Origin of the sequence: Paraoerskovia marina DSM 21750 (assembly GCF_000701465.1) — a bacterium.
GTDB classification, from domain to species: domain Bacteria; phylum Actinomycetota; class Actinomycetes; order Actinomycetales; family Cellulomonadaceae; genus Paraoerskovia; species Paraoerskovia marina.
This window is the reverse complement of the sequence record NZ_JNIY01000004.1, coordinates 568,256-625,926: the sequence shown is the minus strand read 5'-3', so window position 1 is coordinate 625,926 and position 57,671 is coordinate 568,256. Positions and strand designations below refer to the sequence as shown.

Sequence of the window (57,671 nt, the reverse complement as noted above, 5' to 3'; positions counted from 1 at the left end):
GTTCCAGATCGCGTCGATCTCGGGCGCGGCCTGCAGCAGGTTGGAGGTCGCCGACTCGCCACCCTGGACGGTGAAGTCCGCGGCGACGCGGTTGTCGACGTCGAGCCCGCAATCGGCGAGAGCGTCCTCGAAGCCCTGGCTGCGGTCCTGGGTCAGCGGCAGCGAGTCGATGCCGGCGATCTCGGCCACGACGGCGTCGGGGTTGTCCCCGAGCTGCTCGCAGATGTACGTGCCGGCGCTGACGCCCATGCCGTAGTTGTCGCCGAGCACGGTGGTACGGGCGGCGAACGGGCTGGAGAACTCGCGATCGACGTTGACAACCGGGATGCCCGCCTCCATGGCCTTGATGGCGACCTCAGTCAACGAGGCGCCGTCGAACGGCAGCAGGACGATGGCATCCACGCCCTCGTTGATGAACTGCTCGATCTGGCTAATCTGCACATTGACGTCGTTCGTTGCCTCGGCCTGACGCAGCTCGACGTCGTCGAACGAATCGGCCATCGCGATGGCGTTCTTGGTGATGGCGCCCATCCAGCCGTGGTCGGCGGCCGGGGCCGAGAACCCGATGACGACGTCGTCGCCCAGGTCGTCGTTGGCCGAGACCGGTGCGGCCTCCTCCGAGCTGGCCTCGGCGTCGTCGCCCTCGTCGGCGGGCTCGTTCGAGGTGCAGCCCGAGAGGAGGAGCGCCGTGGCGGCGGTCGCGGCGGCGAAGGCACCGATACGACGGCGGGTGGTGGTGCGTGCGGACATGAGATCTCCCTTGATTCGTCCAGCGTGTGGTGTTGGGTGGATGCGGGCGCGTTGCCCGCGGGTCAGGCTTTTCGCTTGCTCCGCTCGGCGAACTGCTGCTGCAGGAGGACCGCGACGACGATGATGACGCCCTGCGCGACGGCCTGCGCCGAGATGGACATGTTGTTCTGGGTGAAGACGTTTCGGAGGATCGAGAAGATCAAGACGCCGAACACCGTCCCGACGATCGTGCCGCGGCCGCCGGCGAGGAGAGTTCCTCCGACGACCACCGCCGCGATGGCGTCGAGCTCGTAGTACAAGCCGTTGGTTGACGTGCCCGCCGTGGTCCGGGCGAGCATCATCACGGCGGCGATCCCGGCGGTGAAGCCGGCGAGCCCGTAGAGGTACATGGTGTGGCGCTGGACCTTGATGCCGGCGAGCCGGGCGGCCTCGGGGTTGCCGCCGACGGCGACGGTACGGCGGCCGAACGTCGTGCGGTTGAGCAGCACCCACCCGACGACGGCGACGAGCGCGAACATCCACACGAGCACCGGGACGCCGAGGACGTCGGCGCGGAAGAAGTCGAGGAAGCCGTCGACCTCGACGATCTGCGTCCGGCGGTTCGAGATCATCTCCGCGAGCCCGCGGGCCGCCACCATCATCGCGAGCGTCGCGATGAACGCGACGACCTTGCCGTAGGCGATCAGCACGCCGTTGACCAGGCCGGCGGCCGTGCCGACGGCCAGCGCTGTCAGGACCATGACGATCCAGTGCGTGTCCTCTGCCATCGTCTGGGTCGCGAGCGTCGACGCCCAGACCGTGGAGAGTCCCATGACGGACCCGACCGAGAGGTCGATCCCGCCGCCGGTGATGACGAACGTCATGCCGATGCTGAGAACGCCGATCACCGCTGCGGCGCGGAAGATCGTCATGAAGTTGTCGACGTTGAGGAACCGGTCCCCGGCCGTGATGTAGCCGACGGCCCCGAGGGCGAGGAGCGCGAGGACGAGTCCTGCGTTGCGCCCCATCGATCCTTGCAGCAGGGCCGAGCGCCCGCCGCCGTGGCCCGAGCTCGTCTCGTCCGGAGCCTGCTCGGGCGCCGTCTGCTCTGTCTCCGAGACCGCCTGTCCGGTCTCCTGCTGACCGCTCATGCGGCACTTCCTTCCATGACAAGGTCGAGCACGCCGTGCTCGTCGATCGATGACGAGGGGCCTTCGTGGACGATCCGTCCCTCCGAGACGACGAGGACGCGGTCGGCGAGGCCGAGCACCTCCTCGATCTCGCTGGAGACGACCACGACGGCGGCCCCGGCGTCCGCGAGGGAGCGGATCAGTGCGTAGATCTCGGCACGCGCGCCCACGTCGACGCCCCGGGTGGGCTCGTCGAGGAGGAGGACGCGGCAGCCCTGGACGAGCCAGCGGCCGAGGATCGCCTTCTGCTGGTTGCCGCCGGAGAGGGTGCGGACGGTGCGGTCGACGTCGGTGGGGCGGACGTCGAGCGCGACCACCTGCTCCTCGGCCGCCGCCCGCTCGGCCGACTCGTTGAGGAACCCGCCGGACGCGAACCGGTCGAAGCTCGGCAGCGTGATGTTGCGGTAGACGGCCTCGTCGAGGATGAGACCCTGCGACTTGCGCTCCTCCGGGCACAGACCGATCCCGGCGCGCACGGCGCGAGGCACGGACCCCGTGCGCAGCGGGCTGCCGCCCACGCGGACCGTGCCGCCGGTGGCCCGGCGTGCGCCGTAGATGGTCTCGAGGATCTCCGAGCGGCCGGCGCCGACGAGCCCTGCGAGGCCCACGACCTCGCCCTCTCGCACGGTGAACGAGACGTCCGAGAAGGTGTCCGCGAGCTCGAGGTTCTCGACCTCGAGCAGGGGCTCGGCCCCGGCAGGGACCCCCGGAAGCTCCGGGAACGTGTTGTCGACGGCCTTGCCGGTCATCAGGCGGATCAGCTCGGCGGTCGGGGTGTCGGCGACCTCGAGGTTCGTGGCGACCGTGCTGCCGTCCTTGAGGACGGTGATCCGGTCGCCGATCTCGCGGATCTCCTCGAGACGGTGAGAGATGTAGATGATGGCGACGCCCTGCGAGGTGAGCTCCCGGACGACGCGGAAGAGGTTCTCCACCTCGCCGGAGTCGAGGACGGCCGAGGGCTCGTCCATCACGATCACGCGGGCGTCGTGCGAGAGCGCCCGGGCCATCGAGACGATCTGCTTGCCGGCGGCCGAGAGGTTGCCCACCTCGGCGTGCGGCGAGAGGTCGCCGTGCCCGAGACGCTCCAGGAGCTCTCGGGTGCGGCGGGTCAGGGACCGCCTCTGGGTGAAGCCCGCGCGAGCGAGCTCGTGACCGAGATAGATGTTCTCGGCCACGGAGAGTCCGTCGACGACGTCGAGCTCCTGATACATCGTCGCAATGCCATACCCGAGCGCGGTGACCGGGTCTGTGATCGTGATCGGCTCGCCGTCGACGAGGATCGTGCCCTCGTTCGGTTGGTGGGCTCCGGCGAGGACTTTGATGAGCGTGGACTTTCCGGCGCCGTTCTGGCCGAGGAGGCAGTGAACCTCACCGGGACGGACCTCGAGGTCGACGCCGTCGAGAGCTCGTGCTCCCGGGAACGTCTTCACGATTCCGTGCATCTGCAGCATCGGTGCTGTGGGGTCTGCGGTGACCATATGACGAACGTAGAGTGACTTCTGCTGTTCGTCAATCAAAAGATGCGGTACTTTTGCATCGTTACCAAGCCGTGACGCTCGTCACGCTGAAGAACCGTGGCGACGTCCGGAAGGTTGCGTGATTCACTGTGCTCATGGAAGGGCTGAAGAAGTTCCCGCCGCGCCCGACGGGCGCCGGCGAGATGTTCCAGCTGTTTCGCGACGGCGTCCCACGCACACGCGCGGGGCTGGTCACCGAGACCGGGCAGTCGCGGTCGACGATCGCCGCCCGCATCGACGCCCTGGTCTCTCTCGGACTCCTCGCCCCCGCGGGTGAGTCCACGAGCACCGGCGGGCGACCGCCGTCGAACTTCGCCTTCGACCCGACCGCGCGGATCGTCCTCGGCATCGACCTCGGCGCGACGCACGCGCGGCTCGCGGTCACCGACCTCGCCGCGACCGTCCTCGCCGAGACCAGCGCACCCCTCGCGATCACCGACGGGCCGGACCCCGTGCTCGCCTGGGTCGCCGAGACGTCCGAGAAGCTGGTCGCGACCGCCGGCCGTCGCGTCGACGAGGTCGTGGGCCTCGGCCTGGGACTCCCCGGCCCGGTGGACCACACCCGTGGCCGACCGGTGAACCCCCCGATCATGCCGGGCTGGGACGACGTCGACGTGCCCGGGCGGCTCCACACGTACCTGCCCGTGCCCGTGCTCGTCGACAACGACGTCAACATCATGACCCTCGGGGAGCACCGGACCACGTTCCCCACCGAGCAGGACCTCCTCTTCGTCAAGGTCGCGACCGGCATCGGGGCGGGCATCGTGATGGACGGCGCGCTCAGGCGCGGCGCCCAGGGCGCGGCGGGCGACGTCGGGCACATCGCCGTCCCCGGTGCCGACGAGGTTCCGTGCCGCTGCGGCAACACCGGCTGCCTCGAGGCGCTCGCCGGCGGGCACGCGATCGCCGCCCGCCTCCGTGACGCCGGGACCGAGGCGGCCACCGCCGCGGACGTCGTGGCGCTCGTCCGCGCGGGCGACGTGCTCGCCGGCCAGGCGGTCCGGCAGGCCGGCCGCGACATCGGAGCGGTCCTGGCGTCGTCCGTCAGCCTGCTCAACCCGGCGCGGATCGTCGTCGGCGGGGTCCTCGCCGAGGCCGGCGAGCACCTCATCGCGGGCATCCGCGAGGTGATCTACCAACGGTCCCTGCCCCTCGCCACCCAGCACCTGCGGATCACCACGAGCCACACCGGGGGTCAGGCCGGAGTCATCGGCGCAGCGGCTATGGTGACCGATCAGATCCTGGCGGCGACCGCCGTCGAAGCGCTCATTGCCGAGAGGTCGGAGGCATCATGACCACACGACGCGCCCTCGTCGTCCGCGGCGGCTGGGAGGGCCACGCCCCCGTCGAGTCCACCGACCTCTTCATCCCGTTCCTTCGCGCCCACGGGTTCGACGTCCAGGTCGAGGACTCGCTCGAGGTCTATGCGGACGAGCCGTACATGAGCACGGTCGACCTGATCGTCCAGTGCTGGAGCATCGGCGAGATCCTGGCCGACGAGATGCACGGACTGCGCGTCGCCGTCGAGAACGGCGCCGGGCTCGCCGGCTGGCACGGCGGGCTCATCGACGCCTTCCGCAACGCGACTGACTACCAGCACCTGATCGGAGCGCAGTTCGTCGCTCACCCCGACGACTTCATCGAGCACACCGTCGAGATCAGCCCCGACCGGGCCGACCACCCGATCGTCGAGGGCGTCTCCCAGATCTCCATCACCAGCGAGCAGTACTGGGTGCTCAGCGACGGTGCGAGCGACGTCCTCGCCACGACCACGCACGTGCCGCGCGAGGACTCGCCGTGGCACTCGCCCGTCACCGTCCCGGCCGTCTGGACGAGAAGCTGGGGTCGCGGGCACGTATTCGCCTGCACGATCGGCCACAGTCCGGCAGAGCTGGAGATTCCCGAGGTCAGGACGATCATCGAGCGCGGGATGCTCTGGGCCGCGCGCACGGCGTAGCGCGCGGCCCGACGGGTCTAGCGGCTCGAGGGGCGAGACCGGGTCGTCGCCACCGTCGCGGCACCCGCCGCCAGCAGAAGCAGTGCGAGCAGCGCTAGCTGCAGCACCTCTGCACCCGTCACCGGCAGCTGCTCACCCGGGATCGGCACGGTGAACGTCGCGTCGTCCGTGACCGGATCGCAGTCCGGGCACGCGCCGTCCGGCTCTCCGCCCGTGGCTGCCGCCACGTTCGTCACCTCGGCTCCTGCGCTCGCCTCGACCACCGCCACGACCGTGATCGGAGGTGTCCGGTCGCCGACGTCGAGCGGGTCGGCGTAGGTACAGGTCGCCGTCGCACCGCCGGTACCGCACTCCCAGCCCTCCCCCGAGGCTGACACGAGGGCCAGCCCGTCGGGCATCGTGTCCGTCACGACGACGGGCGCCGTGGTGGCGTTCGGCCCCTCGTTCGTGACGACGATCGAGAACGTCGCCTGCTCGTCGGGCTCGCCGACCACGATCTTGGAGATGTCGAGCACCGAGCGCGGTACGACCGGAGCGTCGTCCGTCGCGGAGTTGTTCGAGAGGTCGACGTCCTCGGACGGCGATTCCACGGTGACCCCGTTGGTGACGCTCGGATACGCGTCGGGCAGCACCTCGACCACCAGGGAGATCGTGGCGACGTCGTCGACGGCCAGCTCACCGTCGACGGCGCACGACACCACCTGCCCGTCCGCCTCGCATGCGACCGTGTCACCCTCGGCCGAGACGAACTGCACCCCGTCGGGCAACGTGTCGGTGACGACGACGGGCCCGGGGTCGGGTGTGGGGCCGAGGTTCGTGACGGTGATCGTCCATGCCCCCTGCTCCCCGACGACGAAGTCGGCGTCATGGCTCTTCGCCACGGCAAGGTCCACCTCGGGCGGGACGTCGACGGTGTCGGACGCCGTGTTGTCGTCGAGGTCGAGCTCCGGCGTCACTGTGGCCGCGGTCGCGACGTTGACGACCTCCGGATAGGCCTCCGCGTCCAGCACCACCGTCACGACGATCGGCGGAGCGGTCACGCCCGGGTCGAGAAGAGCCCCGTCGCCGGAGCCGACGTACGAGCAGTCGACCGTCCCCTCGACCTCGGCGCATTCCCACCCCTCCCCCTCGGCGGCGACGAAGGAGGCCCCTGTCGGCAGCGGGTCGCTGACGGTCACGTCCTGCGCGACGGACGGCCCCGCGTTGGCGACGAGCACCTCGAACGTCAGCTCGTCACCCACCCTCGCCTCGCCGTCGTGCGTCTTGCTGATCGAGAGGTCCGCACGGCGCTCCACCGGCACCGTGTCGGTGTCCGTGTTGTCGCTCTCGTCGAGGTCGGCGGTCTCGGAGGTCACGGTCGCCGTGTTGACGTAGTCGCCCGGCTCTGCGTCGTCGGCGACGGCCACGACGACCTCGAGCGTCGGCGCAGATCCCCCGGCGACCACACCGGCGTCGTCGTCGAGCACACACGTGACCTCGGCACCGTCCGCGCTCGCGGCGCAGGCCCACGGCCCCGTCGCGCCGACGAAGGACAGTCCGTCGGGCAGAGTGTCGGTCACTGTGACCGGTCCCTGCGCATCCGACGGGCCGGCGTTCGCGACGTCGATCGTGAACGACGCCTCGGTGCCGGCGACCGCCGGGTCGAGAGCCACGTCGTGGGACTTGACGAGACTGAGATCGGCCGACGCCACGACGGTGACGGACGCGTCGTCGTCGTTGTTCGTCAGATCGTCCTCGGACGTCGCCGTCTGGACCCCCGCCGTGTTGACGAGCGAGGTCCCGGCCGGGATCGCCGAGTCGACCGACGCGACGACCTCGATCGTCGTCGACGACGGATCGGCCGGGGGCACGGGAGCCGCGATCGTGTCGGTACGGCAGACGAAGCTACGGCCCGTCGTCACGCAGCGCCAGCCCTCGCCCGTGGCCGAGACGGGTGTCATGCCGATCGGCAGGTAGTCGGCGACGAGCACGGTGTCGGCGTCCGACGGTCCGAGGTTCGAGACCTCGAGCTCGTAGGTGACACGCGTGCCCGCGACGACCTCGTCCGGGCCGTCGACGCTCTTCGACAGGGACAGATCTGTCACGTCGATGACGGTCACCGGGTCGAGGTCCGTGTTGTTGGTGACGTCAGGGTCCGGCAGCACACCGTCGACGCTTGCCCTGTTCTCGAGCGTGGACGGTCCCGCGTCGGGCAGGACGAGCACGGTGATCTCGATGGGCTCCGCGAGCGTCGGACTGTCGTCCGACCCGGCGGCCAACGACTCGTCGCTCGTGCACGTGACGAACGCCTCGGGATTCTCGTCACATCCCCAACCGGGACCGCCCGCGGACACCAGGGTCACGCCGTCGGGCAGCGCGTCCGTGACGGTCAGGGGGCCCTCCGTGCTGGACGGCCCGCGGTTCTCCACCTGCACGGTCCAGGTGAGTTCCGTGCCGGCCACGGCGTCACCCTCGTGCGACTTCACGACCGCGAGGTCGGCCTCGGAGTCGTACTGCGTGTCGTCGACGTCGGTGTTGTTCACCTCGTTCGGGTCAGGGGTCGACGAGTCGACGGTGGCACTGTTGACGAACTCACCTGCGCCGAGATCGGGGTCGATGTCGACCGTGACGTCCACAGAGACCTCCGCGCCGACGGGAAGGTCGCCGTCGAGGACGCACTCGACCTCGTCGAGCCCGTCCGTCCCAGGCGAGGACGAGCAGGTCCACGAGCCCTCTCCACCACCGGACGCGCTGTACTGCAGACCGTCCGGGAGCGTGTCCGTCACGGTCACCGGGGCAGCTGCCGTCGACGGACCGGCGTTCACGACCGTGAAGGTGTAGGTGCCCTGGCTGCCCGCGACGAACGAGCCCTCGTGCGACTTCTCGATCACCAGATCGGCGGAGGTCAGCAGATCGGCGGTGTCCGTCGCGGTGTTGTTCGCCCCGTCAGGGTCCGACGTCGTCGGGGTCACGGTCGCCGTGTTCTCGAGGCTGCCGTTCGCGGCCTCGTCGATCTGCCCGACCACCGTGATCTGCGGTGCCACCGAGGCCGCAGGCAGGACGCTGTCCCGCTCGCAGCGCACGTCCCGGCCTGTACCCGAGCACTCCCACCCGTCTCCTGTCGCACTGTCGAACGTCACGCCAGTGGGGAGCGTGTCCTCGACGACGATCACGGGCTGCGAGTCCGAGGGCCCCAGGTTCGTGACGTCGACCGTCCACGTTCCGAGGGTGCCCGCGGTGAGGTCGCCTGCGTGGGCCTTGTCGATCTCCAGATCGGCGACCGCCGAGACCGTCGCGACATCGGTGGCCGTGTTGTTCTCCTCCTCCGGGTCGTAGGTCCGGGAGTCGACGAACACCTCGTTGACCAGGTCCGTGCCCTCGACCACGTCCGCGGGCACGTCGGTCTCGACCGTGAGGGGCGGAAGGCTCTCACCGACCGCCAGAAGCTCGCCCGGCACGTCACGGTCGCAGAGGATTGACGCCGGCTCCGTGGTCAGGTCGGTCTGGCACGTCCACCCGTCGCCGGTCGCCGCGGCCGTCTCGACCTCGTCCGGCAAGGAGTCGAGCACCGTGAACGGCCCGACAGCCGTGTCCGGGCCGGCGTTCGACACCTCGACGGTCCATGTCAGCGGCTCGCCCGCCACGACAGGCTCGTCATGAGTCTTGGTCGCGACCAGGTCGGCACTGGCGATATAGGTCTCGCCGGACGCATCTGCCTCGTACGGCCCCACCGCGTTGCCCGGAGCGCCGGACTCGTCCTCCCCGGTCACGGCCACCGTGTTGACCTGCGGCACGTCGCTGCCGACGTTCGGCACGACGTCGGGCGTCGGGACCAGCTCGTAGGTCGCTGTGACGCTCGTCCCGGGCGGCAACGTCGCCACGTCCTCGTAGCGGACCGTGTCGCCGTCGAAGTCAGGCTCGACGTCCCCGAGGTACGCACCGTCGTCGACCGTGAGCTGCAGGCTTCCTTCGACGAAGTCCCATCCGGACGGGATGGTGTCCTCCGCATCGACTCCGAACGCCGTCGCGTCGCCGACGTTCGTCACCGTCACGCTCCACGTGAACGGTTCGCCGATGTACGCCGGCGACTCTGAGACCGGGGACTTGGCGACGTCGAGCTCGGGAAAGTCAGGGGCGACGTCGGCGTCCGTCGTCGGGCCGACGTACTGGCGGCCTCCCTCGTCCTCGATCCCCAGGCTGAAGTACGACTCGAGCGCCGCCTCGTTCGTCAGGGCGTCCCCCGTCAGGGTGACGCTGGGCGCGAGGACGGCGGTGTACTGGAGGTCCGCCGTCTGACCGGGGCCGAGCGGGCCCGCGAGGTCGGACGGTGTCCACGTGATCGTCCCTCCGCCGTTTACGGGGTCTGCTCCCGTCAGCTCGCCGCCTGCGGTGATCGATGCCGGGTCGACGACGACGCCGTCCGGGACCGTGTCGACGACGGTCCCGCTGTGTGCGTCGCTCACGGTCGGGCCGTCGGCGTTGCTCAGAGTGAGGGTGTAGGTGAACTCCTCGGTGGGATCGGGCGCGGTGTTGCTCACAGACTTGGTGATCGACATCTCCGGCTCGACGACCGACGCCGTCGCGGTGGCGGTCTGACCCGTCTCCGTGAAGGGGCCGTTCGCGTCGACGGGGTCCGGGTCGTCGGCGTCCAGGTTCCAGGCCGTCGAGGCGTCGTTGACCACCTGGTCACCGGCGCTCAGGCCGTCCTCGTCGGCCAGTCGACCGCGGTAGACGACGGTGATCCGGCGCTCCGCGGCTGATCCGAGGACGTCGCCGAACGACCACGCCGCCGTGGTGGACCCGTCGGCGTTCTCGACGCTGGGCAACGGAGTTCCCCGCAGGTCGCAGAACGTGATCCCGTCGGGGCCGATCTCCGTGCACAGTGCCCGCACCAGCTCGATCTGGTCGATCCCTGCCGGAATCTGGTCGACGATCGCGGCGTCGTAGTACGAGGTGTTGGGCGGTACCTCGACGGTGACCCGCCAGGTGAACCGCTCCCCGATCGTGGCCTGCGACGGTGACACGGTCTTCGTGATCCCCGCGCCCGCGACCGTCACGCTCGACGTGTCCGTGACCGTCGCGGTCCGCTCGTCCGGGTTGTCCGGGGCGAACGGGTCGGACTTGCCGTCGTCGAGCGTGCCCGCGGAGAAGGCGACCGTGTTCGTGTAGGTAGCCCCCGCGACGGCGTCGTCGGTGAGCACGGCCGTGTAGGAGAGCTCAACCGCCGCTCCGGGCTCGATCGTGCCCACCGACCAGACGAGCCGGGTGGTGCCCGCGGGGCACCCGTTGGCCCCGTCCCCCGGGCTCGCGGTGCCGGCAGGATCCAGGAACGCGACGAAGATCAGCTCGGCCGGGAGGCAGTCGACGACGAAGCCGTCGTGCAGAGGCGGCCGCGGCACGCCGTTGGCACTCGTCGCGTCGTTGCCCGCGACCACCGTGAACGTGAGCTCCTCACCACCCGGCACGGGCCCGAGGGAGCTGTTCGACTTCTCGACCGTGGGCCGGGGCTGACGGAGCTCGACCTGTGCGTCGTCCGTGACGGCGGGCAGGGCTGCGCCACCCGCCGTCTCCAGGCTCCTGAACCGGGCGGTGTTCGTGACCGGGACGCCGTTCTGGGACGCCGTGAGCGCTTCGTCCGTCACGAGCACCGTGACCGTCACCTCGAACGCCTGGTCCGCGTCCGTCGCGTTCTGGTAGGCGTCGCCGAAGTCGACGGTCCCCGTCGCGGGGTCGATCGTGACCGGTGCCGGGACCGGCGCGGTGGCGTCGCCGTCCGCATCGGGGAAGAACGCGAGCGTGGCGTCACCCGTCGGCACGAGACCCGACGGAAGAGTGTCCTGCAGGTCGGCCTCGTACACCGTCGTGTTGGCCGGCACGATCGCTCGGTACGCGTACGTGACCTCCTCGCCGACGGTGGCCTGGGAGGGAAGGTCGTTGTTCGTCTCCTCGATGGACGTCGTGGCGGACTTCTCGACCTCGACCCCCGGGACGACGACGTTCGACCCGTCCGACGCCGACGGAGCGGTCTGGTCAGCCTCTTCGACCGACAGGTCGACGTTCCCCTGCGGGTAGAGGACCTCCAACGTGTCGTCGACGTTGGTCTCCGAGACGAAGGACCTGACGTATGCCGTGTCGTCGTAGCGCTGACCGGCCCCCGCGTCGTCGGGGATCGTCACGTCGTACAGGGTGGTCACGGTCTCACCGGGCGCCACCAGCTGATCCGCAGGGTTCGACGGGTCGACGGGATACTCCACGCGCAGCAGGCTCCACGAGTCAGAACCCGCGAACTCCGGGTGGGCGGAATCGCCCGGGTCGGTGCAGGTGACGGTCGGCGTTCCGGCGATCGACGGGTCCGGGACGACGTTCGAGACGTCGACACACCGGATCCCGGTCTCGAGGACGTCCCAGACCGAGAACGCGCCGACAGGGTAGCCGTCGGGTCCGCCCGGGACCCCCTCGTGGGTCACGTCGACGCGAAACGTCACCACGGACCCCGCCGCGACCTCGGATCCGTCGACGTCCGACCCAGGGCCGTTGGGACCGGTGGCCGGCTCATCCACCGACTCGACCCCCTTGACGATGCCGACGGGAGGAACCGGGTCGATCTGGACGACGGCCTTGTCGCGGATCGTCGTCGACGTCCCGTCCGTCGCCTCGCTCCGCCCCTTGAGCAAGTTCGGTGCGTCGAGCGTCCCGGGCCCGGGCGCCGGCGTCGTCACCTCCGCCTGCAGCACGATCTCGAACACGGCTCCCCGATCGACGAATCGCGCTCCGTCCCTCTCTTCACCGACGAGGAAGACGACCTTCGACCCGTCCGGCGCGGCGGTCTCGGAGTAGTCGACGACCGTGTTCCCGTCGCCCGGGGTCGCCGACCCGGCGACGTACGACTGCCCGGCGGGGAAGAGGTCGGCGAGCTCGGCGTTCCGGGTCTGGGCCTCGTCGGAGAACTGGACGCGCAGGCCGTAGCAGATCCGGTCGCCGAGCCGGAACTCACGCTGGTCCGCGTCGACGTCGTCCGGTTCGGCATAGTCACCCAGATCCGTCGAGCAGACGCCTCCCGAGTCGGCGCGGCCGAGCATCGTCTTCGTCAGCGTCAAGCCGCTCGCGGCCATGGTCACCTCGGACTCGTCCGCCACCTGCTGCTCGCCCGACTCGCCGGTCCCGGCGACCGGGGTCGTCGTGGCCGTCAGCTCGACAGAGTTCGTGAACGAGTCGCCGGCCGCCGTGGGCACCCCTGTGCCGAGGTAGGCGGGGAGCATCCTGACCTGGTAGGTGATGGTGAGCGTGTCGTTCTCCGCCAGCGTCGTCGGCGCGAACGAGACGTCGAACGTCCCGTCGGCGTTCTGCTCCACCGAGTCGTACGGCGTCGACGGTGCCGTCGTCGCAGCACCTTCGCAGTCGGCGACACCGCCGGCGTAGTTCGTCCCGGCGTCCCCGAGCGGGCACAGACCGTCAGGCACGACGTCCTCCACGACGATCGGATCGGCGGAGACGTACTCGCTGGAGTCGATCACGATCGTGTACGTGCCGATCTCACCGGCGGTGAAGTCCTCGGGCTCCACCGTCTTGCGCATCCGGACGTCCTCGACCGTGACGGTCTCGGTCGCAGTGTCGCCCAGCCTCGTCGCGCCACCCGGTGCGACGTCGCCCAGGTAGTCGCCCTCGACGGAGACCAGGTTCGTCGCCGTCGCCTCGGCGTCCGTCTCCCTCGTGGACGGGCCCGTGTTGTTGTCCAGGTTCGCCGTCGACTCCGGAGCGGGGTCCGCCGTCCACAGGACGTTCTCCCGCAACGGGACCCCCGCCGCATAGTGGAGCTCAAGCTCGGTACCGGCGTCGATCGCCGGAATCTGCCACTCGACGCGGGTGTAGACACCGCCAGGAAGCCCGCTCGGGTCGATCACCGTGGTGACGGAGTCGGGCTCGACACAGGGAGACAGCGCGGGCGGGACGAGCGGGCCCGAGCCCGGGTACTCCTCGCCGCCGGTGGTGTTGTCGGGGCCGCCGTCACAGCCGAGGTACTCGAGGCTCGCGGGCAGGTGGTCGACCACGACCACGTTCTCGCTGCCCGCGGCCGGCGCGCTCCGTACGGTGACCGTGTACTCGGTCACGTTGTCGTGGACGCCCCGCAGGAGCTCACCCTCGGGACTGGGCTCCCCCTTGGAGATGACGAGGCCCGTCACGGTCGTCGCGGTCGACGGTGAAGCGGCCGTCGCGTCCGACGTACCGCCGACGACGTTGCCGTCGGCATCGAACTCCGGGGAGACGAACGGGTCCTCGCTGGTGTACACCTCGCCGCTGTTGGCGACGACGGAGCCCGCCGGGTACACCGCGGGGTCCGGCTGCACCTGGAACGTGATCGTGACCGAGCTGCCGGGGAGCACGTCGTCGACGTCGGCCCAGGTGAGAGTCTGCTGGCCCGTCGAGGCGTCCGTGGCGACAATCGGGTCGCCGAGATCCTCGGGCGTGGTCGACCCGGGGACGTACGTCAGCCCGGGTGCGAGCTCGTCCCGAAAGCTCCCGTTGAACTCCGCTGCTCCCGAGCCGTCGTTCGTCGCCGTCAGCGTGTACGTGATCGGTTCCCCGGCGAGCACCTCGCCCGCCGCCGACTTCGAGACGGCGAGTCCTGGCGCAGCGAGCGCCGCGGGTGCCGGGACGAGCCCCACGAGCGCGAGGCTGAGTGCGGCGGCGGTGGCGACGCGCCGAAGAACCACGGCACGGAGAAGGCGAGGTGGGTGGCTCATATCACAATAGTGACGGAATATCCGCACGCTGCACGTCGAGGAGCGCTGGTCAGACCCACCCGCCTACCCGAGGGCCGACGGCCCGCCGTCGAGGAGCGTGGCGAACCCGTCCTCGTCGAGGATCGTCAGGCCGAGGTCGCGTGCCTTGGCCTCCTTGGACCCGGCGTTCTCCCCGACCACGACGAAGTCCGTCTTCCTGGACACCGACCCCGAGGCCTTGCCGCCGCGAGCGATGATCGCCTCCTTGGCCCCGTCCCGGGAGTAGTTCTCCAGCGATCCGGTGACGACGACGGTCACCCCCTCGAGGGTGCGTGGCGTCGACTCGTCGCGCTCCTCCGCCATGTTCACGCCGGCCTTCGCCCAGGCGTCGATGATGTCCCGGTGCCAACCCACCTCGAACCATGCCGTCACCTGCTCGGCGATCGTCGGACCGACCCCCTCGACGGCGGCGAGCTCTTCGAGGGACGCCGCCCGGATCGCGTCGACCGAACCGAACCAGCCGGCGAGCGCCCGGGCGGCGACGGGACCCACGTGCCGGATGTTGAGGCTGACCAGCACGCGCCAGAGGTCCTTCTCCTTGGCCTTCTGGAGCTCGTCGATCAGCGTCTGCGCCTGCGCCGAGGCCTCGTACAGCGACTCCCCCGCCTCGACGGCCGCGGTCTCGGCGGCCTTGGAGAGCCTGCGTCTCTTCTGGAAGGGACGCGCGACCTTGACCTCCAGGGTCGACCCGTCGGCGATCGTGATCTCGGCCGACTCGCCGACGCCCTCGTACGTCCGTGGCAGCCCGGTCTCCGGGTCGCGGACGACGACCTTGATGGGGGCGAGCTGGTCGACGGTGAGGTCGAAGAGGCCGGCCTCGGTGCGCAGGGGCGGCTCTGCCGGTTCGAGGGGCTGGGTCAGGGCCGCAGCCGTGACCTCGCCGAGCGCCTCGATGTCGAGACCTCCCCGCGAGCCGATGTGCTCGACCCGTCCGCGCACCTGGGCCGGGCAGGACTCGGCGTTGGGGCAGCGCAGGTCGACGTCGCCCTCCTTCATCGCGCGCAGGGGCGTCCCGCACTCGGGGCACTCGGTCGGCATCACGAAGTCCTCGCGCGGGTACCCGTCGTCCGCGAGCGCAGCGACGGGCCCGAGGATCTCCGGGATGACGTCGCCGGCCTTGCGCAGGACGACCACGTCGCCGATTCGGACGCCCTTGGCCCGCACGACGTCCTGGTTGTGGAGGGTGGCCTGCCGCACCGTGCTGCCCGCGACCTTGACCGGCTCCATGACGGCGTACGGCGTGGCACGCCCGGTCCGGCCGACACCGATCTGGATGGCCAGCAGACGGGTGTTGACCTCTTCGGGCGGGTACTTGTACGCGATGGCCCAGCGGGGCGCTCGACTGGTCGCCCCGAGCCGGCGCTGGTGGGCGAGCTCGTCGACCTTGACGACGATGCCGTCGAGCTCGTGCTCGATGTCGTGGCGGTGCTCCCGGTAGTGCTCGATCATCTCGTTCACGCCGTCGAGCCCGGCGACGACGCGGTTGTGCGGCGAGACCGGGACACCCCAGGTGGAGAAGAGCTCGTACGCGGCGGACTGACGGTCCAGCTCGGCGTGGTCCCCGGCGTCCCACTGCAGGGCGCCGACCCCGTGCGCGTACATCTGCAGGTTGCGGGACGCCGTCACGGCGGGGTCCTTCTGCCGCAGGGACCCGGCGGCGGTGTTGCGCGGGTTGGCGTACGGCTCGTTCCCGGCGGCGACCAGCGACTCGTTCAGCGCCGCGAAGTCGTCGACGCCGAGGAAGATCTCACCCCGGATCTCGATGACGTCGGGATGTCCACCGGGGTCGCCGGCGAGCTGGTGCGGGATCCCCGCGATCGTCCGGACGTTCGCGGTGACGTCCTCGCCGACCCGACCGTCGCCCCGCGTGACCCCGCGGACGAGGCGGCCCTTCTCGTAGGTCAGCGCGATGGCGAGACCGTCGATCTTGACCTCGCACAGGTACTCGACCCGCGCGTCGTCGTCCATCTGCAGCTCACGGTGCACCCGCACCGCCCACGCCGCCAGGTCGTCGGTGGAGAACGCATTGTCGAGCGAGAGCATCCGCTCGCGATGCTCGACGGGGGCGAACCCTGCGGCCACCTGCCCGCCCACCCGCTGGGTGGGAGACTCGGGCGTCGCGAGGCCCGGATGCGCTGTCTCGAGCTCCTCGAGCTCGCGCATGCGTGTGTCGTACGCCGCGTCGGACGACGTCGGCGCGTCGTCCTCGTAGTACGCGCGCTGGTCGGCCTCCACCTGAGCCACGAGCTCGGACCAGCGGCGCTGCGCCGACTGCTCGTCGAGCATCTGTGCCCCGTCCGTGCCGTCGGCGGGTTCCGGTGCGGGGTTCGTCGTCTCGCTCACGCACCCATCATCGCGCGACCGCCGGACATACGCCGCACGGTGTCCGCGGTCGACGACTCGTCCGTGGGTACGCGAACGGCCCGACGACGCCGAAGGGGGGTGAACGTCGTCGGGCCGCGACGGGCGGCCGGGCCGCCCGTTTCCGCCGGGTGGGCGGAAGCTATCGCGTCACTTCTTCTTGGCCGGGGTCGGCTGCGCCTCCTCGGCCGTCGGGGCCGAACCCTTGCGGGCCTCGCGGACCGCCACCCGCGACGTCCCGTCGTACGCCGCGACGAGGATGTCCTTGATGTCCTCAAGCAGCGGGATGCGCGGGTTCGCCGGGGCGCACTGGTCCTCGAACGACCGCAGGGACAGCATGTCGAGGTTCGACTTGAACGCCTGCTCGTCGACACCCTGCTCGCGGAAGCTCGCCTCGATCCCCACCTTCGAGCGCAGCACCTCCACCGCCCGGGCGTAGGACTCGACCGCCTCGTCCGGCGTGGACGCCGGCAGGCCGAGGTGGCGGGCGATCTCCTGGTAGCGCTCCGGCGCGACGTACCGCTCGGCCTTGGGCCAGCTCGTGGCCTTCGCCGGGATCTCGCCGTTGTAGCGGATCACGTGCGGCAGCAGGACGGCGTTGGTCCGCCCGTGCACGAGGTTGTACGTCGACCCGACGGTGTGCGCCATGGCGTGCACCATCCCGAGCATCGCGTTGGCGAACGCCATCCCGGCGATCGTCGCGGCGTTGTGCATCTTCTCGCGGGCGAGCGTGGCGTCACCGCCGACCGTCACCGACGTCTCGATGTGCTCGAAGACCATCTTGATGGCCTGCAGGCACAGGCCGTCGGTGAAGTCGTTGGCGTAGACGGAGACGAACGCCTCGGTCGCGTGCGTCAGGGCGTCGAAGCCGGAGTCCGCGGCGAGCTTGGCCGGCATGGTCTGCGTCAGCACGGGGTCGATGATGGCCACCGACGGCGTGAGCGCGTAGTCCGCCAGCGGGTACTTGAAGCCGGTGGCCGGGTCGGAGATCACCGCGAACGGGGTCACCTCGGAGCCGGTGCCCGACGACGTCGGGATGCACACGAGCTGGGCACGGTCGCCGAGCGGCGGAAACTTGAAGGCGCGCTTGCGCACGTCGAAGAACTTCTCGCGGGTGTCGGCGAAGTCGATCTCGGGGTGCTCGTAGAGCAGCCACATGACCTTGGCGGCGTCCATGGGTGACCCGCCACCGACGGCCACGATCGTGTCGGGCTGGAAGTGGCGCATGGCCTCGGCGCCCTTGGTGACCGTCCCGACGGTCGGCTCCGGCTCGATGTCGTCGATGATCTGGATCGACACCTTCTCGGACCGTGCGGCCAGCTGCCGGAGCACCTTGTCGACGACGCCGATCTGGGTCATCACCGCGTCGGTGACGATCGTGACCTTGTGGACGTCGCGCATGTCCGAGAGGTACTTGATCGAGTTCGGCTCGAAGTAGGTCTTGCCGGGGACCTTGAACCACTGCATGTTGTTGTTACGGCGCGCGACGCGCTTGACGTTGATGAGGTTCACCGCCGAGACGTTGTTGGAGACGGAGTTGCGTCCGTACGAGCCGCAGCCGAGCGTCAGCGACGGGATCAGGGCGTTGTAGATGTCGCCGATGCCGCCGAGCGCCGACGGCTGGTTCCACAGCACGCGGACGGCCTTGACACGGTGGCCGAACTCCTCGACGAGCTCCTGGTCGCTCGTGTGGATGGCCGCGGAGTGACCCAGTCCGTCGAACTCGACCATCTGCTCGGCCAGGGTGATGCCCTCCTCGCGGGAGTGCGAGCGCAGCACCGCGAGCACCGGCGCCAGCTTTTCGCGCGACAGCGGCTCCTGCGGGCCGACGCCGTCGATCTCGGCCAGCAGCAGCGACGTCCCCTCGGGGACGGAGAACCCGGCCTGGGCGGCGATCCACTCGGCGGACTGCCCGACGACCGACGCGTTGAGCTTGGCGTCGCCGCAGTTGGAGCCGGTGGCCTCGACGCCGAAGATGAACTTCTCGAGGAGCGCCTTCTCGGCGGCGGTGGTCCGGTAGGCGTGCAGGCGCGCGAACCCGGCCATCGCCTCGTCGTAGATCGCGTCGTCGAGGATCGCGGCCTGCTCGGAGGCGCAGACCATGCCGTTGTCGAACGACTTCGAGATCACGAGGTCGTGCACGGCCCGGCCGACGTCGGCGGTCCGCTCGACCCAGGCCGGGACGTTGCCCGCGCCGACGCCCAGCGCCGGCTTGCCGGCCGAGTACGCGGCACGGACCATCGCGTTGCCGCCGGTCGCGAGGATGAGCGAGACGCCGTCGTGGTTCATCAGCGCGCCCGTGGCGTCGATTGAGGGGTGCTCGACCCACTGGATGCAGTCCACCGGAGCTCCGGCGGCGACGGCGGCGTCGCGGACGACAAGCGCGGCGGCGACCGAGCACTCCTGGGCGGCCGGGTGGAAGGCGAAGACGATCGGGTTCCGGGTCTTGAGGGCGATCAGCGCCTTGAAGATCGCCGTCGAGGTGGGGTTCGTGACCGGCGTGATGCCCGCGACGACCCCGACGGGCTCCGCGATCTCGACGATGCCGTTGACCTCGTCGCGGCCGATGACGCCGACGGTCTTGAGGTTCGCCATGGAGTGGGGCACGTGCTCGCAGGCGAAGATGTTCTTGGTCGCCTTGTCCTCGAAGACTCCGCGCCGGGTCTCGGCGACGGCCTGGAGCGCGAGCGACCCGTGCTCGTGCAGTGCGGCGATCGACGCCTTGGTGACGATGTGGTCGATCTGCTCCTGCGTGAACGAGCCGTAGTCGGCGAGCGCCTTGAGCCCGTTCGCGACGAGGACGTCGATCTCCGTCCCGGCGACGGTCTCGGGTGTCTTGCTACGTGCGGCCATCTGTCGGTTCCCCTCCTACGCGGCGGCGGCCCGCCGTCCGGACGAACGGCTCGTGGGGCCAGCCGCTTCGCTATGTGAATACTTTCACGAGCGACACGAGAATGGCACCCTTCCGGGCTGTCACGTCGATCACATCGCCCCACCTAGGGTGGTGCCATGCCCCTCGACGCCTCGTCCCCCGACCCCTACGCGTGGCTCGAGGAGGTGGACGGGCCCGCGGCCCTCGACTGGGTCGCGTCGCGCAACCGGGTCACGACGACGGACGTCGCCTCGACGTCGCGGTTCCGCGAGACGGAGCGCGCCGTCCGTGAGGTGCTCGACTCGGACGACAAGATCCCCGGGGTGTCGAAGATCGGCGACCTCTACTACAACTTCTGGCGCGACGCGGCCCACCCCCGTGGACTGTGGCGCCGCACCACGCTCGACTCGTACCGCACGGAACACCCCGACTGGGAGACCGTGCTCGACCTCGACGCGCTCAGCGAGGCGGAGGGCACCAGCTGGGTGTGGCACGGCGCGAGCATCCTGCGCCCCGACTGCGCTCGCGCCCTGGTCGCGCTCTCCCCCGGCGGGTCCGACGCCGACGTCACCCGTGAGTTCGACCTCGTCGACCTCCGGTTCGTCCCGACCGACGAGGGCGGGTTCGTCCGCGAGCAGGCCAAGGGGTCGTTGGGCTGGGTCGACGAGGACCACGTCTTCGCGGCCACCGACCGCGGACCGGGCACGACGACGACGTCCGGCTACCCCCGGACCGTCGTGCGCTGGACGCGCGGCACGCCGTTCGCCGAGGCCGAGCTCGTCTACGCCGGCGACGAGGACGACCTCTCGGTGGGTGCCGGACACTCCCGCACGCCCGGCTTCGAACGGGACGTCGTCCACCGGGCACGCACGTTCTACACGTCGGAGACCTACCTGCTGCGCGACGGCGACCTGACGATGATCGACGTCCCCCCGTCGGCCGAGGTCGGCTTCCACCGCGAGTGGCTGGTGATCGACCTGCGCGACGACTGGACCGTCGGCGGCAGGACGTTCCCGGCGGGGTCGCTGCTCGGCGTCGACCTCGAGACCTTCCTCGACGGCGGTCGCGAGCTGACGGCCCTGTTCACCCCGGGTCCGACGACATCGCTGGCCGGGGCGACGTGGACGCGCCACCACCTCGTCCTCACGACGCTCGACGACGTCAAGAACCGCCTGGAGGTCCTGACCCCGCCCCCGTCGGACGCGGCCGCCGGCACGCCGTGGACGCGGGCGCCGTTCGACGCCCTGCCCGCGCTCGGCACGGTCTCCGCCCGGGCGGTGGACCGCGAGGAGAGCGACGACGTCTGGATCCTCACCACCGACTTCCTCACGCCCTCGACCCTGGCGACGGCCGCCGTCGGACCCGGCGGCGCCTCCGCTCCCGAACCGCTCAAGCAGAGCCCCGCCTACTTCGAGACCGACGGGCTCCTCAGCGAGCAGCACTTCGCGACGTCGGACGACGGCACCCGCGTGCCCTACTTCGTCGTCCGTCCGAGAGACCTCGTGCTCGACGGCACCGCGCCCACGCTCCTCTCCGGGTACGGCGGCTTCGAGATCTCCCAGCTGCCTGCGTACTCGGGGACCGTCGGTCGGGCCTGGCTCTCGCGCGGCGGCGTCCACGTCGTCGCCAACATCCGCGGTGGCGGCGAGTACGGGCCGGGCTGGCACCAGGCGGCGCTGCGCGAGAACAGGCACCGCGCGTTCGACGACTTCGCGGCCGTCGCGCGCGACCTCGCAGCCCGTCGGATCACGAGCGCACCGCACCTCGGCGCCCGGGGCGGGTCCAACGGCGGCCTCCTGGTCGGCAACATGCTCACGCGCCACCCCGACCTCTTCGGCGCGCTCGCGATCGCCGTCCCGCTGCTCGACATGAAGCGGTACTCGCACCTGCTCGCCGGCGCGTCCTGGATCGCCGAGTACGGCGACCCCGACGTCCCGGGGGACTGGGAGTTCCTGCAGGACTTCTCGCCCTACCACCGGTTCGACCGGGACCGGACCTACCCCCCGGTCCTGTTCACGACGTCGACGAAGGACGACCGCGTCCACCCCGCGCACGCACGGAAGATGGCCGCGATGATGCTCGACGCCGGCAAGGACGTCACCTACTACGAGAACGTCGAGGGCGGTCACGGCGGCGCCGCCGACAACAGTCAGGCCGCGTTCATGGCCGCCGTCCAGTACGAGTACCTGTGGGAGCACCTCGCCCCGACGGACGGCTAGAGGTCTGCCCGACCGACCGTCCGGCTCAGGCCGAGGCGCGCTCCGCGAGGACGGCCGCCGCCCGGCCGAGGTTGCCAGTGACGGCACGGGCCTGGTCGAGGGACCCGCGGGCGACCTCGTCGCCCGACTCGACGAGCGTGACGCCGTCGAGCCCCACGACCGGGAGCCCGACCCGTCGCCACGGCACCGCCACCGCGTCGGCGAGCGCGACGACGTCCGGCCCGGAGCACTGGGAGACCTGCGCGGGAGGCAGGGCCGCCCACAGCGCCACCCCACGCTCGGCGGCGGTCGCGACCTGCTCCCAGAGCCGCTCGTCCCAACGGCCCGGCACGAGGTCCAGGCCGAGCGCGTCGGCACCGGCCAGGACGATCGGCCCGACCACGCTCCAGGAGGCCCCACCGTGCACGACGACGCGTGCCCCCGCCGCATGGACCGCGTCGACCACCGTGCGCAGGCCCTCCACGACCTCCGGGCCGGGTACGGCGCGGATCCGGGAGTACCCGCTGAAGGTCGGGAGGACCCCGGCGCCCACCTGGGCCAGGAGCGGCTCGTCCAGGTGCACGACGACGTCCGCGCCCGGCACCAGTCGTCTGACGTCGGCGACGTGGTCGGCCAGCCCGACGGCCAGGGAACCGGCGAGGTCCGCGCGCGCCCCCCGGTCGCCGAGAACACGGTCGCCCCGTGCGAGGTACAGCTCCGCCGACTGCGTCCACGGGCCACGGGCCGAGAGGACGAGCGACCCGGCATACCCGGACGCCGCGATGCTCAGCGCCTCGACGTCGTCCCGCAGCAGCGCGCGGGCATGCCGCTCGTCGGCGCCCGGGCGGTCGGCCAGCTTCCACCCGTGCGGGCCGATCTCGACGGAGAGGTCCTCGAGCAACACGCCGGTGCGCCCGACGGCGTCCGACCCGGGACCTCGCGTCGGCAGCTGTACCAGCGCGGGAGCCGCGTCGACGCCCGTGGGCACCTCCGCGAGGTCGCCCCAGAGCACCAGGTGCGCCTCGAGCGGTTCGAGACCGGGGCGCGGCCCCCGGGCCGCGACGGTCGTCACGACGCGGCCCGCCGGCCCGCGGACGTGCGCGCGGAGGAGGTCACCGTCGCCTGCCCGAGCACGCGGGTGCCGCGGTAGACGACGAGCGACTGCCCCGCCGCGACACCGCGCAGGGTTGCGCCCACGAGCTCGACGGTCAGCACCGCGCCCGGCAGCGCCTCGGGGTCCTCGAGCACGTCGGACCCGGTGATCCGCGCACGCGCGGCCACGGGCTCCCCGTGAGCACGTACCTGCGCCTCGACGGCGACCCAGCCGTCCTCGTCAGCGTCGTCCAGCACGTCGGGCGCGAGCCACGAGACCTCTCCTCCGACGATCGTGTCCACGCTCAGCAGCTCCGCGGCACCGACGACCACCTGGTTGGTGGTCGTGTTCACGTCGAGCACGTACCGGGGCCGGCCGTCGGCGGCCGGGGCGTCGATCCCCAGCCCCTTGCGCTGGCCCACCGTGTACGAGTACGCGCCGTCGTGCTCACCGAGCACGGTGCCCTCCGCGTCGACGATCTCCCCCGGACGGGACCCCAGACGGTCCCGCAGGAACCCCTGGGTGTTGCCGTCGGCGACGAAGCAGATGTCGTACGAGTCGGGCTTGTTCGAGACCGACAGCCCGCGACGCTCGGCCTCGGCACGCACCTCGTCCTTGGACGCGAAGCCGCCGAGCGGGAACATCGATCGCTCCAGCCTGTCGCTGCCCATCACGGCGAGCACGTACGACTGGTCCTTCTGCTCGTTCGGCGAACGGTGCAGCTCGGTCACCGTCCGCACCGCGCCCGGCTCGGCGCCCGTGCGCAGGTCGGGGACCTCGCGTCGGACGACCTGCGCGTAGTGACCCGTCGCGACAGCGTCGAACCCGAGCGCCGTGGCCTTGTCGAGCAACGCCTCGAACTTGATGTGCTCGTTGCACCGCACGCACGGGTTCGGGGTCCGCCCCGCCTCGTACTCGCTGACGAAGTCCGCGATCACCGTCTCCTCGAAGCGCTCGGACAGGTCCCACACGTAGTACGGGATCCCCAGCACGTCCGCCGCGCGCCGCGCGTCACCGGCGTCCTCGATCGAGCAGCACCCGCGCGACCCCGTCCGGAACTGGTCGCGGTTGCGCGAGAGCGCCATGTGGACGCCGACGACGTCGTGCCCCGCCTCGACGGCGAGCGCCGCCGCGACGGCGGAGTCCACCCCTCCGGACATTGCAGCCAGTACTCGCATCAGCGGGCTCCTCCCCCGGTCGCCGTCCGTCGAGTGCTCGTCAGGCCGGCGGCCCGGGCCCGGTCGACGACGTCCGGCAGGACGGTCAGCAGTCGGTCGATATCTGTGTCGGTCGTGGTGGCCCCGAGCGAGAACCGCAAGGCCCCGCGCGCGTCGTCCTCGGGCACGCCCGTCGCGAGGAGGACGTGCGACGGCTGCGGGACTCCCGCCTGGCAGGCGGAGCCCGTCGACGCCTCGACCCCGGCGGAGTCGAGCAGGTACAGCAACGAGTCCCCCTCGCACCCCGGGAACGTGAAGTGGGCGTTCGCCGGCAGTCGAAGTCCCGAGTCGAGAGCCGGACCGCGCAGCGTCGCGTCCGGCACACCGGCCCGCACGCCGGCGACGAGCCGGTCTCGCAGGGCGGTCAGGCGTCGGGCTTCGTGCTCCTGGTCGGCGACCGCCTCGGTCACCGCGGTCGCGAAGGCCTGGACGGCGGCCGTGTCCACGGTGCCCGACCGCACGCCACGCTCCTGGCCACCGCCGTGGACGACCGGGGTGAGTGCGAGCCGCCGCGAGGCGAGGAGGGCACCGACGCCCACGGGACCGCCGATCTTGTGCGCGGTCACCGTCATCGCGTCCACGCCGCTCGTACCGAAGTCCACGGGAACCTGCCCGACGGCCTGCACGGCGTCGGTGTGCACGGGGATCCCGTACGGCCTCGCCGCCTGCACGACCTCGTCCACGGGCTGCAGCGTGCCGACCTCGTTGTTCGCCCACATCACCGAGACGACGGCGATCTCCGCGGCGTGTGCGGCGAGCTCGGCGCGCAGGGCCTCGACGTCCAGGCGACCGTCGGCGTCCACCGGCAGGAGCACGATCTCCGCACCAGAGTGCTCGGCCATCCAGAACGCGGGATCCAGGACGGCGTGGTGCTCCACGGCGGAGACGAGGATGCGTCGTCGTGCCGGGTCCGCGCTCCGCCGTGCCCAGAACGTGCCCTTGATCGCGAGGTTGTCGGCCTCCGTCCCGCCCGCCGTGAAGACGACGTCGCTCGGCCGGGCGCCGAGGGCGGAGGCGATCGCCTCCCTCGACTCCTCGACGGCACGCCGCGCGTCGCGGCCCGACGTGTGCAGCGACGACGCGTTGCCCGTCCGGGCGAGCGCCCGCGTGTACACGTCGACGGCCGCCGGCGACATGGGGGTCGTCGCGGCGTGATCGAGGTAGGTCGAAGGTTCCACGACAGACCAGTCTACGAACCGCCCGCAATCCTCCTCGCGCACACCGTCCTCCGGCAGTAGGTTGACCGGAGCAGCTTGCCGCCCGTGACCATCTACTCGAGAACCGGCCCCGATGACCGACGCTGTCCCGACGACGACCCCGATCCCGTTCGTCTCGCCCCCTGGTGCGGCCGTTCCCGACCCGCACACCACCTCGCCCGCCGGACCTGCGGACCTCCACGCGGCGGTAGGACCGCCGCAGAGCGGCGCGAACCGCATCAAGTGGCTCGACCTTCCCTCGGAGCTGCGGGACGAGATCGACGCGATGAACGGCTCCCCCGTCGTCGACGAGGCGTCGTCGACCACCGGGTTCAGTCCGGGTCTGGCCTCGGTGCTGACGCTCGCCGACGGCCGGCGCGTGTTCGTCAAGGCCGCCTCGGAGGCCACGGAGCCCTATACGGCGGACCTCCACCGCGCCGAGGGCGAGACAGCCGTGCGGATCCCCGACGAGGTCCCCTCACCCCGGTTCCTGTGGGCCCTGGACGACGAGTGGGTCGTCCTGGCGTTCGAGGTGGCCGAGGGGCGCCACCCGATCACGCCGTGGTCCCGGTACGCGCTCGCCCGCGTGCTCGCCGCCATCGACGACCTCGCCCGCGTGCCGGGAGCGCGCGACCTCGGACTCCGACCCACCGGGCCCGACCTGGCGGCACAGTGCACCGGCTGGGCACAGCTCGTCGCCGAGCCGAACCCCGGCCTCTCCGTGTTCGGCTCCTGGGTCCCCGAGCGGCTCGACGAGCTGGCCGAGCTGGAGAAGGGCGTGCTGATCGCGTGCGAGGGCGAGTCGATCGTCCACGGCGACCTGCGCGCCGACAACATCGTGGTCGCGGACGCCGGTGTCCAGCTGCTCGACTGGCCGTACGCGTCGCGCGGGGCGGCGTGGCTGGACCTCGCGCTGTTCCTGCCGAGCGTGGGCATGCAGGGCGTGGCGGCAGAGCTCAAGGGCGTCGACATCCGCTCGAGCGCCCGCGAGCGCGAGATGATGGGGCACGAGCTCGCGCGCGTCTTCGAGGCGCATCCCCTCGGCGGCACGGTCCACGAGCGGGACCTGCGCTCGGTCGTGGCCGGGATCACGGGTTACTTCCTGCACTCGGCGCTGCAGCCGGCGCCCGTATCGATCCCGCACCTGCGCGAGTTCCAGCGGGCTCAGGCCGTGGCCGCGCTCTCCTGGCTCGAACAGCTCATCGACTGACCGGTCGGTGGCGGGCCGCGTCATGGCCCGCCACCGGGTTCCCCGGTCGGGGTCAGGACTCCTTGTGCGCGCGGATCGCGGCGGCGGCCTGCGGCAGGACGTCCGCGAGGTCGCCGACGACGGCGAAGTCGGCGATCTCGAACAACGGGCACTCGGGGTCGTTGTTGACGGCCACCACGACCTGCGAGGCCTGCATGCCCCCGCGGTGGTGCGGCGCGCCGGACACGCCGGCCCCGACGTAGAGGCGCGGTGTGACGGTCACGCCGGTCTGTCCGACGAACTGGTCGAACCACCCCTCGAAGACGACGTCGCGGGTGGCCCCGACCGCAGCGCCGATGCTCGACGCGAACTCCTCGACGGGACCGAAGTCCCCGTCGGTGCCGCGGCCGCCGACGACCACGGACCCTGCCTCGGCCAGCTCCGGACGACCGGCGTCGTCGATCTCCTCCACGGTCCGCTCGACGACCGTGACGGCGCCGGCCGCCACGTCGACGGCGAACCCCTCGACGGTGGTCTCGACCGGCTGGTCGACGGTCGCCGGCACTACGGCGTTCGAGCGCACGGTCACGACGGACACGTCCGTCGTGATCTCGCACTCCGTGTCCCACGACCCGGCGAGGACCCGCTTGCCCGCCACGAGACGCCCGTCCGGCCCCTCGACGAGCGTGGCGGCGTCGACGACCAGCCCGGCGTCGAGGTCGTGCGCCACGCGCGCCGCGATCTCCTTGGTGACGAAGTTCGAGGTGAGCAGCACGGCGTCGGCGTCCGCGGCACGGACCGCGGCAGCGAGCACCTGCGCGACCGTGGTGGACAGGTGCGCAGACTCACCGAGCGTGGACGGCAGCTCCGCCTGGCGGACGAGCTCGACGCCGTGGCTCCCGAGCTGGGCGAGCGTCTGGACCGAGGGAGACTCGGTGACGACGGCCTCGACCCGGCCGAGCGACCGCGCGAGGGTGAGGATCTCCAGGGCCGGCGAGCGCAGCGCCGTGGCCGGGGTGTCGAGCAGGACGAGAACGGTGCGGTTGGTCACGATGGCCTCTCAGACGAGCTCGTTGCGGATGAGGAAGTCGGCGAGCGCCGTCCCGCCCTCGCCCTTGTCGACGACGATCTCCGCCTCGGGACGCGGCGGGCGCGGCTCGGCACGTGACGTGCGGGTGCGCGCGCCGCTCTCCCCGACGGTCTCGGCGGCGACGTCGAGGTCGGCCAGCGACCACTCCTCGACCGGCTTCTTGCGTGCCGCCATGATGAGCTTGAAGTTCGGGTACCGGGGCTGGTTCGCGTGGTCGCTGACGGAGACGACCGCGGGCAGCGGAGCCTCGAGCACCTCGTGCACGTGGCCCAGGTCGCGCGTCACACGGGCGGTGCGGGCTGCCGTGTCCACGTCGAGCTCGGACGCGTTGGTCAGCTGGGGCAGTCCCAGCTCGGCCGCCAGATAGACCGGCACCACGGAGCCGAGACCGTCGAGCGCCGCCATCCCGGTGATCACGAGGTCCACGGGAGTCTCGTCGCCGAGACGGCGCACCGCGGCGGCGAGCGTCCGCGCGGTCCCGGCGTAGTCGGATCCCTCGAGCCCCTCGTCCGAGATCCGGACCCCGCGGTCGACCCCCATCTGGTAGGTCTTGCGCACGGCCGCGTCCGCGTCCGGGCCGGCCATGGTGACCACGACGACGTCGCTGGCCGCACGCGCGTCGTCGTCGAGCGACTCGATGATCGACAGCGCCGCCTCGACCGCGTGCTCGTCCAGCTCGTTGAGCGTCCCCTCGGACGGGTCACGGACCAGACGACAGTCCTCGAACGCCCGGTCCGACTGGATGTCCGGAACGTACTTGACGGGAACGACGATGCGCATGGGGGCTTCTTCCTCCTCGGGCACGGGACGCGGCCAGCCTATCGCCCCGAGACGCGCGGATCGTCCCGGTCCGTCGCGCGAGCCACCGACGAGCAGCGACAATGGGCGGGTGACTCAACCACCCGCGCACCGACCCACGGTGCAGCCGACCGACCGCCACGGGCACGTCCCGCCCCTCGGCGTGCACCTCGCGGGCGACGGTGTCGACGTCGCCGTCGCCGCGCCCTACGCCGACGCCGTCGAGCTCTGCCTGCACGAGCCCGGCCCACGCGGTGCCGAGCAGCGCCGGATCCGGCTCGACGGGCCGACCTACGGCATCTGGCACGGGCACGTCCCGGACGTCGAGGCGGGACAGCACTACGGCTTCCGCACCTACGGCCGCTGGGCACCCCGGGAGGGTCACCGCCACAACCCCGCCAAGCTGCTCGTCGACCCGTACGCCCGCGCGATCGTCGGCGGTTTCGACCACGACAGCGCCGCCTACGGCCAGGAGATGACGGGCGACGCGCACGACCAGGGTGTCCAGGGCGACCCGTACGGTCCCGCCGACGAGCGCGACTCCGCGCCCCACGTGCCCCGCTCGGTGGTCGTCGCCCCGCAGCACCCCGAGATCGTGCGGCCCCACGTCCCGTGGTCCTCGACCGTCGTCTACGAGGCGCACGTCCGTGGCCTGACGCAGAACCACCCGGGGGTCCCGGAGCACCTGCGCGGCACGTACGCCGGCCTCGCGCACCCGGTCATGATCGACTACCTCCGGTCCCTCGGCGTCACGACCGTCGAGCTCCTGCCCGTCCACGCGTTCGTCGACGAGCCGCACCTGCTGGCCAAGGACCTGACCAACTACTGGGGCTACGCCACCCTGGGCTACTTCGCCCCGCACGCCCCGTACGCCACGCGCGCAGCGCAGGAGGCGGGCGCGGGCGCCGTCGTCGACGAGATCCGCGGCATGGTGCACCTGCTGCACGAGGCAGGGATCGAGGTGATCCTCGACGTCGTCTACAACCACACCGGCGAGGCCGGCGACGGCGGACCGCACCTGAGCTTCCGGGGGCTCGACGACTCTCTCTACTACCGGCGAGGCCCCGACGGCGTGTACGACGACGTGACGGGCACCGGGAACACCGTCGACACCCGACGCTCGCGCGTCGTCCAGCTCGTCCTCGACTCGCTGCGGTACTGGGCGAGCGAGATCGGGGTGGACGGCTTCCGGTTCGACCTGGCCGTCAGCACCGCGCGCCAGACCGACGGGTTCGACCCGCGCCACCCACTTCTCGTCGCGATGCAGACCGACCCCGTGATCTCGGGCCTCAAGCTGATCGCCGAGCCCTGGGACGTCGGCCTCGGCGGGTGGAACACGGGCGGCTTCCCTCCCCCGTTCGCCGAGTGGAACGACCGCTACCGCGACGCCGTTCGCCAGTTCTGGCTCGCCGACGCCGCCGCGCTCTCGCACGGCCGCCAGGGAGACGGCGTCCGCGAGCTCGCCACTCGCCTCGCGGGATCCCAGGACCTCTTCGGCGGTGGCGAACCTCCGCTCGTCCGCGGACCCGTCGCCTCGATCAACCTCGTCACCGCGCACGACGGCTTCACCCTCGCCGACCTCGTCGCCTACGACCACAAGCACAACGAGGCCAACGGCGAGGACGGGCGCGACGGCTCCGACGACAACCGCTCGTGGAACCACGGCATCGAAGGACGGCGCAAGGAGCTCGAGGACGGCGACGACCTCGGCGGGGAGATCGCACCGCTGCGCCGCCGGTCCGTCCGCAACCTCCTCGCCACGCTGATCCTCTCCGCCGGGACGCCCATGATCACCGCCGGCGACGAGCGGGGTCGTACGCAGCGAGGGAACAACAACGCCTACTGCCAGGACAACGAGATCTCCTGGATGGACTGGTCGACCTCGGACCCCGTCGACGACCTGCGCGCCACCGTGCAGCACCTGCTCACGCTGCGCAGCTCCCACCGGGCACTGCGCGCCGACGCGTTCTTCCTGGGACGACCCCGCCACCGGCTCCGCACCTCCGTCGACGACCTGTCATGGCACCGCGCGGATGGCGCCGCGATGCAGCCCGACGACTGGGACGACCCCGGCACGCGCGTCGTGCAGATGCTGCGGACAGGACCGCAGGACGAGGCCCACGACGTGCTCGTCGTGCTCAACGGGTCCCTCGACGCGGCCCGGGTGACGCTGACCGACGTCGAGCTGCCCGACGACCTCGACGGCCCCCGGCCCGCCGCGTGGGAGCTCGCCTGGGACTCCGCCTGGGAACGTCCCGACGACGCCCCCGTCGGACCCGACGCGAACACCGCCGCACCCGGGGACGAGTCGGTGCTCGAGCCGCTGAGCCTGCAGGTGTGGATCTCAGTCTGACGCCGTCGTCGGACACGCACTACGCTCGCGTGCATGACCGACACCGACGTCGTCGTCATCGGCGCGGGCCTCTCCGGCCTCGTCACGGCGGCAGAGCTGACAGCCTCCGGGCACCACGTGACCCTGCTCGACCAGGAACCACCCGCCGCGCTCGGCGGACAGGCGTGGTGGTCCTTCGGCGGGCTGTTCCTCGTCGACACCCCGGAGCAGCGTCGGCTCGGCGTGCGTGACTCCGCGGACCTGGCGCTCGCCGACTGGCTCGGCTCGGCGCAGTTCGCCCCCGGCGCCGCGGACGGGCACGGGCCGGACCGGTGGGGCTACGCGTGGGCCGAGCGGTTCGTGGACTTCGCGGCGACCGAGATGCGCCCCTGGCTGCACGGCCTCGGCGTCCGCTGGTTCCCGCTCGTGCAGTGGGCGGAGCGCGGCGGGTACGCGGCCGGCGGGCACGGCAACACGGTGCCGCGGTTCCACGTCACGTGGGGCACCGGGCCAGGCCTGCTCGAGCCGTTCGTCCGCCGTCTGCTCGACGCGCACGCGGCCGGACTCGTCGACATGCGGTTCCGGCACCGCGCGACAGAACTCGTCACCACCGACGGTGAGGTCACCGGTGTGCGTGCGGACGTGCTCGCCCCGAGCCCGGCCGAACGCGGCGTCCGTAGCGCGCGAGACGTCGTCGATCAGGTCGAGATCTCCGCCCAGGCCGTCGTGGTCGCGAGCGGCGGCATCGGCGCGAACCACGACCTCGTCCGGGAGCGGTGGCCCGCGAGCTCCGGGACGCTGCCGGCCCGGATGCTCTCCGGGGTCCCCGACTCGACCGACGGTGAGTTCCTCGGTGTGGCGTCGGCGGCAGGCGGGGCGCTCGTCCACGAGGACCGGATGTGGCACTACCCCGAGGGGATCGCGAACCACTCCCCCGTCTGGTCGAACCACGGGATCCGCATCCTGCCCGGCCCGTCCTCGCTCTGGGTCGACGCCGACGGCGGCCGTCTGCCCGCACCGCTGTTCCCGGGCTTCGACGCCCTCGGGGCGCTCGAACACATCACCGCACGCGGCGACGACCACTCCTGGTTCGTGCTCAACCGCGCGATCATGGAGACCGAGTTCGCTCTCTCCGGCTCCGAGCAGAACCCCGACCTCACCGGCCGGGACCTGCGTCTGCTCGCCGACCGCGTGCTCCCCGGCGCGACCGGACCCGTGGCCCGGTTCGCCATGGAGTCCGATGAGTTCGTCTTCGCCGACGACGTCGCCTCACTGGCCGCGGGCATGAACGCCCTGACCGACGCCACACCCGGGTCCCGCGGCGTCGTCGACCCTGCGGCGCTCGCAGCGCTCGTCACGGCCCGGGACGCGCAGGTCACGTCCGGGCTCGGCAAGGACCCCCAGGTCACGGCGATCGCGGCGGCGCGCCGGTTCAGCGTCGACCGCCTCATGCGGGTCGCCCCGCCCCGGGCTCTCACCGACCCGAAGGACGGGCCCCTGCTCGCCGTCCGACTCTCCGTGCTGACGCGCAAGACGCTCGGCGGCCTGCACACCGACGACCGTGCGCGGGTGCTGACGTCGGCGGGCGAGGTGCTGCCTGGGCTGTGGGCCGCGGGCGAGGCGGCGGGCTTCGGGGGTGGCGGCGTCCACGGGCACCGTGCGCTGGAGGGCACGTTCCTGGGTGGGTGCCTGCACTCCGGCCGGGTGGCGGGGCGCGCGGTGGCGGCCGCTCTGGCCTGATCCCGTCCCGGGCGCTTCCGCCGAGGTCGACCCGTGCGCGCGAGGTAGTGCCTGCCAGGGTCGACGTCGCGCGCACGGGTCGACCTCGTCAGGCTCTCGGTTCTCGGCGCCCCGCCGCACGCGCGGTTCGCACGCGACCGGCCAGGCCGACGGTGTCGCCGAGTTCGTCCCAGGTCACGTGGATGACCGTCCACCCCTGCTCCGTGAGCGCGTCGTGACGCTGCTTCTCCGCCCAGAGCTTCGACGCGCCGTCTCCGAACGCACCGCCGTACTTGACGGCGCCGTCGAACTCGATCGCGACCTTCGCGGCGACGTCGGCCAGGTCCAGGCGGAAGAGTCCGCGTCGCGTCGTGACCTCGACGCCGTGCGTCATCGCCGGCAGACCGGCGTCGTGCAGCATCCACCGCACGACCGTCTCCCCGGGCGACTCCGACGCAGCGTCGACGATCTCGAGAGTCTGACGCGCGCGACGCACCCCGCGGCGTCCCCGGGCCGCGTCGAGACATCGCGCGATGCCGCGCGGGTCGGCCCCGATCCGCAGTGCGGAGTCGGCAATGACGAGCGCCTGCGCCGGTCGCAGCGTCCTCGCACAGTCGACGACCGTGCGCTCGAGGCTCGTCAGCGGGACCCCGTCCGACGTCGCCCGGTCCCGCGGGTCGAGTGCCGTCCAGTGCCGGCGGGTGGACGGGTCCGCCTCGGGGCGAACCTTCGGGCGTCCGAGCTGCGTCAGGTGGATCTCGGTCCCCAGCCGCCAGGTCCAGCAGCCCCAGAGGAGCGCGGCGGTCTCGTGGCTGAACCAGTACGGCGTGGTGAACCGCTCGGTCACTCCGCGCACCTGACGCAGCAGATGCTGCTGCCGTGCGCGAGCGGGCCCGTCGGCAGGGCCGGTCTCGGCGTGGACGTAGACGCCGCGTCGTACCCGGACGAGCGAACCCGAGCGCACCCGTCGAAGCTGTTCGGCGCGCTCGACCGGGTCGTAGGACTCCGACGTCGGGAGAGTGCGCGGAACCAGCACTCGGGGGTCCGCGGAACCGATCGCCCGGCTCGGACGTGGGAAGGTCTCCATGGTCCGAGCCTGCCGGGCCCGACCGCCCCGTGGCTCGCGCCGCCGGAATCTGTGGATATCGCCCCGCCGAGGTCGACCCGTACGCGCGAGGTCGACCCTGGCAGGCACTACCTCGCGTGTACGGGTCGACCTCGGCGCAAGGGGTCGGAGGTCAGGCGTTCGCCACGAGCCCCATGTCGGCGGACGACGGAAGCCCGGTGTGCCGAGGCACCACCCGCACGGTGTAGCCGAACGGACCGGAGGCCTCCAGCCGCACGGCGCCCCCGAAGGAGCACCGTCCCGCCTCGAAGGTCTCGGCGAGTGCCAGCGGGGTCGTGGTGAACTCCTCGATGTAGTCGTCCTCCCCCACGGCGCCGTGCACGACCTGCACCTCGACGTCGTCCGGCCCGAGGTCGCCGAGCGAGACGAAGGCTCGCACCGACAGCTCGTCGCCGACCTGCGGCACCTCGCCGAGCCCGCCGGACTCGACGTGGTCGACGCGCACGCGGTCCCACCCCGACCGCACACGCCCCTTCCAGTCGGCCAGCTCGCGCGCACCGGAGAAGCGGTCGGCGTCCAGCGCGCGTCCTGCCGCGGCCGCCGGGGCGTACAGGCGCTCGGCGTACTCGGCGACCATGCGGGTGGCCTGCACCTTCGGGCCGAGCGAGGCCAGGGTGTGTCGGATCATCTGCAGCCACCGCACGGGGACACCGCGCTCGTCCCGGTCGTAGAAACGGGGCGCGACCTGCTGCTCGATCAGGTCGTACAACGCGGCGGCCTCGAGGTCGTCGCGGTGGTCGGGGTCATCGACCCCGTCGGCCGTGGGGATCGCCCAGCCGTTCTCGCCGTCGAACCACTCGTCCCACCATCCGTCGAGGATGGAGAGGTTGAGGCCGCCGTTGAGCGAGGACTTCATGCCGGACGTCCCCGAGGCCTCCAACGGGCGCAGCGGGTTGTTGAGCCAGACGTCGCAGCCCGGGTAGAGGTCCTGCGCCATCGCGATGTCGTAGTTGGGCAGGAAGACGATGCGGTGACGCACGTCGTGCTCGTCGGCGAACCGCACGAGCTGCTGGATCAGACGCTTGCCCTGGTCGTCGGCAGGGTGCGACTTGCCGGCGACGACCAGCTGCACGGGCCGCTCCGGGTCGGTCAGCAGCGTGCGCAGACGCTCGGGGTCGCGCAGCATCAGCGTCAGACGCTTGTATGTCGGCACCCGACGCGCGAACCCGATCGTGAGGACGTCGGGCGAAAGGACGTCGTCGACCCACCCGAGCTCGGCGGGGCTGGCCCCGCGGTCGCGCCACGACTTGCGGACGCGACGCCGGCCCTCCTCGACGAGCCGCGAGCGCAGGGTGTGCCGCAATGCCCACAGCTCCTCGTCGCCGACCCCGTCGCCGAGCCACCCGTCGAACGAGGCGGAGGGAGACGCGACCGGGTCGATGCCGAGCCGGTCACGCTGCAGGTCGAGGATCTCCGACGCGACCCAGGTCGGCGAGTGGACGCCGTTGGTGACCGAGGTGATCGGCACCTCCCGGGCGTCGAACCCGGGCCAGAGCCCGTTGAACATCCCGCGCGAGACCTCGCCGTGCAGGAGCGAGACACCGTTGGCGCGGCCTCCGAGGCGCAGTCCCATCACGGCCATGTTGAAGACCGTCGGGTCACCGCCGTCGTAGTCCTCGGCCCCCAGCGCGAGCACCTGCTCCACGGGCACGCCCGGCAGAGCGCACTCGCCCCCGAAGTAGGTGCCGATCAGGTCGCGGCCGAACCGGTCGATCCCGGCGGGGACGGGCGTGTGCGTGGTGAAGACGGTGCCGGCACGCACGGACTCGAGCGCCTCGACGTAGGTGAGCCCCGACTCGACGAGCTCGCGGATCCGCTCGACACCGAGGAACCCCGCGTGTCCCTCGTTGGTGTGGTAGACCTCCGGCGCGGGCGCGCCCGTCAGACGCGACCAGAGCCGGAGCGCGCGGACGCCGCCGACGCCGAGCAGGAGCTCCTGCTGCAGCCGGTGCTCGCCGCCTCCGCCGTAGAGCCGGTCGGTGACCTTGCGCGCGGCGTCGTCGTTCTCCGGGACGTTGGCGTCGAGCAGGAGGAGCGGGACCCGCCCGACGGTGGCGACGCGGACGTGCGCGTGCAGCGCACGGCCCCCGGGCAGCCCGACAGTCACGACGGCCGGGCTGCCGTCCTCCTCTCGAAGGACGCTCAGCGGGAGCCCGTCGGGGTCGAGGACGGGGTAGGTCTCCGCCTGCCAACCGTCGCGGGTCAGGGACTGCTTGAAGTACCCGGAGCCGTAGAGGAGTCCGACGCCGACGATCGGCACACCGAGGTCGCTCGCGGACTTGAGGTGGTCACCGGCGAGGATCCCGAGGCCGCCCGAGTACTGGGGCAGGACCGACGTGATGCCGAACTCCGGCGAGAAGTACGCGATCGCGCGCGGCAGCGGGGTCGGCGACCCGGCGAGCTCCTCCGCGCGGTGCTGGTACCAGCGGTCGCGCTCGTGATAGTCGCGCAGGTCACGCACGGCCTCACGCACGCGCTCGACGAAGCCCTGGTCGGCCGCGAGCGCCGCCAGGCGCTCCGCACCGAGCGCGCCGAGGAGCGCGACGGGGTCGCCGTGGACCTCGCGCCACAGCTCGGGGTCGAGGTCGGCGAAGATCCTGCGCGACGGCTCGTGCCACGACCAGCGGAGGTCGTGCGCCAGGTCGTCCAGGTCGGCGATCTCGCGGGGCAGCAGCGTTCGGACGGTGAATCGACGGATAGCTCTCACGTCAACCGACTCTACGCATCAATCGGTCGGGTGGCCCAGGGATCGGGCGACGGCGGTGCGACGATCGTGTGAACACTCGCGCGCGCCACGCGGCGCCGTGGTGCGTCGAGGGCCTCCGGCTCGTTAGGTTGGGTCCGTGACGTCCACCTCGCCCAGTGTCCTGACCGCACCGATCGGCCGCATCCCCGTGCTCGACGTGGCTCCGACCGTCGAGTCCGGCCGCTGGCCGGCGAAGTCCACGCCGGGCGAGGTCGTCCCCGTCGAGGCCACGGTCTTCCGCGAGGGGCACGACGCCGTCTCCGCGACGGCGGTACTGACCGACCCCGACGGTCGGGTGCACGCGCGGGCGACGATGGTCGACGTCGCACCGGGCCTCGACCGTTTCCGCGCGCTGGTCTCGCCCGACCGTGAGGGCGACTGGACGTTCCGGGTCGAGGGCTGGTCGGACCCGTACGCCACGTGGGCGCACGACGCGACGGTGAAGATCGACGCCGGCGTGGACGTCGACCTCATGCTCGCCGAGGGCGTCCTCCTCTTCGGCCGCATCACGGCGCTGGAGCACTCTCGCGCCGACGCCGTCACGCTCCGTGACGCCGCGGTCGCTCTCGCCGACCGTGGACGTCCGGCCCGGGCGCGGCTCGCGGCCGCGACCTCCCCCGAGGTCCGCCGGGCGCTGGAGCGCACCCCGCTGCGCGACGTCGTCTCGCCGTCCGCCGACTACCCGCTGCGTGTCGACCGTCCCCTCGCCGTATCCGGTGCCTGGTACGAGATGTTCCCTCGCTCGGAGGGTGCACGTCAGCTCCGGGACGGCACGTGGCGGTCGGGGACGTTCACGAGCGCGGCCCGTCGCCTGCCCGCGATCGCGGCGATGGGTTTCGACGTCGTGTACCTGACGCCGATCCACCCGATCGGCACGACCCACCGCAAGGGACGGAACAACTCCCTCGCCGCACAGCCGGGCGACCCCGGCTCGCCGTACGCGATCGGGTCGCCCGACGGCGGGCACGACGCGATCCATCCGGAGCTGGGGTCGGAGCGCAGCTTCCGCGAGTTCGTCCGACGGGCGCGTGGTCTGGGCATGGAGGTGGCGATCGACCTGGCGCTGCAGTGCTCGCCCGACCACCCCTGGGTCGCGGAGCACCCGGAGTGGTTCACGACGCGTGCCGACGGCTCGATCGCGTACGCCGAGAACCCGCCGAAGAAGTACCAGGACATCTACCCGCTGAACTTCGACAACGACCCGGAGGGCATCTACGCCGAGATCCTGCGGGTCGTGCGTGTGTGGATCCGCCGCGGTGTGACCGCGTTCCGCGTGGACAACCCGCACACCAAGCCGCTGAGCTTCTGGGAACGTCTGCTGGCCGAGGTCCGCGCCTCGGACCCGGGGGTGATCTTCCTGTCGGAGGCGTTCACGAAGCCCGCGATGATGCGCACGCTCGCCGCCATCGGGTTCCACCAGTCGTACACGTACTTCACGTGGCGGAACACGAAGGAGGAGGTCGAGGAGTACCTGGCCACGACCTCCGGTGCCCTCGGGTCCGTGATGCGCCCGAGCTTCTGGCCGACGACGCACGACATCCTCCCGCCGTACCTTCAGCACGGCGGGGTGGCCGGCTTCTGCGTCCGCGCGGTGCTGGCCGCACTCGGCTCTCCGACGTGGGGCATGTACGCCGGGTACGAGCTGGTGGAGAACGTGCCGCGGCCCGGTGTCGAGGAGCAGATCGACAACGAGAAGTACGAGTTCAAGCCGCGCGACTGGGCGCGGGCGGAGGAGATCGGCGTCGCGACCCTCGTCACCCGCCTGAACGAGGTCCGCCGCGCGCACCCCGCGTTCCAGAACCTGCGCAACCTCACGGTCCACGCGACGTCGAACGACCAGGTGGTCGCCTTCTCCCGCCACCTCGACGCGGAGCACTCCCCGACCGGGCGTCCGGACACGATGATCGTGGTGGTGAACCTCGACCCCTGGAACACCCAGGAGGCGGTCGTCGACCTCGACGTCGCGGCACTCGGGCTCGCACCCACGGGCGACGGGGCCACACCCACGTTCGTCGCGCACGACCTGTTGTCGGGGGCGACCTACGGGTGGGGTCCGCGACCGTACGTACGACTCGAACCGACCGTGCAGGTCGCCCACGTGATCGAGGTGGAGGCATGAGCATCGCAGCACAGCCGGCTCCGTTCGGGGCCCTGCCCCCACGCCGCCAGCCGACGCCGCCCGGCAAGGATCACGAAGGTCTCCAGGACGACCCGACCTGGTACAAGACCGCCGTCTTCTACGAGGTGATGCTGCGGTCGTTCTCCGACTCGGGCGACGCCGGTCACGGCGACCTGCGCGGGCTCGTCGACCGACTCGACTACCTGCAGTGGCTCGGCATCGACTGCCTCTGGCTCCCCCCGTTCTACCCGTCGCCGTTGCGCGACGGCGGGTACGACGTCGCGGACTACACCGCGATCGCGTCGCAGTACGGGAGCATGGCCGAGTTCACCGAGCTGATCGCGGAGGCGCACGCGCGCGGGATCCGGATCGTCATCGACCTGGTGATGAACCACACGAGCGACCAGCACCCGTGGTTCCAGGCCTCACGCGCGGACCCCGAGGGCCCGTACGGCGACTACTACGTGTGGAGCGACGACAACGAGAAGTACGGTGACGCGCGCATCATCTTCGTGGACACGGAGACGTCGAACTGGACGTTCGACCCGGTGCGCCGCCAGTACTTCTGGCACCGGTTCTTCTCGCACCAGCCCGACCTGAACTTCGAGAACCCCCGCGTCGTCGACTCCATGCTCGACGTCGCACGGTTCTGGCTGCAGGCGGGGGTCGACGGGTTCCGGCTCGACGCCGTGCCGTACCTCTTCGAGGAGGAGGGGACCAACTGCGAGAACCTCCCGCGCACGCACGAGTTCCTGCGCCGGGTACGGCAGATGGTGGACACGGAGTTCCCGGGCCGGATCATGCTCGCCGAGGCGAACCAGTGGCCGAACGAGGTCGTCGACTACTTCGGGACCGACGACGACCCCGAGTGCCACATGTGCTTCCACTTCCCCGTGATGCCGCGGATCTACTACTCGATCAAGGACGAGCGCGCCGCGCCGATCGTCGACATCCTCGCCGACACCCCCGAGATCCCGGCGGGAGCGCAGTGGTCGACCTTCCTGCGCAACCACGACGAGCTGACGCTCGAGATGGTCTCGACGGAGGAGCGCGCCACGATGTACGGCTGGTTCGCCCCCGACCCGCGGATGCGGGCCAACGTGGGGATCCGGCGTCGTCTGGCACCGCTGCTCGACAACTCCCGCGCGGAGATCCACCTGGCCCACGCCCTGCTCCTGTCGCTCCCGGGCAGCCCGTGCCTGTACTACGGCGACGAGATCGGCATGGGCGACAACATCTGGTTGCCGGACCGGGACTCGGTCCGCACGCCGATGCAGTGGACGCCGGACCGCAACGCCGGGTTCTCCACGGCGGACCCGGGCAAGCTGCACCTCCCGCTCGTGCAGTCGTTGGTGCACCACTACCAGCACACCAACGTCGAGGTGCAGCTCGCACAGCCGACGTCGCTGCTGCACTGGGTCCACGGGATGCTCGCCGTCCGACGGCAGCACCCCGGGTTCGGGACCGGCACGTTCGAGGCCGTCGAGTGCGACGACCCGGCCGTGCTCGCGTTCCTGCGCAGGACGCCGGAGGAGACGCTGCTGTGCGTCTTCAACCTCTCGGCGACCGCACGCTCGGCGCGCCTCCAGCTGTCGGCGTGCTCGGGGTCCTCGTTGACGGACGTGTTCGGCGGGGCGTCCTTCCCTCCCGTGGGCGAGGACGGCACAGTCGTGATGACCTTGGGGTCGCGGGACTTCTACTGGCTCACGGTCGGGGAGGCTTCCGCCGGCTAGGCACGCCCCAGCACACCGACGGAGGACGACGTGGCAGACGAGTCAGGGATCGACAGGGTCGGACGAGACGGCCACGTGCTCGCGGTCGAGGACCGCTGCGCGCCACCGTCGGCGGATCTGCTCGGCCTGCTCGACACCTGGCTGCCTCGACGGCGGTGGTTCCCGGTCAAGGACGTCGCGGTCGAGACCCTCCCGTGGGTCTCCTACACTCTCCCGTCCCCGCCGGGCCTGGTGACGCAGTCGCACCTCCTGCGCCTGGTCGGCGACGGCGTCGACCTGGTGATCCACGTGCCCGTCGTGCTCGAGCGGGTGGACGGGTCGGTCGTGACGGACGAGCCGGAGGACGCGGCCGTGATCGGCGTCGTCCGCGGTGAGGACGGCACGCTCCTGCGGGTGCACGACGGCGCCGCGCACCCCGCGTTCTGGCTCGCGTCTCTGGAGACGAGCACCTGGGACGTCGACCCGGGCGAGCTCTCGACGCAGACCCTCGCCTCCGGCAGGCTTCTGCGCGTCGAGCAGTCCAACAGCTCGGTCCGTCTGCCGGACGTCGCCGGCGGCGTCATGTTCAAGGTCATGCGTGCGGTCGCGATCGGTCCCAACCCCGACGTCACCCTCCCGCGTGCGTTGGCCCACGGCGGCTGGCGCGGCGTCCCCCGACCGCTCGCGTGGTTGACCGGGACGTGGGAGGACGACGACACGCCGAGCGCCGGTGCCGACCTCGCGCACCTCGTCATCGTCGCGGAGCTGATCGGCAGCGCGCGCGACGGGTTCGACCTCGCGTGCTCCTACGCACGTCAGGGCGAGTCCTTCGCCGATCTCGCTGCCGACCTCGGCGAGCAGGTCGCCCGGATGCACGCCGCGCTGCGCGACGTCCTCCCCGTCGGGGAACCGCTCGACGTGGACTGGCTGTTCACCGACCTCCGACGCCGCGCGACCGAGGCGGCGCAGCGGGCCCCTCTCCTGGCTCGCACGGCGGCCGACGTCGCGGCGTTCTACGACGACGCCGAGCGCCGGCTCGCAGCGACCTCGCAGCGCCCCGTCCTGCAGCACGTCCACGGCGACCTCCACCTCGGGCAGGCGCTGAACTCCCGCGAGCTCGGGTGGAAGGTCCTCGACTTCGAGGGTGAGCCCCTGCGCCCGGTCGCGGAACGGACGCGCGCCGACCTGGTGATGCGCGACGTCGCGGGCGTCCTCCGGTCGTTCGACTACGCCGCCGCGGTCGGCGGGGCCCAGGACCCTCGGTGGGTGGTCGACGCCCGGACCGCGTTCCTGGCGGCGTACCGTCGCGAGGCACGGTTTCCCGACGAGCACGAGGACGCGGCCGAGACCCTCGTGCGCGCGCTCGTGCTCGACAAGGCCCTCTACGAGGTCGTCTACGAGTCGACGAACCGCCCCACGTGGACGTGGATCCCGCTTGAGGCCGTCGACCGTCTCCTGAGGAACGAGATCTAGGCGCCTCGATGCATGCGCGCGCCGGGCATGGAACAGTGAACCCATGACGCCCGAACTGCAGCCTGAAACCCTGTCGCCCGAGCTGCTCTCCGTCGTCGCGCAGGGTCGCCACCACTCCCCGCACTCGATCCTCGGCCCGCACCCGGACGCCGACGGACGCACCACCGTGGTGCGCGTCCGCCGCCCCCTGGCCGACGAGGTCACGCTGATCACCCGCGACGCCGAGCACCCGGCGGAGCACGTCCACGAGGGCGTCTGGACGGTCACGGTGCCGACGGCCGACGGGCAGGTCCCGGACTACCGGATCCGCGCCCGGTACGACGAGACGGTGCACACGGCGGACGACCCGTATCGGTTCCTCCCCACGGTCGGCGAGGTCGACGAGCACCTGGTCCGCGAGGGACGCCACGAGCAGCTCTGGACGGTGCTCGGCGCCAACGTGCGGCACTACCCCGGCGTGCTGGGTGACGTCGTCGGGACGTCGTTCGCGGTCTGGGCACCGAACGCCCGCGCCGTCCGGGTCGTCGGCGAGTTCAACGGGTGGAGCGGCGTCGGCCACGCGATGCGCTCGCTGGGCGGCAGCGGCATCTGGGAACTCTTCGTGCCCGACGTCGGCGCGGGGTCCACCTACAAGTTCGAGATCTGGACGCACGACGGCTCCTGGGTGCAGAAGGCGGACCCGCTGGCCAAGTCCGCCGAGGTGCCTCCGGCGACGGCCAGCGTCGTCGTGGACTCGACCTACGTCTGGGGCGACGACCACTGGTTGTCGGACCGGGCACGGCGTGACCCGCACCAGGGCCCGATCAGCACCTACGAGGTCCACCTCGGGTCCTGGCGTCCCGGTCTCGGCTACCGGGAGCTGGCCGACCAGCTCACCGCGTACGTCGTCGAGCAGGGGTTCACGCACGTGGAGCTCATGCCCGTGGCCGAGCACCCGTTCGGCGGGTCCTGGGGGTACCAGGTCACGGGGTACTACGCGCCGACGTCGCGGTTCGGGTCCCCCGACGACTTCCGTCACCTCGTCGACCGCCTCCACCAGGCCGGGGTCGGTGTCATCCTCGACTGGGTTCCTGCGCACTTTCCCAAGGACTCGTGGGCCCTGGCCCGGTTCGACGGGACACCGCTCTACGAGCACGCCGACCCGCTGCGCGGCGAGCAGCCCGACTGGGGGACGTACGTCTTCGACTTCGGCCGCCCCGAGGTTCGCAACTTCCTCGTCGCGAACGCCACGTACTGGCTCGAGGAGTTCCACCTCGACGGACTTCGTGTCGACGCGGTCGCGTCGATGCTGTACCTCGACTACTCCCGCAACCCCGGACAGTGGCACCCCAACATCCACGGTGGACGCGAGAACCTCGAGGCCATCGCCTTCCTCCAGGAGGCGAACGCCACGGCGTACCGGCGGGTGCCCGGCATCATGATGATCGCCGAGGAGTCCACGGCCTGGCCCGGCGTGACCAGGCCGACCGACGCCGGCGGCCTGGGGTTCGGGCTCAAGTGGAACATGGGCTGGATGAACGACACCCTGCGCTACCTCGCCAAGGACCCGGTCAACCGCCGCTACCACCACCAGGAGGTCACGTTCTCGCTGGTGTACGCGTACTCCGAACAGTTCGTCCTGCCGCTCAGCCACGACGAGGTCGTCCACGGCAAGGGATCGCTCTACGGCAAGATGCCCGGCGACGACTGGCAGAAGCGCGCCAACCTTCGCACCCTCCTCGCCTATCAGTGGTCGCACCCCGGCAAGCAGCTGCTGTTCATGGGCGGCGAGTTCGGGCAGACGAGCGAGTGGAGCGAGGGTGCGGGTCTCGACTGGGCGGCTCTCGGGTCGCCCGGGCACGCGGGGATCCAGCAGCTGGTCCGCGACCTGAACGCCGTCTACCGCCGCACACCGGCACTCTGGGACCTCGACGCAGATCCCGCAGGGTTCGAGTGGCTCGTCTCCGACGACGCCGACCGCAACCTGCTCGCCTACGTGCGCCGGGACGGCGACGGCGCCGACGTTGCCGTCGTCGTGAACTTCTCCGGCAGCCCGCACGAGAACTACCGCCTGCCGCTTCCCCAGGGCGGGACGTGGAACGAGGTCGTCAACACCGACTCCGAGGCGTACGGCGGCTCCGGCGTCGGCAACCTCGGCGCCGTGACGTCCGAGGCGCGGCCCCACGGTGGCCGGCGGTTCTCGGCCTCCGTGACCGTTCCACCTCTCGGCGTGCTGTACCTCGAGCACGTCCGGACGTCGTGACCTGAGGCCGCCCGGCGTAGGGCGACACAGTACGAAGGGGCCCGCGCATCGGCGCGGGCCCCTTCGTGCTGTGTCGGCCCGACTCGCCGACCCTTCCGTCAGTACAGGGAGATCGCTAGCTGCTGGCGTGCCTTCGCGACCCGCGGGTCCTGCGTGCCGACCACCTGGAAGTAGTCGAGGAGCCGGACCCGGATCTTCTCCTTGGCGTCGGCGTCGAGGCCTGGCAGAAGCTCGAGAAGCCTTCCGAGCGCGTCCTCCACCTTCCCCCCGAGCATGTCCATGTCCGCGACGTCGAGCTGGGCGTCGACGTCGGTCGGTGCGTCTGCGGCGGCCTTGCGGACCTGCGCAAGGTCCTTCCCGCGGGTCCGGCTGAGCAGACCGACCTGCGCGAGCCCGGCCACCGCGAGCTCGTCCTTCGGGTCCTGCTTCGACGCCTTGGTGAACGCGGCGGCCGCGGCCTCGAAGTCGTCGCGCTCGATCGCGTCGTACGCCTCCTGGTGGAGCGGGGGCAGCTCGGGCTCCTGCTCGGGTTCCGACTCCTCCGCCGTCTCCGGGGCCTCGCCCTGGAGCGGGGCCCGTCCGACGATCCCGTTCGCCTCGGCCTGCTGGAGGATCTCGTCGAAGACCTGGCGCATCTGCTCCAGCTCTGCGCCGCCCTGGAAGAGGGGGAACGGCTGCCCGTTGAGGAGCAGGACGACCGTGGGGACACCCTCGACCTGGAACGCAGCGGCGATCTGCTGCTCAGCCTGGGCGTCGACGCGGGCCAGGAGGAAGCGGCCCGCGTAGTCGTCGGCGAGCGTGCCGAGATCTGCGGCCACCTTCGCGTTCGCCTCGTCGGTCGGCAGCCAGAGCAGGACGACCACGGGATACTGCGTCGAACCCTGGACGATCTCCTCGAAGGAGGCCGCCGTCACGTCGACGACGTATCCCCCCGGCGCCGGGGCGCCTCCCGGCTGGCCGGGCGGCGGGGACTGCGGGCGAGCCAGAGCCGCCAGGTCGACCGCTCCACGCACGTCAAAAGAGGACTGGGGGTTCACATCACTCATGCCACCCAGTCTAGGGGCCGGAGCCCGCCCGACGCCGTGCTACGGAGCCACCTTCGTCGTGACGTTCTCCGCGCCGAGCACCTGGACCGTCTCCTCGGACCCTGCCGGCGGCACGTAGATCGCGACCGTCGTGAGCGAGGTGATGTTCAACGTCTCGGAGGCGTCGGCGTCACCGAACAGCGCCTCGGCGGTGTCGGTCTGGGGCGGGCTGATCGTCGAGCCGTCGGGTCCCTCGAACTTCTCCACGGACTTCACGGCGCCGACGACCACGGCACCGCCGTCTGCCGTTCCCATCGTGCGCGGCGTCTGGTCCTCGATCACCGAGAAGGTGTTCGTGTAGGTCCCCTCGATGCCCTGCATCGCCTCGGACTGGACCTCGGAGGTGCTCTCCACGCGGGAGCGGTAAGGGTCGTCGCCGAACGTGTCGGCGAACTCGGAGTCGCCGCCGAGATTCAGGACGTCGGCGTACTGCGTGACGGCGTCGGCCGGGGAGATCAGCAGCGACTCGGTGTCGGGTGCGAGGACCGGGGACCCGACCTCGGCCGCGGCGAAGGCCGGCAGCGTCGTGTCCGGAAAGAGCCGGACCCAGGCCCACAGGGAGTAGTTCGAGCGGGCGTCGGCCTGCTCGGTGACGATCAGTCGCGGCGACTGCGCGTCCTCGGCGGCGACGGTGATCGACATGCCGACGCGCGGCCACTCGTCCGAGGCCGGGATGATGTCCTGCTGGGTCTCCGTGGGCAGCGCCGTGACGAGCTCCGGGTCGTCGGCAGCCTTGGCCGCCTTGAGCTCCGCCGTGCGCATCGCGTCGGCGGGCCCGCTGACCCGTGTCTCGAGAAGGTCGGAGTCCTGCTCCTCGGTCGCGGTCGTGAGCACGTCCGCGATCGAGGCCTTGACCTCCTGCTCCTGCTGCACCGTGAGCGCCGGGCCGGGCTGGTCCGGGGCGTCCTCGGGCTGCGGCACCGGAATCGACTCGGCGCACCCGGCGAGCACGATGGCCGTGACGACGGCCAGCGCCGCGGTCCGTCGGCGTCCCTGCGGCGTCATCGTTCTCCTCCGTCGGTGTCGTCGTTGGTGGTGTCGAATCCCCACGTGCGCCGCCACGCGTCGGCCGTGGAGCTTCTCGGGGCAGGCCTGCTGCTCTCGTCGGCGATCGCCGAACCGGGCCATCCCGGTGCGCTGCCCTCGTCGGAGCCGCCGACCGGGGAGCTCGGCGGAGCGGGCACGTCGGCGTCGGACCCTGTCAGGGTCGACGTGAACTCGTCGGGGAACGGCGGCGGGGTGGCACCGGGTTCCGGTGCCGCCGGGAACGGCGCGGAGGACGCAGGGGGTGCGGCGGCGGCGTTCTCCGGCAGGGTCTCGCGCCGGCTCTTCCGTCGCAGGCGCCCCTTCTTCTTCGGCGTCGTGATCGCCGGGGTCTCCGTCTCGTCACCGGCGGCGCTGTCCCGCGCTGCCTGCTCACGAGCCGCCCGCTCACGCATCTCTCGCCGGGTCATCACGACCGGGGCGGCGGGCGCGTCGTCGGCGGGCACGTCCACGACGGCCGGGAACTGCGCGGTCTCGGCCGCGTCGACCTCTGTGGTGGGCGTGGGGCGATCGGGGCCCGCGGTCCCGCCGTCGTCCGGATCACCCGGGGCGGTGCCCGACGCGCCCGAGCCGTCTGCCGAGCGCGCGACCGCACGTCGGGACTTCGCGGGACGGCGACGCTTGCGACGGAGCACGAGGACCAGGATGCCGAGCAGGACGAGCACGGCGCCGACGATCACACCGGGCCAGAGCCACGGCGTGGAGGTCTCGCGGGGCCACGTGAGCTCGAGCGACGGGGCCTGCGCGCCCTCACCGACACCGGCGGCGATCAGGCTCCACCGGCCCGGCTGGTCGGTCCAGCGAAGCGTCGCCTCGCCCTCTCCCTCGGACACGGCCACCCACATGTCCGAACCCGAGGGGTCGGGCCCGACGACGGGCTCCTCCTCGGTCTCGGCACCGTCCGTGGGCTCCTCGGTCGCGTCCTCGGCCGGTTCCTCCGTCGGGGCCGCGACGAGGTCGGCGGACAGGGTCGACATGTTCGACATCCCCGTGACACGGACGTAGGGGTCGTCGCCGACCCAGCCGTCGACGTCGACGTCACGCCCGACCGCCAGGACGACGGGCTGATCCCCGGGCGCCGTGGCCTTGATCGTGACGCTGTCGCCGACCATGTCGAGGACCCCGGGGTCCGTGACGAGCATGGTCTCGCCCTCCCCGGCGCTCGTGGACGCGACGACCGTGTCGCTCTGGCGCCACACCGTCGCCGAGGCTGTTCCCAGCCCGGCGGCGACGAGGCCCAAGACGATGAGGCCTACACCAATGATCTTTCGCAGCACCCGAGTTCCCTTCGTGTCCGACTCCCCCAGGATAGGGCCGAACGACGGTCGGCGACCCCGGGGGCCGCGTGAGGAAGTTCTCCGCCACCGTCTGGGTGTCTGGGAACGGCCCCACCCGATACGCTGAAGACTTCCACCGTCACCTGCGGCAACTCCACGAGAGATCCGCTACGTGGCCCGAAAACTCCGGAGGTTCTCCAGGTGTCCGACGAGCGTTCGCTCTTCCCCATCACGATGCGTGGCTACGACCGCGTCCAGGTGGACAACCAGGTCGCCAAGCTCGAGAAGTCGCTTGCCGACGCACGCCAGCGGGTCGAGGCGCTCGACCAGCGGCAGATGCAGCTCGGCGCCGAGCTCGCCGACGCCCAGCGCACCGTCCGTGAGGCCGACAAGCCGTCGTACGCCGGCCTCGGCGCCCGGATCGAGCAGCTTCTGCGCTCGGCCGAGGAGCAGTCGGCAGACATCCTGACGCAGGCCAACTCGCAGGCGGTCGACATCATGGCCCGCGCCAAGCTCTCGGCCGGACAGGTCCGGTCCCGGGCCGAGACCGAGGTCGCCGAGCTGCTCGCCTCGGCGCGCCGCGAGGCCGAGGAGATCCGGACGACCTCCGCGTCCGAGGCGCAGTCGACGCTGACTGCCGCCCAGCGCCGGGCCGAGGAGCTCCTCGGCAGTGCCGAGCGCGAGGCGACGCGGATCCAGACCGCGCTGAGCACGGAGGAGAGCGAGCGCCGGACGGGCCTCGAGCGCGAGCTCGGCACGTTGCGAGCCTCCGCCGAGCGCGAGATCACCGAGGATCGCGTGGCCGCGGAGCAGGAGACCGTGGAGATGCGCCGTCGCGCCGAGTCGGAGACGAAGGCACAGCGAGACGCCGCCCACGCCGAGGCCGAGGGGCTCCTCGAACAGGCTCGCCGGGAGGCGGAGCGTGTCCTGACCGACGCCCGTCGCGAGGCGGAGGAACTCTCCGCGTCGGGGTTCAAGGAGATCGACGGTCTGCGAGAGCAGGCCCGGACCGAGCTCGCGGCCGCGCAGCTCGACATCTCCCGACGCCGCGAGGAGGCCGAGCAGGAGGTTGCGCAGCGTCACGCCGACGCCAAGCAGAAGACGGACGAGCACGTCGCGACCGCCGAGAAGCACGCGGCCGACGCCGAGAAGCGTGTCGCGATCGCGCTCGAGCAGGCCGAGAAGGTTCAGCGCGAGTCCGACGAGTACGTGCGACAGCAGCTCGAGGAGGCCCGGACGACGGCGGACCGGGTGATCACCGAGGCTCGGGAGTTCGCGGAGCAGACCGTCTCCGACGCGAACGCCGAGTCCGACGCCCAGCGTTCGAGCGCACAGCGCCAACTCGAGGACCTGACGCGTCAGAACGACTCGATCAACGCCTACATGGGCGAGCTTCGGTCGCTCCTCGCCAACAACGCGTCGACGTCCGGGACGCCCGCGCAGCAGGCCCGTGCCGGCGCGCTGCGTGCCGAGGACAAGTCCGGCAGTGCGGGCGCGAAGAAGAAGCAGAGCGCCAGAGCTGCGAAGCCGGTCTCGAGCGACGAGCCGGTCCCGGCGCCCGACGCCACCGGGGACGACGCGCCCGCCACCGACGTGTCTGCGACGGACGAGTCTGTCGCCGAGCGCCCGGCGACGGCCGAGACCGCCCCGTCCCAGGGCGACGTGAGCACGGACGAGAGCACCGGCGACACGAAGTGAGCGACGACCCCGCCGTCTGGCGGGAACGGCGCCGTGACGCCGCGCAGGAGAAGGCGCGCGCGATGGACGAGCTACGGCGGGCGGACTCGGCGATCGCCGCGCGGGCGATCGCCGAGTTCGTGGCCGAGGCCAGCCGTCGCGGTCTTGAGCCGGAGCCGCTCCGAGCGCGCGGCTACGACGGCAGGTCGACCTATCGCACGCCTCTGCGCGGCTGGTACCTCCGCAAGAACCGGTCCGTCGCCGTGGGGACCGACGGACTCTTCTACGTCCTGTCGGCCCCCGGCGGGCTGACGGCGCGGCTTCGTGGGGTGTCCCCCGAACCGTCCGACCCGCCCCGGGTCCTGGGCGCCGGCGGGCGCGACGGCGAGTCCATCGACATCACCGACGCGCTCGCGCTCGTCCTCGACCAGGTGCCGCCGCGGGCGGAGCCGAACGGCTAGACCGGACTGCTGCGCTCGATCAGGCCGACCAGCGCGTCCGTCACGGCCTGGGGAGCCTCCAGCGCGGAGAGATGCCCGACGTCCGGGACGACGACCAGCTCGGCGTCGCGCCGGGCGACCACCATGTGCTCGGACGCCGAGACCGGAGTCGTCCTGTCCTCGCTCCCGACGAGGACGAGCACGGGGCCCGGCGCAACGGTGACGACGCCCGTGCGGTCTGGCCGCGCGGCCATGGCCCGCTGGCACCAGGCGAGGCCCTCGGGCTGCTGTCGGAGGATGAGCTCCTCGACGCGCGACGTCAGCCCCGGGTCCTTGCGGATGCTCTCGGGCGACGGCAGCGACGCCGCCATTCCCAGGACGGGGTTCACCGACCGCTCGGCGAACATCGCCTCGGCCGACCGTGCGCGGTTCGCCAGCGCCTCAGGCGTGTCGGCGGTCGACTTCGTGTCGAGCAGGCCGAGCCCGGCCACGACGTCCGGGTGTCGGTCGGCGATCGCCAGGGCGAGATATCCGCCCATCGACAACCCGGCGACGACCGCGCGGTCGAATCCCGCGCGGTGCAGTGCCGAGACGACCGCGTCCGCCGCCAGGTCCAGCGAGGGAGTCTCCGGCCAGACGGCGTCGTGCCCCGCACCGTAGGAGTCGATCGCCAGCACTGTCTGCCCAGCCGGGAAGAGCTGGGCGACGGGCGACCACATCCGGTGGTCGACCGGGAACGCGTGGAGCAGCAGCACAGGCTGACCGTGCCCCTGGCGCAACGTGCGGATCTCCAGCGGGGGAAGGTCCTCCGCGAGTCGTTCGGTCATGATCCTCTCCTTCCGCGTCAACGCCGTGACGCGTCGTAGCCGGCCTGGTCCGTGGCCTCGGTGTCGGAGTCGGCAGCGTCCACCTGCGCCCCGGACCACGTGGTCGGCAGGGGTGTGCCCACCTCCGGGGCCACGCGCGCCACGATCTCGTCGAGGACGCGGCGGACCGACGGCTCACCCACCCAGAGATGCTTGGCCCCGTCGACGGCGATGACCTCGGCCTGCGGCACGCGGGCGAAACGACGTCGGGCCTCCTCGGGACGGAGGTAGTCGTCCAGCTCGGGCACGAGGACGACGAGAGGCTTGCCGAACTCCGCCCACCGGTCGAGATCCGCGTCGGTGGCCCGGTGCAGCGGTGGCGAGAGGAGGATCGCGCCCTCGACGGACGGGTCCGTCCCGTGCATGAGCGCCAGCTCGGTGCCGAAGGACCAGCCGACGAGCCAGCGCCGGGGAAGGTCGTGGAACTCGGCGTACTCGATCGCGGCGGTGACGTCGAACCGTTCGGCCTCGCCGCCGTCGAACTCCCCCTCGCTGGTGCCGCGCGGGGACGAGGTCCCGCGGGTGTTGAAGCGGAGGACGGCGAGGTCGGCCAGCGCCGGGAGTCGCCAGGCGGCCTTGCGGTACACGTGCGAGTCCATGTAGCCGCCGTGCGTCGGGAGCGGGTGCAGCGTCACGAGCGTCGCAACCGGTTCGCGTTCGGCAGGGAGCGCGAGCTCTCCGACGAGGCGCAGCCCGTCGGCCGTGTCGAGCTCGATGTCCTCGCGGCGCGCGGGGAGCACGGTCAAGGATCGGATCGTGGTCACGTCGTCGTCGCTCATCACCACGATCCTATGCGGCCAAGAGCAGCCGCGGCCCGTCCGGGCGGCTATCGGCGGCGCGCACGCGCCTGCCAGCAGGCGGTGTGCCAGTGGCGCCGGTCGGCGAGCGCCGCCTCTGCCCCGAACATCGAGTCGTTGGCCCAGGCGACGACGTGCGCCGTCCCCGGAGCGACGTCCTGTCGGCATCCTGGACAGACGTAGGTCTTCTCGGAGCGGCGCACGCGTTGGACGGTCCACTCGCCGTCGTGACCGGACTCCGTCCGGCGCCCGCCGGTCGCCCGGTCGAGGTCGACGGGAACGTGTTCTGCACCCCACGGGCGACGACGTGAGCGGCGTGACGACGGCATCGGTCCATCGTGCCACGGTCCACTCAGCGAATGCCCAGCACACGGCGCTACAGTGGGCTCATCGCGGCACCGACGCTGGACCATCGGGCCGTTCCCCAACTCCGAAGGACTCCCGTGAAGAACCGCACCATGCGCGGCCTGGCCGCACTCGCCGTCGGATCCGCGCTCGTGCTGAGCGGCTGCTCGTCCGACGGCGACGCCGACGGCGACGCCACAGCGACCGAGAGCGCGAGCACCGACTCCCTCGTCAACGCCAACGAGGACGACGTCAAGACTCTCGAGGCCGTCGAGGTCTCGGGCGACGTCGGCTCCGAGCCCGAGGTCGCCTTCGACGCCCCCCTCGAGGTCTCCGGCCCGACGGCTGTCGTGTCCGTCGAGGGCGACGGTGAGCCGCTCGAGGAGGGCATGCGCGTCACGATGGACTACGTCCTGTACGACGGCACGGGAGGCGAGCGCGTCCAGGGCACGTGGGACGAGGGCCAGACCGCCGAGACGTTCACCCTCGGCGACCCCGCCTACGAGCTCCTGAACGACACGTTCATCGGCACCCCGGTCGGCTCGCGCGTCTCGTTCGCGAACCAGAGCCAGGACGCCGACGGCAACGCCACGACGGCGCTCAGCGTCATCGAGCTCTCCTCCGGGACGGAGCCCTCCGGCCTCGAGCGTGCCGAGGGTGAGGCGGTGACGCCGGAGGACGGCCTGCCGACCGTGACCCTCGGCGACGACGGCTCCCCCAGCATCGAGATCCCGGACGGATACGAGGCCCCCGACGAGATGGTCGTCCAGACGCTCATCAAGGGCGACGGGCCCGAGGTCTCCGCCGACCAGTCCATCACCGCGCACTACACGGGCTGGACCCTCGACGGAGAAACCTTCGACTCCTCGTGGGAGCGCGGCGAGCCTGCCGACTTCGCACTGACCGGTGTCATCGAGGGGTGGACCGAGGGCCTGTCCGGCCAGACGGTCGGCAGCCAGGTTCTCCTGGTCATCCCGCCGGCCCAGGCCTACGGCGCCGTCGACGGCAACGAGCTGCAGGACGAGACGCTGATCTTCGTCGTCGACATCCTCGACGCCTACTGATCCAGTTCGACTCGACGGCGGGGCTCGACCACACAGGTCGGGCCCCGCCGTCGTAGTGTCGGGGTATGAGTGCTGAGCGCGAAGTCCTGACCTGGCCGACCTTCGGCGCCGCGGTGCGCGAGCTCGCCGAGCAGGTGGTGGCCGGCGGGTTCGTCCCCGACGTCGTCGTCGCCATCGCTCGCGGCGGGCTCGTCCCCGGGGGTGCGATGGCCTATGCGCTGGGCACCAAGGGGGTCGGCACCATGAACGTGGAGTTCTACACGGACGTCGGCGAGACGCTGCCGGACCCCGTCATGCTCGCGCCGTCGATGGACGCCACCGATCTGCGGAACTCACGGGTGCTCGTGGTGGACGACGTCGCGGACTCGGGCCGCACGCTGGATCTGGTGATGCGCACGATCACCGAGCACGGCGCCGAGGTGCGTAGTGCGGTCATCTACACCAAGCCCCACTCCATCGTCCGGCCGGACTTCTCGTGGCGCGAGACCGACCTGTGGATCACGTTCCCCTGGTCCGCCGAACCCCCCGTCCCCGGCGCGCGGGCACGACCCGCCGACTGAGGCGAAGAGCACAGCGCCGCGATTTCGACGCGCACGGAGTGCTGCGTATCGTGGATGTCAGCGTTGCCACCGTCGTCGACGCGAGACCCTCCCCGGACACCCCCGGGCCACCTCGACGCGACGGAGACCATCCCCATGCGCATCACCCCCGCCCGCACCGCCATCGCTGCCGCCGCCGTCGGCCTCGTCCTCGCAGGCTGTGCCACCGACGACGCCACGGACGCAGCTGCCGACGAGACGACGACCGCCACCGAGTCGGCGCCCCTGATCGCGGACACCGAGTACCGCACGATCGACGACTTCAAGGGCGCTGCCGTCGAGGCCGGTCTCGAGTGCGACGACTTCACCGAGGCGACCGACCTGCCCGAGACCACCTGGCAGGAGGGCACCTGCGGCGACGTCACGCTGAGCCTCTACCGTGCGCAGGAGGACAAGGACGCGACGACCGCCGCCTACGAGGGTGACGACACCGTGCTCGTCGGCCCCAACTGGACCGTCGTCGGCCCCCAGGACGCGATCGACACCGTCCAGCCCGGGCTCGGCGGCGAGGTCGACTGACCGCTCCTCCGTACGGCATGACGAAGGCCCCGGTTCTCTCGTGAGAACCGGGGCCTTCGTCCGTCAGCGGTGTGCGACTAGAACTCCCAGTCGTCGTCCTCGGTACCGACGGCCTTGCCGATGACGTAGGACGAGCCGGACCCCGAGAAGAAGTCGTGGTTCTCGTCCGCGTTCGGGCTGAGCGCCGCGAGGATCGCCGGGTTCACGTCGGCCTCGTCCTTGGGGAAGAGCGCCTCGTAGCCGAGGTTCATCAGCGCCTTGTTCGCGTTGTAGCGCAGGAACTTCTTGACGTCCTCGGTCAGGCCGATGCCGTCGTAGAGGTCCTCGGTGTACTGCACCTCGTTCTCGTAGAGCTCGAAGAGGAGGTCGAAGGTGTACGCCTTGATCTCGTCCTGGCGCTCCTGCGAAAGCTTCTCCAGGCCCTTCTGGAACTTGTACCCGATGTAGTACCCGTGGACGGCCTCGTCGCGGATGATCAGCCGGATCACGTCCGCCGTGTTCGTCAGCTTCGCCCGGCTCGACCAGTACATCGGCATGTAGAAGCCGGAGTAGAAGAGGAACGACTCGAGCAGGGTGCTCGCGACCTTGCGCTTGAGGGGGTCGTCACCCTTGTAGTACTCCATGACGATCTCGGCCTTGCGCTGGAGGTTCTCGTTCTCCTCCGACCAGCGGAACGCCTCGTCGATCTCCTCCGTCGAGCAGAGGGTCGAGAAGATCGAGGAGTAGCTCTTGGCGTGCACCGACTCCATGAACGCGATGTTCGTGTAGACGGCCTCCTCGTGAGGTGTGATCGCGTCCGGGATGAGGCTCACGGCGCCGACCGTCCCCTGGATCGTGTCGAGCAGGGTCAGGCCGGTGAAGACGCGCATCGTGACCGTGCGCTCCTCGTCGGTCAAGGTGTGCCACGACGGGATGTCGTTGGACACCGGGACCTTCTCGGGTACCCAGAAGTTGCCGACCAGACGGTCCCAGACCTCGAGGTCCTTCTCGTCCTGCAGGCGGTTCCAGTTGATCGCGGAGACGCGATCGATCAGCTTCAGCTTCCCGGTGGGAGACATCGAATCCTTCTCTCAAGTGCGGTACGGACGACGGTGCCGGCTCGGCACGTGGGCGCGCTGGTCAGAGCATGCAGCTGACGCAGTTCTCCACCTCGGTGCCCTCGAGCGCCTGCTGACGCACGCGGATGTAGTACAGGGTCTTGATGCCCTGGCGCCACGCGTAGATCTGCGCCTGGTTGACCTCACGCGTCGTCGCCGTGTCCTTGAAGAACAGCGTGAGGCTCAGACCCTGGTCGACGTGCTGCGTCGCCGCGGCGTACGTGTCGATGATCTTCTTCCAGCCGATCTCGTACGCGTCGTCGTAGTACTCGATGTTGTCGTTCGTCAGGTAGGGCGCCGGGTAGTAGACCCGCCCGATCTTGCCCTCCTTGCGGATCTCGATCTTGGACGCGACGGGGTGGATCGAGCTCGTCGAGTTGTTGATGTACGAGATCGACCCCGTCGGCGGGACGGCCTGCAGGTTCTGGTTGTACAGACCGTGCTCCTGGACCGAGGCCTTCAGCTCGCGCCAGTCGTCCTGCGTCGGGATGTGGACGCCCGAGTCCGCGAAGATCTCGCGGACGCGGTCGCTCTGGGGCACCCACTCCTGCTCGGTGTACTTGTCGAAGTACTCGCCCGTCGCGTACGTCGACTCCTCGAACCGGTAGAACTTCTGTCCCCGCGCGATCGCGAGGCGGTTCGAGGCCGCCACCGCGTGGTACGCGACCGTGTAGAAGTAGATGTTCGTGAAGTCGATGCCCTCGTCGGAGCCGTAGTGCACCCGCTCGCGGGCGAGGAACCCGTGGAGGTTCATCTGCCCCAGGCCGATCGCGTGCCCGTTGTCGTTCGCACGTCGGATCGACGGCACCGAGTCGATGCTCGTCTGGTCCGAGACGGCGGTCAGCGCCCGGATCGACACGTCGATCGTCTTGGCGAGGTCGGGCGAGTCCATCGCCTTGGCGATGTTGAGCGAGCCGAGGTTGCACGAGATGTCGCGACCGATGTGGTCGTAGGAGAGGTCGTCCTTGTAGGTCGACGGCGTGGAGACCTGGAGGATCTCCGAGCAGAGGTTCGAGTGCGTGACCTTGCCCGCGATCGGGTTGGCCCGGTTCACCGTGTCCTCGTACATGATGTACGGGTAGCCCGACTCGAACTGGAGTTCGGCGAGCGTCTGGAAGAACTTGCGCGCGTTGATCTTCGTCTTGCGGATCCGACCGTCGTCGACCATCTCGTCGTACTTCTCGGTGACCGAGATGTCGGCGAACGGCACTCCGTAGACGCGCTCGACGTCGTACGGCGAGAACAGGTACATGTCCTCGTTCTTCTTGGCGAGCTCGAACGTGACGTCCGGGATCACGACGCCGAGCGACAGCGTCTTGATGCGGATCTTCTCGTCGGCGTTCTCGCGCTTGGTGTCGAGGAACCGCATGATGTCCGGGTGGTGAGCGTTGAGGTACACCGCGCCCGCACCCTGCCGCGCACCCAGCTGGTTGGCGTAGGAGAACGAGTCCTCGAGCAGCTTCATCACGGGGATGACGCCGGACGACTGGTTCTCGATCTTCTTGATCGGGGCCCCGTGCTCGCGCACGTTGCTGAGCAGCAGCGCCACTCCCCCGCCGCGCTTCGAGAGCTGCAGCGCCGAGTTGATGCCGCGCGCGATCGACTCCATGTTGTCCTCGATGCGCAGCAGGAAGCAGGAGACGGGCTCGCCGCGCTGCTTCTTGCCGGCGTTGAGGAAGGTCGGGGTAGCCGGCTGGAACCGGCCGGCGATGATCTCCTCGACGACGTCGAGAGCGAACTGCTGGTCGCCGTCGGCGAGCGTGAGCGCGACCATGCAGACACGGTCCTCGAAGCGCTCGAGGTAGCGCTTGCCGTCAAACGTCTTGAGCGTGTAGCTGGTGTAGTACTTGAACGCGCCGAGGAACGTCTCGAAGCGGAACTTCTTGCCGTACGCGAACTGGAAGAGCGTCTTGACGAACTCGCGGTCGTACTTCTCCAGGACCTCGGCCTCGTAGTACTCGTTCTCCACGAGGTAGTCGAGCTTCTCGTCGAGGTCGTGGAAGAACACGGTGTTCTGGTTGACGTGCTGCCGGAAGTACTGGTGCGCGGCCTGGCGGTCCATGTCGAACTGGATGCCGCCGTCCGGGCCGTACAGGTTCAGCATCGCGTTGAGCGCGTGATAGTCGAGCTCGGAGGTTGCAAGGTTCACCGTCGGTGCGGCGTCGGCACTCATGCCGGAATCCGTGACTGTTGCTGCCAAAATCGTCCCAATCCATCGCGGACGCGCATGACGTCCTCGTTTGTCCCGAGCAGTTCGAAGGCGTACAGGTACGGAACCCCGCACTTGGCCGCGACGACGTCGCCGGCTCTGCAGTACGCCTGACCAAAGTTGGTGTTGCCCGCGGCGATGACGCCACGGATCAACGATCGGTTGTGCTTGTCGTTCAGGAACTGGATGACCTGCCGAGGCACGGCGCCGCCCTCGTTGCCGCCGCCGTACGTCGGCACGACGAGCACGTAGGGCTCGTCGACCGTCAGAGGCTCGTCACCACGCCGCAGCGGGATGCGATGCACCGCGGTCCCGCTCTCGCGCAGACCAAGGCGTTGGACGAACCGGTGCGTGTTGTCCGACACGCTGGAGAAGTACACCAGGGCACTCATGCCCCACCTCCACTCACTGCCGCACGCGGCAGTGCTCAGGCGACGACGTCAGAGACCTTCGCCGCGAGTGCGCTGATCTGGTCGGGGCGGAAACCCGACCAGTGGGTGTCGCCCGCGATGACGACGGGCGCCTGCATGTAGCCCAGGCCGCGCACCAGCTCGAGCGCCTCGGCGTCCTGGCTGATGTCGACGACGTCGTACGACACGCCCTTCTTGTCGAGAGCTCGGTATGTCGCGTCGCACTGGACGCATGCTGGCTTGCTGTAGACCGTGACACTCATCAGCGTCTCCTCATCTCCGGGTGTGGGCGACCGGGTCCTGAAGGCCGTTGACCTGGAAGAACACCGGTGAAACTACGTCTGTGTGACCCGCCGGCGCTTCCCAGCTCCGTGCGTGTGTAACCACTATACCTAGTGTGTCGACTCTTGCTCGGCCACTACATGTCGTGTCTGGGTCACAGTTTCGGGTGTACCACGAACGCGCCGGATCTGCACCCGTGATGCAGTATTCAGACTGCCACGAGCCACCGACAGGCGGTCCTCCACCGGGTTGTCCACCGGGTTTCGCAGCGTCGAGGTCGGCGATTCCGCGAGGAACGGACCGCTCGTCCACACCCTGGGGACAG

38 protein-coding genes (1 of these 38 cut by a window edge) are annotated in these 57,671 nt (G+C 71.0%); 15 read left to right on the top strand and 23 right to left on the bottom strand.

Translation table 11 applies throughout. The features are described 5' to 3' along the window. The 3 genes from Q343_RS0108925 to Q343_RS0108915 all read right to left on the bottom strand — a co-directional run. Positions 1–750: the 5' portion of a substrate-binding domain-containing protein gene (locus Q343_RS0108925; protein WP_029253239.1), read on the bottom strand. It extends 315 nt beyond the left edge of the window; only the first 750 of its 1,065 coding nucleotides appear in the window; the start codon lies at positions 748–750; its stop codon lies beyond the left edge, outside the window. 62 nt (positions 751–812) lie between these two features. Next, a complete protein-coding gene (locus Q343_RS0108920) occupies positions 813–1,880 on the bottom strand; it encodes an ABC transporter permease (protein ID WP_029253238.1) in 1,068 nt (355 codons plus the stop codon). Further along, positions 1,877–3,397, bottom strand: a complete 1,521-nt coding sequence (locus Q343_RS0108915) for a sugar ABC transporter ATP-binding protein (RefSeq protein WP_029253237.1) — start codon at positions 3,395–3,397, stop codon at positions 1,877–1,879. The genes Q343_RS0108920 and Q343_RS0108915 overlap by 4 nt, the downstream gene beginning before the upstream one ends. A 134-nt stretch (positions 3,398–3,531) precedes the next feature. Here Q343_RS0108915 and Q343_RS0108910 point away from each other — a divergent pair, with 134 nt between their 5' ends. Then, positions 3,532–4,731: an ROK family protein gene (locus Q343_RS0108910; protein ID WP_029253236.1), complete on the top strand. Its 1,200-nt coding sequence runs from the start codon at positions 3,532–3,534 to the stop codon at positions 4,729–4,731. Next, the gene (locus tag Q343_RS0108905) at positions 4,728–5,393 is read left to right on the top strand and encodes a ThuA domain-containing protein (protein WP_029253235.1); all 666 of its coding nucleotides are present in this window, start codon (positions 4,728–4,730) and stop codon (positions 5,391–5,393) included. Before Q343_RS0108910 ends, Q343_RS0108905 begins: the two co-directional genes overlap by 4 nt. Positions 5,394–5,410: 17 nt before the next feature. Here Q343_RS0108905 and Q343_RS0108900 read toward each other — a convergent pair whose 3' ends face one another. The 3 genes from Q343_RS0108900 to adhE form a co-directional block, all read right to left on the bottom strand. Further along, positions 5,411–14,113 carry an isopeptide-forming domain-containing fimbrial protein gene (locus Q343_RS0108900; protein ID WP_081829732.1) on the bottom strand — a complete coding sequence of 2,901 codons (8,703 nt, stop codon included), beginning with the start codon at positions 14,111–14,113 and terminating at the stop codon, positions 5,411–5,413. A gap of 63 nt (positions 14,114–14,176) precedes the next feature. Further along, positions 14,177–16,438: an NAD-dependent DNA ligase LigA gene (gene ligA / locus Q343_RS0108895; RefSeq protein ID WP_029253233.1), complete on the bottom strand. Its 2,262-nt coding sequence runs from the start codon at positions 16,436–16,438 to the stop codon at positions 14,177–14,179. Between the two features lie 225 nt (positions 16,439–16,663). Beyond that, positions 16,664–19,366, bottom strand: coding sequence for a bifunctional acetaldehyde-CoA/alcohol dehydrogenase (adhE, locus tag Q343_RS0108890; protein WP_029253232.1), 2,703 nt, complete (start codon positions 19,364–19,366; stop codon positions 16,664–16,666). A gap of 156 nt (positions 19,367–19,522) precedes the next feature. Between adhE and Q343_RS0108885 the strand changes: the two genes are divergently transcribed. Beyond that, positions 19,523–21,604 carry a prolyl oligopeptidase family serine peptidase gene (locus tag Q343_RS0108885; RefSeq protein ID WP_052367036.1) on the top strand — a complete coding sequence of 694 codons (2,082 nt, stop codon included), beginning with the start codon at positions 19,523–19,525 and terminating at the stop codon, positions 21,602–21,604. Positions 21,605–21,629: 25 nt separating this feature from the next. On the opposite strand, the gene Q343_RS0108880 is transcribed toward Q343_RS0108885, so the two are convergent. Genes Q343_RS0108880 through Q343_RS0108870 form a run of 3 tightly spaced genes read right to left on the bottom strand, consistent with a single transcriptional unit; the run spans position 21,630 to position 25,071 of the window. Next, positions 21,630–22,655: a uroporphyrinogen decarboxylase/cobalamine-independent methonine synthase family protein gene (locus Q343_RS0108880; protein ID WP_029253230.1), complete on the bottom strand. Its 1,026-nt coding sequence runs from the start codon at positions 22,653–22,655 to the stop codon at positions 21,630–21,632. Then, complete coding sequence (gene mnmA / locus Q343_RS0108875) at positions 22,652–23,854, bottom strand: tRNA 2-thiouridine(34) synthase MnmA (RefSeq protein WP_029253229.1); 1,203 nt, start codon at positions 23,852–23,854, stop codon at positions 22,652–22,654. The genes Q343_RS0108880 and mnmA overlap by 4 nt, the downstream gene beginning before the upstream one ends. Next, positions 23,854–25,071: a cysteine desulfurase family protein gene (locus Q343_RS0108870; RefSeq protein ID WP_029253228.1), complete on the bottom strand. Its 1,218-nt coding sequence runs from the start codon at positions 25,069–25,071 to the stop codon at positions 23,854–23,856. The genes mnmA and Q343_RS0108870 overlap by 1 nt, the downstream gene beginning before the upstream one ends. Before the next feature lie 112 nt (positions 25,072–25,183). Here Q343_RS0108870 and Q343_RS0108865 point away from each other — a divergent pair, with 112 nt between their 5' ends. Next, a complete protein-coding gene (locus Q343_RS0108865) occupies positions 25,184–26,299 on the top strand; it encodes a phosphotransferase (RefSeq protein ID WP_052367035.1) in 1,116 nt (371 codons plus the stop codon). A 52-nt stretch (positions 26,300–26,351) separates the two neighbouring features. Here Q343_RS0108865 and Q343_RS0108860 read toward each other — a convergent pair whose 3' ends face one another. After that, entirely contained in the window at positions 26,352–27,329 is a 978-nt protein-coding gene (locus Q343_RS0108860; protein WP_029253226.1) for an electron transfer flavoprotein subunit alpha/FixB family protein, read from the bottom strand. A gap of 9 nt (positions 27,330–27,338) precedes the next feature. Then, the gene (locus Q343_RS0108855) at positions 27,339–28,148 is read right to left on the bottom strand and encodes an electron transfer flavoprotein subunit beta/FixA family protein (RefSeq protein ID WP_029253225.1); all 810 of its coding nucleotides are present in this window, start codon (positions 28,146–28,148) and stop codon (positions 27,339–27,341) included. 109 nt (positions 28,149–28,257) lie between these two features. Between Q343_RS0108855 and glgX the strand changes: the two genes are divergently transcribed. Together glgX and Q343_RS0108845 are read left to right on the top strand one after the other, a co-directional pair. Next, a complete protein-coding gene (gene glgX / locus Q343_RS0108850; protein ID WP_248616789.1) occupies positions 28,258–30,519 on the top strand; it encodes a glycogen debranching protein GlgX in 2,262 nt (753 codons plus the stop codon). Between the two features lie 33 nt (positions 30,520–30,552). Then, positions 30,553–32,238, top strand: a complete 1,686-nt coding sequence (locus tag Q343_RS0108845) for an FAD-binding dehydrogenase (protein ID WP_029253223.1) — start codon at positions 30,553–30,555, stop codon at positions 32,236–32,238. Positions 32,239–32,326: 88 nt separating this feature from the next. Here the strand turns inward: Q343_RS0108845 and Q343_RS14545 are convergent, their stop codons facing one another. Together Q343_RS14545 and glgP are read right to left on the bottom strand one after the other, a co-directional pair. After that, positions 32,327–33,304: a hypothetical protein gene (locus Q343_RS14545; protein ID WP_155990687.1), complete on the bottom strand. Its 978-nt coding sequence runs from the start codon at positions 33,302–33,304 to the stop codon at positions 32,327–32,329. A gap of 151 nt (positions 33,305–33,455) precedes the next feature. Continuing rightward, on the bottom strand, positions 33,456–36,050 hold the full coding sequence (gene glgP / locus Q343_RS0108835; protein ID WP_029253221.1) for an alpha-glucan family phosphorylase: 2,595 nt from the start codon (positions 36,048–36,050) through the stop codon (positions 33,456–33,458). A 136-nt stretch (positions 36,051–36,186) separates the two neighbouring features. Between glgP and Q343_RS0108830 the strand changes: the two genes are divergently transcribed. From Q343_RS0108830 to glgB, 4 genes are read left to right on the top strand one after another with little or no spacing between them, the layout of a single operon-like run. Beyond that, positions 36,187–38,208, top strand: coding sequence for an alpha-1,4-glucan--maltose-1-phosphate maltosyltransferase (locus Q343_RS0108830; protein WP_052367033.1), 2,022 nt, complete (start codon positions 36,187–36,189; stop codon positions 38,206–38,208). After that, on the top strand, positions 38,205–39,941 hold the full coding sequence (gene treS, locus Q343_RS0108825) for a maltose alpha-D-glucosyltransferase (RefSeq protein ID WP_029253219.1): 1,737 nt from the start codon (positions 38,205–38,207) through the stop codon (positions 39,939–39,941). The genes Q343_RS0108830 and treS overlap by 4 nt, the downstream gene beginning before the upstream one ends. 30 nt (positions 39,942–39,971) lie before the next feature. Further along, positions 39,972–41,393: a maltokinase N-terminal cap-like domain-containing protein gene (locus Q343_RS0108820; RefSeq protein ID WP_081829729.1), complete on the top strand. Its 1,422-nt coding sequence runs from the start codon at positions 39,972–39,974 to the stop codon at positions 41,391–41,393. Between the two features lie 43 nt (positions 41,394–41,436). Next, positions 41,437–43,635: a 1,4-alpha-glucan branching protein GlgB gene (glgB, locus tag Q343_RS0108815; RefSeq protein WP_029253217.1), complete on the top strand. Its 2,199-nt coding sequence runs from the start codon at positions 41,437–41,439 to the stop codon at positions 43,633–43,635. A 98-nt stretch (positions 43,636–43,733) separates the two neighbouring features. On the opposite strand, the gene Q343_RS0108810 is transcribed toward glgB, so the two are convergent. Genes Q343_RS0108810 through Q343_RS0108800 form a run of 3 tightly spaced genes read right to left on the bottom strand, consistent with a single transcriptional unit; the run spans position 43,734 to position 47,005 of the window. Continuing rightward, entirely contained in the window at positions 43,734–44,681 is a 948-nt protein-coding gene (locus tag Q343_RS0108810) for a co-chaperone YbbN (RefSeq protein WP_029253216.1), read from the bottom strand. Between the two features lie 39 nt (positions 44,682–44,720). Next, on the bottom strand, positions 44,721–45,725 hold the full coding sequence (locus Q343_RS0108805) for a DUF8094 domain-containing protein (protein ID WP_029253215.1): 1,005 nt from the start codon (positions 45,723–45,725) through the stop codon (positions 44,721–44,723). Continuing rightward, a complete protein-coding gene (locus tag Q343_RS0108800) occupies positions 45,722–47,005 on the bottom strand; it encodes a hypothetical protein (RefSeq protein WP_043109814.1) in 1,284 nt (427 codons plus the stop codon). Before Q343_RS0108800 ends, Q343_RS0108805 begins: the two co-directional genes overlap by 4 nt. A gap of 237 nt (positions 47,006–47,242) precedes the next feature. Here Q343_RS0108800 and Q343_RS0108795 point away from each other — a divergent pair, with 237 nt between their 5' ends. Then, on the top strand, positions 47,243–48,739 hold the full coding sequence (locus Q343_RS0108795; protein WP_052367032.1) for a hypothetical protein: 1,497 nt from the start codon (positions 47,243–47,245) through the stop codon (positions 48,737–48,739). Further along, complete coding sequence (locus Q343_RS0108790) at positions 48,736–49,179, top strand: hypothetical protein (protein WP_029253212.1); 444 nt, start codon at positions 48,736–48,738, stop codon at positions 49,177–49,179. Before Q343_RS0108795 ends, Q343_RS0108790 begins: the two co-directional genes overlap by 4 nt. Here Q343_RS0108790 and Q343_RS0108785 read toward each other — a convergent pair. The 3 genes from Q343_RS0108785 to Q343_RS0108775 are packed head-to-tail and all read right to left on the bottom strand — an operon-like array spanning position 49,176 to position 51,150. Beyond that, positions 49,176–49,985 (bottom strand): alpha/beta fold hydrolase, encoded by an 810-nt coding sequence (locus Q343_RS0108785; protein WP_029253211.1) that lies wholly within the window; start codon positions 49,983–49,985, stop codon positions 49,176–49,178. The genes Q343_RS0108790 and Q343_RS0108785 overlap by 4 nt on opposite strands. Before the next feature lie 17 nt (positions 49,986–50,002). After that, positions 50,003–50,803: an alpha/beta hydrolase gene (locus tag Q343_RS0108780; protein ID WP_052367031.1), complete on the bottom strand. Its 801-nt coding sequence runs from the start codon at positions 50,801–50,803 to the stop codon at positions 50,003–50,005. 47 nt (positions 50,804–50,850) lie between these two features. Then, positions 50,851–51,150, bottom strand: coding sequence for a hypothetical protein (locus tag Q343_RS0108775; RefSeq protein WP_029253209.1), 300 nt, complete (start codon positions 51,148–51,150; stop codon positions 50,851–50,853). Positions 51,151–51,264: 114 nt separating this feature from the next. Here Q343_RS0108775 and Q343_RS0108770 point away from each other — a divergent pair, with 114 nt between their 5' ends. From Q343_RS0108770 to Q343_RS0108760, 3 genes are all read left to right on the top strand, one after another. Beyond that, positions 51,265–52,230: an FKBP-type peptidyl-prolyl cis-trans isomerase gene (locus Q343_RS0108770; protein ID WP_052367030.1), complete on the top strand. Its 966-nt coding sequence runs from the start codon at positions 51,265–51,267 to the stop codon at positions 52,228–52,230. Positions 52,231–52,295: 65 nt separating this feature from the next. Then, positions 52,296–52,790 carry a phosphoribosyltransferase gene (locus tag Q343_RS0108765; RefSeq protein WP_029253207.1) on the top strand — a complete coding sequence of 165 codons (495 nt, stop codon included), beginning with the start codon at positions 52,296–52,298 and terminating at the stop codon, positions 52,788–52,790. Between the two features lie 135 nt (positions 52,791–52,925). After that, the gene (locus tag Q343_RS0108760) at positions 52,926–53,348 is read left to right on the top strand and encodes a hypothetical protein (RefSeq protein ID WP_029253206.1); all 423 of its coding nucleotides are present in this window, start codon (positions 52,926–52,928) and stop codon (positions 53,346–53,348) included. Positions 53,349–53,425: 77 nt separating this feature from the next. Here Q343_RS0108760 and nrdF read toward each other — a convergent pair whose 3' ends face one another. The 4 genes from nrdF to nrdH all read right to left on the bottom strand — a co-directional run bounded on the left by nrdF (position 53,426) and on the right by nrdH (position 57,327). Then, entirely contained in the window at positions 53,426–54,406 is a 981-nt protein-coding gene (gene nrdF / locus Q343_RS0108755; protein WP_029253205.1) for a class 1b ribonucleoside-diphosphate reductase subunit beta, read from the bottom strand. A 61-nt stretch (positions 54,407–54,467) separates the two neighbouring features. Next, positions 54,468–56,618: a class 1b ribonucleoside-diphosphate reductase subunit alpha gene (nrdE, locus tag Q343_RS0108750; RefSeq protein WP_029253204.1), complete on the bottom strand. Its 2,151-nt coding sequence runs from the start codon at positions 56,616–56,618 to the stop codon at positions 54,468–54,470. Continuing rightward, the gene (nrdI, locus tag Q343_RS0108745) at positions 56,615–57,046 is read right to left on the bottom strand and encodes a class Ib ribonucleoside-diphosphate reductase assembly flavoprotein NrdI (protein WP_029253203.1); all 432 of its coding nucleotides are present in this window, start codon (positions 57,044–57,046) and stop codon (positions 56,615–56,617) included. The genes nrdE and nrdI overlap by 4 nt, the downstream gene beginning before the upstream one ends. A gap of 35 nt (positions 57,047–57,081) precedes the next feature. Next, positions 57,082–57,327, bottom strand: a complete 246-nt coding sequence (nrdH, locus tag Q343_RS0108740) for a glutaredoxin-like protein NrdH (protein WP_029253202.1) — start codon at positions 57,325–57,327, stop codon at positions 57,082–57,084. Positions 57,328–57,671 lie beyond the last annotated feature (344 nt).

Coding starts and splice junctions, on each gene's coding strand:
- Q343_RS0108920 (WP_029253238.1), bottom strand. CDS start 1,880: ATGAGCGGTCAGCAGGAGACCGGACAGGCGGTCTCGGAGACAGAGCAG.
- Q343_RS0108915 (WP_029253237.1), bottom strand. CDS start 3,397: ATGGTCACCGCAGACCCCACAGCACCGATGCTGCAGATGCACGGAATC.
- Q343_RS0108910 (WP_029253236.1), top strand. CDS start 3,532: ATGGAAGGGCTGAAGAAGTTCCCGCCGCGCCCGACGGGCGCCGGCGAG.
- Q343_RS0108905 (WP_029253235.1), top strand. CDS start 4,728: ATGACCACACGACGCGCCCTCGTCGTCCGCGGCGGCTGGGAGGGCCAC.
- Q343_RS0108900 (WP_081829732.1), bottom strand. CDS start 14,113: ATGAGCCACCCACCTCGCCTTCTCCGTGCCGTGGTTCTTCGGCGCGTC.
- ligA (WP_029253233.1), bottom strand. CDS start 16,438: ATGCTCGACGAGCAGTCGGCGCAGCGCCGCTGGTCCGAGCTCGTGGCT.
- adhE (WP_029253232.1), bottom strand. CDS start 19,366: ATGGCCGCACGTAGCAAGACACCCGAGACCGTCGCCGGGACGGAGATC.
- Q343_RS0108885 (WP_052367036.1), top strand. CDS start 19,523: ATGCCCCTCGACGCCTCGTCCCCCGACCCCTACGCGTGGCTCGAGGAG.
- mnmA (WP_029253229.1), bottom strand. CDS start 23,854: ATGCGAGTACTGGCTGCAATGTCCGGAGGGGTGGACTCCGCCGTCGCG.
- Q343_RS0108865 (WP_052367035.1), top strand. CDS start 25,184: ATGACCGACGCTGTCCCGACGACGACCCCGATCCCGTTCGTCTCGCCC.
- Q343_RS0108855 (WP_029253225.1), bottom strand. CDS start 28,148: ATGCGCATCGTCGTTCCCGTCAAGTACGTTCCGGACATCCAGTCGGAC.
- Q343_RS0108845 (WP_029253223.1), top strand. CDS start 30,553: ATGACCGACACCGACGTCGTCGTCATCGGCGCGGGCCTCTCCGGCCTC.
- Q343_RS14545 (WP_155990687.1), bottom strand. CDS start 33,304: ATGGAGACCTTCCCACGTCCGAGCCGGGCGATCGGTTCCGCGGACCCC.
- treS (WP_029253219.1), top strand. CDS start 38,205: ATGAGCATCGCAGCACAGCCGGCTCCGTTCGGGGCCCTGCCCCCACGC.
- glgB (WP_029253217.1), top strand. CDS start 41,437: ATGACGCCCGAACTGCAGCCTGAAACCCTGTCGCCCGAGCTGCTCTCC.
- Q343_RS0108810 (WP_029253216.1), bottom strand. CDS start 44,681: ATGAGTGATGTGAACCCCCAGTCCTCTTTTGACGTGCGTGGAGCGGTC.
- Q343_RS0108805 (WP_029253215.1), bottom strand. CDS start 45,725: ATGACGCCGCAGGGACGCCGACGGACCGCGGCGCTGGCCGTCGTCACG.
- Q343_RS0108785 (WP_029253211.1), bottom strand. CDS start 49,985: ATGACCGAACGACTCGCGGAGGACCTTCCCCCGCTGGAGATCCGCACG.
- Q343_RS0108780 (WP_052367031.1), bottom strand. CDS start 50,803: ATGAGCGACGACGACGTGACCACGATCCGATCCTTGACCGTGCTCCCC.
- Q343_RS0108775 (WP_029253209.1), bottom strand. CDS start 51,150: ATGCCGTCGTCACGCCGCTCACGTCGTCGCCCGTGGGGTGCAGAACAC.
- Q343_RS0108765 (WP_029253207.1), top strand. CDS start 52,296: ATGAGTGCTGAGCGCGAAGTCCTGACCTGGCCGACCTTCGGCGCCGCG.
- Q343_RS0108760 (WP_029253206.1), top strand. CDS start 52,926: ATGCGCATCACCCCCGCCCGCACCGCCATCGCTGCCGCCGCCGTCGGC.
- nrdF (WP_029253205.1), bottom strand. CDS start 54,406: ATGTCTCCCACCGGGAAGCTGAAGCTGATCGATCGCGTCTCCGCGATC.
- nrdE (WP_029253204.1), bottom strand. CDS start 56,618: ATGAGTGCCGACGCCGCACCGACGGTGAACCTTGCAACCTCCGAGCTC.
- nrdI (WP_029253203.1), bottom strand. CDS start 57,046: ATGAGTGCCCTGGTGTACTTCTCCAGCGTGTCGGACAACACGCACCGG.
- nrdH (WP_029253202.1), bottom strand. CDS start 57,327: ATGAGTGTCACGGTCTACAGCAAGCCAGCATGCGTCCAGTGCGACGCG.